We start from the raw sequence: 56,106 nt of genomic DNA on the forward strand, positions 1-56,106 counted from the left end.
TGTCGGCGTGAAAGAAGCCGTCGCGGAACACCTGGGTGAAGAAGATCGTGACGCCGTCGCGAGCGAGCTTGGGAATGTCGACACCGGCTGCGCGCAGACGGTCGAGCTGGGCAATGGGCACGCCGTTCATGCGCTCCATCACGATCACCTCGGGGTGGCAGAAGTCCCAGAACATCTCGGGGATGAGCACGAGGTCGAGTTCGGCCATGTTGCGGCGCAACTGGGCCGCATTGGCCGCCTCACGCACCAGGTCGAGCTCGTCGTGCAGGTACTTGTCGAACTCGCCGACCACCTCGCGCGGCTTCAGGCGCTTGCCGTCGGGCGATAGCCGCTCGACCCAGCCGGCCATCATGGCCATGAGGGCAAGGTCTTTCTCGATCACGCCGCGCATGCTGGGACGCAGCACCTTGACGGCCACCTCCCGCACCTCGCCCTGGTTGGTGCGGATGGTCGCAAAGTGGACCTGGGCAATGGACGCGCTGGCAATTGGCGTCTCGTCGAACTGCACGAACACATCGCCCACCGGTCGGCGGAAGGCCCGCTCGATGGTGGCAATGGCCACGGACGACGGGAACGGCGGCACGCGGTCCTGCAGAAAGGCAAGCTCGTCGGCAATGTCGGGCGGCAGCAGGTCGCGCCGGGTGGAGAGCACCTGGCCGAACTTCACGAAGATGGGGCCCAGCCGCTCGAGCGCCTCGCGCAGGCGCTGGCCGCGCGGCGCGTCGAGGTTGCGGCCGATGGAAACGACCCGCGCCACCACGCGCAACCAGGGTTTCTGGAAGCTCGTGAGCACGAGTTCGTCCAGGCCGTAGCGCAGCGCGACCCAGACGATGAAGAAGCCGCGGTAGAAGCGCCTCATTCGGCCGTGCTCGCCGGGCCGGCTGCCGAACCGCCGGCTTGCGGGGGCTTGCCGCCGACGAACTGGCGCAGCGCGCCCGCCACCTTGCGGGCGCCGTTGGCGATGGTGTGTGCCGGCACGTCGCCAATCAGGCGCGCGAGGTCGTCCTCGACGTCCCAACGCACATGGTCGACCAGCCAGTTGACCTCGGCCGCAAGCTGCACGTCGCCGATGATCTGCACCGATGGCTTGTCGCCACGCAGCGTGGCGCGCGCCAGGTCGAGGGGGGACTCATCCGTGACGGTGAGCGTGAGCTCAGGCACCAAGCCTGGCGGCGCCAGGTCGAGCAGGCCGGCGGGCGTAGCCACCAGCTCCATCGTGACGAAGCGCCACTGGAAGCGCACCACCCGCCCCTGCTGCCGCAGCAGCCGCTGCTGGGCTTCGGGCTCCTGCTGCAGCACATGGTTGAGAAACAGCACCGCGCGATGCTGGATCTCGTGCACAGCCCAAGCGGGCGGCTGCAGCCGTTCGCCGATGCGATTGAACAGGTCGTCGAGAAAAGAAAATGGGGACGATGGTGTGGCCATGTCCCCATTATCGGTTCTGTAAGCGGCCTCATGGCCGCTGGAATGCGCTTACTGCAGCGCTTGCACGCCTGCCACCAGCCAGCCGCTGTTGCCGCTGACGGGCTTGGTCATGTTCCAGACTTCGCGGAACGGGCCCGGGCCGGCCGAGTCGTCCTCGCGGATCATGCCGGAGAACTCCACGCTGGCCATGTAGGCATCGGCCAGTTCCTCGATGCCGAGCAGCTTGGCGTCGAGCATCACCACCTCGGTCTTGTTCGGAGCGCCGCCGGTGTGGCTGGCGCGGTCGGCCAGCTGCGTGCGGATCTCGTCGACCATGCTGTCGGTCATCATGGAGCGCAGCGTGGCGACGTCGGCGCGGTCCCAGGCGTCTTGCAGCGTGACGAAGTTGCGCTTGGCGGCGCCAAGGAAGCCGTCCACGTCGAAGCCGACCGGAATGCCCCACGACTGCGAGCCCGAGAGCGCCGAGCCGATCATGCTGCCGCCGGCCGCGGCACCCGCCGCGGAAAGGCTGCTGCCATGCCGCTCGTCGGTGTGCGCGGGCGAGGCGTCAAAGGCGGTTGCGTTGCGCTCCCACGGCCGTGCCGAGGCGTCGTTGCCGACGTTGGCGGGGCTGTACTGCGCAGGCGCGCTGGCGTTGGCCGGGTTGCCCGCGCCCTGGAAGGCGAAGCCGCCCTGGCGGCTGGCGCCCGACGAGGCGGCCGAACGCGCCTTGAACATGCGCCACACAAACAGGCCGGCCATGACCAGCAGGCCGATCAGCAGGATGTTGGCAAAGCCGGCGCCAAGGCCGAGCGAATTCGCGAGCCAGGCCAGGCCCAGGCCGGCGGCCAGGCCGCCGAGCATTGCACCCCATGGGCGCTTGGGTGCCGCGGCAGCGGGCGCCGGCGTTGCGGGCCGCGGCGCTGCGTTGGTTGCGTTTTGCTGCGCGGGCGCGCTGGGCGATGCGGCTTCGCGCTGCGTCACGTTGGACGATTGGCGACCGACCGATTTGCCGCCGCCGATGCGGGCTGCATCGGCCTGCACGCTGACCAGGGCCAGCACGCAAGCCAGGAACAAAGAACTCAAACTTTTCATGTCGTCTCCTCTTTAGAGCGAAGAATTCGCGTCATCAACACTTGATTCCAACATGAAGGGCGACCACGCCCCCCGTCATGTTGTGATAGTCCACATGCCCGAAACCGCCCTCTTTCATGAGGGTCTTGAGCTCGTCCTGCGCGGGATGCATCCGGATCGACTCGGCCAGGTAGCGGTAGCTGGCGTCGTCGCCCGCCACCAGCTTGCCCAGGCGCGGCAGCACATTGAACGAATACCAGTCGTAGGCCTTTGCGAGCGGCTTGGCCACCTTCGAGAACTCGAGCACCAGGAGCTTGCCGCGCGGCTTGAGCACGCGGTTCATTTCCTTCAGCGCAATGTCCTTGTGCGTCATGTTGCGCAGGCCGAAGGCGACGGTCACCACGTCGAAGTGGTCGCTCGGAAAGGGCAGCTTCTCAGCGTCGCACACCAGCGTGGGCAGCGCGACGCCGGCATCGAGCAGGCGGTCGCGGCCAGTGCGCAGCATGGCTTCGTTGATGTCGGTGTGCACCACCTGGCCGCTGGCGCCGACCTTCTTGGAGAAAGCCAGTGCGAGGTCGCCGGTGCCGCCCGCGATGTCGAGCACGCGCGAGCCTTCGCCCACGTTGGCCACCATCACGGTGTAGGCCTTCCAGGCGCGATGCAGCCCCATCGACATCAGGTCGTTCATGAGGTCGTAACGCGTGGCGACGGAGTCGAAGACGCCGCGAACACGTTGCGCTTTCTCGCTTTCGTCGACTTTTTCGAAGCCGAAGTGGGTGGTGCTCATTGGCCTGATATTAGGCCGGAAGCACACACCTCAAGATGGCGACCCTGCGAAGACGCCGGGCATTTGTTGCTTTTTCTTCAAATAGCGGGGCGCTGCAGAGCGCGCCGCGCTTGCGTGCGCGGCTATCTTTTCGGTAGCGGAGGCCGTTTGGGGCTCAGTGGCTGCTGCAGGCGGAGCCGCCCTTGTCGATCATCGGCGCGTCGCGGTCCACGCCCGCGGCGGCAAGCCGGTGTTCGTATTCGGCCCAGAGCTCGGCCTGCTTGGCGCCGAGTTCATACAGCAGGTTCCACGAGAAGATGCCCGTGTCGTGCCCGTCGCTGAAGACCGGCTGCACGGCGTAGTTGCCCACCGGCTTCAGGTCGACCAGCTCGACTTCGCGCTTGCCGGTCTGCAGCACTTCCTGGCCCGGGCCGTGGCCCTGCACTTCGGCGGATGGCGAATAGATGCGCATCAGCTCGAACGGAATGCGGAAGGTGGCGCCGTCCGAGAACCCGACCTCGAGCATGCGCGACTGGCCGTGCACGGTGATCGATTGCGGCGTCGGTGCGCCGGCTTGCAAACCTGCCATCAGAAGCTCCTTGTGCCCAGTCGGGCAATCATCTCACTCTCGAGCGCGGGCAGGCGCGCGGCCACTGAGGCCTCTTGGGCCGCGTTCGCCTCGCGCTGCACCGGCGCCCACACGGAGCCGGGAAAATGGGTGTCGTCGGCAAACCGCGCAATCACATGCCAATGCAGGTGCGGCACCATGTTGCCGAGCGCCGCGAGGTTGATCTTGGCCGGCGAGAGGTGCTCGCGCAGGCACTGCTCGACCACCGCGACGGCTTCCATGCACAGCACGCGGTCAGCGGCGCTGAGGTCGGAAAACTCCGCCGCATGCTCGCGCCAGATCACGCGGTAGAAAGCCGGGAAGCCGGCCTCTTCGGCATGAATGACGCGAAGCTTCGCGCCTTCGAACACGACGCGGCCACCCGGGCCTTCGCAGAACGGACAGCCCGGGACCGGGCCGGTGGTGGCCATGGTCATACCAGCACTCGCTCGATGCCGCCATGGTTGGCGGCGGCCACGTATTCGGGCATCCAGTTCTTGCCGAGAATCTTGTTGGCCATTTCGACCACGATGTAGTCGGCTTCGAGCAGCCCGTTGTTCAAGTCGTTGGCGTAGCGCGAGAGGCCTTGCAGGCAGCTCGGGCAGCTGGTCAGGATCTTGACGTTGTCCTTCTCGCCGACCTGGCCGTTAGCGCGCAGCGCGGCCTCGCCCTTCTTGAGCTCTTCTTCCTTGCGGAAGCGGATCTGCGTGGAGATGTCGGGCCGCGACACGCCCAGCGTGCCCGATTCGCCGCAGCAGCGGTCGTTCTTGAGCACGTTGTCGCCGACCAGCGCCTTCACGGTCTTCATCGGGTCCTGCAGCTTCATGGGGCTGTGGCAGGGGTCGTGGTAGAGATAGCCACCACCCGCGGCATCGGCCAGCGTGATGCCCTTCTCGAGCAGGTACTCGTGGATGTCGATGATGCGGCAGCCCGGGAAGATCTTGTCGAACTGGTAGCCCTGCAGCTGGTCGTAGCAGGTGCCGCAGCTCACCACCACTGTCTTGATGTCGAGGTAGTTGAGCGTGTTGGCGACGCGGTGGAAGAGCACGCGGTTGTCCGTGATCATCTTCTCGGCCTTGTCGAACTGGCCGCTGCCGCGCTGCGGGTAGCCGCAGCACAGGTAGCCCGGCGGCAGCACGGTCTGCACGCCCGCATGCCAGAGCATGGCCTGCGTGGCCAGGCCCACCTGCGAGAACAGCCGCTCCGAACCACAGCCCGGAAAGTAGAAGACGGCCTCGGTTTCCGAGGTGGTCGCCTTCGGGTTGCGGATGATCGGCACGTAGTCGGCGTCCTCGATGTCGAGCAGCGCGCGCGCCGTCTTCTTCGGCAGGTTGCCCGGCATCTTCTTGTTGATGAAGTGGATCACCTGCTCTTTCAGCGGCGCCGGGCCCAGCGTGGCCGGCGGTGCGGCCGTCTGCTTGCGGGCAAGCCCGCGCAGCAGGTCGTTGGCCAGGCGCTGCGCCTTGAAGCCGATGCCCACCATGCCCGCGCGCACTGCCTTGATGGTCTGCGGGTTGGTCGCGTTGAGGAAGAACATCGCGGCCGCATTGCCGGGGCGGAAGCTCTTCTGCCCCATCTTGCGCAGCAGGTTGCGCATGTTCATCGACACGTCGCCGAAGTCGATCTTCACCGGGCACGGCGTGAGGCACTTGTGGCACACGGTGCAGTGGTCGGCCACGTCCTCGAACTCTTCCCAGTGCTTGATACTGATACCGCGGCGGGTCTGCTCTTCGTACAGGAAGGCTTCCACCAGCAGCGAGGTCGCCAGGATCTTGTTGCGCGGGCTGTACAGCAGGTTGGCGCGCGGCACGTGGGTGGCGCACACCGGCTTGCACTTGCCGCAGCGCAGGCAGTCCTTCACGCTGTCGGCAATGGCGCCGATATCGCTCTGCTGCATGATGAGCGACTCATGCCCCATGAGGCCGAAGCTCGGCGTGTAGGCGTTGGTCAGGTCGGCATGCAGCTCGATGTTCTGGCCGGCGGGCGCGCGCAGCAGCTTGCCTTTGTTGAAGCGGCCTTCGGGGTCGACGCGCTGCTTGTAGTCCATGAAGGGCGCGAGCTCTTCGTCACTCAGGAATTCGAGCTTGGTAATGCCGATGCCGTGCTCGCCCGAAATCACGCCGTCGAGGCTGCGCGCCAGCGCCATGATGCGTACCACTGCCGCGTGCGCGGTCTGCAGCATGTCGTAGTTGTCGCTGTTGACGGGGATGTTGGTGTGCACGTTGCCGTCGCCCGCGTGCATGTGCAGCGCCACCCACACGCGACCCTTGAGCACCTGCTTGTGAATGGCCGTGCACTCGGCCAGGATCGGCGCGAACTCGGCGCCCGAGAAGATTTCCTGCAGCGGCTGGCGCAGCTGGGTCTTCCAGCTGGCTCGCAAGGTGTGGTCCTGCAGCTGCGGGAACAGCTTGTCCACGTCGCGCAGCCATTCGGCCCAGAGCGCACGAACGCCCTGCACCAGTGCCACGGCCTGCGCCACGCGGTCTTCCAGCAGCTCGGCCGCGGGAATCTCGTGCGCATCGTCGGTCTTGCCGAGCGGCAGGTTGCCGCGCAGCAGAAAGGCCTCGAGCGCGTCGGTGAGCGCGAGCTTGTTCTGAAGCGAGAGCTCGATGTTGATGCGCTCGATGCCGTCGCTGTACTCGGCCATGCGCGGCAGCGGAATCACCACGTCTTCGTTGATCTTGAAGGCGTTGGTGTGCTTGCTGATGGCCGCCGTGCGCTTGCGGTCGAGCCAGAATTTCTTGCGCGCCTCGGGGCTGATGGCAATGAAGCCTTCGCCGCTGCGCGAATTGGCGATGCGCACCACCTCGGAGGTGACGCGCGCCACCGCATCGGCGTCGTCGCCCGCAATGTCGCCGAACAGCACCATCTTCGGCAGGCCGCCGTGCTTTTTCGACTTGGTGGCGTAGCCCACGGCCTTCAGGTAGCGGTCGTCCAGGTGTTCGAGGCCCGCCAGCAGCACGCCGCTGCGCTTCTGCTCCGCGAACATGAAGTCCTTGATCTCGACGATGCTCGGCACGGCATCTTTCGCGTTGCCGAAGAATTCGAGGCACACGGTGCGCGTGTGCGCCGGCATGCGGTGCACCACCCAGCGGCAGCTGGTAATGAGGCCGTCGCAGCCCTCTTTCTGGATGCCGGGCAGGCCCGAGAGGAACTTGTCGGTCACGTCCTTGCCGAGGCCTTCCTTGCGGAAGGTGCGGCCCGGAATGTCGAGGCGCTCGGTGCGCAGTTTGGTCTTGCCGTCGGCGGCGTAGTACTGCAGCTCGAACACGGCGCTCTCGGCGTCGTGGATCTTGCCCAGGTTGTGGCCTATGCGCGTGACTTCGAGCCATTCGGCCTGCGGCGTGACCATGCGCCACGACGCCAGGTTGTCGAGCGCCGTGCCCCAGAGCACGGCCTTCTTGCCGCCGGCGTTCATTGCCACGTTGCCGCCGACGCACGAGGCTTCGGCGGAGGTGGGGTCGACCGCGAACACATAGCCGGCACGCTCGGCCGCGTCGGCCACGCGCTGGGTGACCACGCCCGCTTCGGTCCAGACGGTAGCCACGGGCGCTTCCAGGCCGGGGAGCGAGACCATCTCGACCTCGGTCATGGCCTCGAGCTTCTCGGTGTTGATGACCACGCTCTTCCACGTGAGCGGAATGGCGCCGCCGGTGTAGCCGGTGCCGCCGCCGCGCGGAATGATGGTCAGGCCCAGTTCGATGCAGCCCTTGACGAGCAGCGCCATCTCGGCTTCGGTGTCGGGGCACAGCACCACGAACGGATATTCCACGCGCCAGTCGGTGGCGTCGGTGACGTGCGACACGCGCGAGAGGCCGTCGAACTTGATGTTGTCCTTGGCTGTCAGGCGGCCCAGCACGCGCGTGGCCTTGCGGCGCAGGGCCGCCACGTCGCGAAAAGCGGTGTCGAAGGCCGCAACGGCCTGGCCGACGAGCCCCGTGAGTTCGCCCACGAGCTGGTCGCGCGGCAGGTCGCTGTCGGGGGTGCGGCGCTTCTGGACTTCGGCCAGGCGGTGCTTGAGCGCATCGACCAGCTGGCCGCGGCGGCGCGGGTTGTCGAGCAGGTCGTCGACGAGGTAGGGGTTGCGCTGCACCACCCAGATGTCGCCGAGCACTTCGTACAGCATGCGGGCCGATCGGCCGGTGCGGCGCTCGGCGCGCAGGGTCTGGAGCAGTTCCCAGCCGCGCTCGCCCAACAGGCGGATCACGATCTCTCGATCGGAAAAGCTGGTGTAGTTATAGGGGATCTCGCGCAGTCGTACAGGCTCTGCGGCCTGCGACAACAGCGTGGTCAACGCGGTCGGAGCATTCATCGGGGGTGGCACCTCGGCCGGGCGCTGCGCACCCATAGCCGGGGGTGGGATTTTAGGCCAGCGCCCGCGGGTTTGCCCGGAGGGGCCTTAGAACAGCACGCGGCTGCGGATCGTCCCGTTCACCTTGGCCAGCTTTTCCAGCGCCAGGTCGGAGTACGCCGCGTCGATGTCCATCACCACGTAGCCGATCTTCTCGTTGGTCTGCAGGAACTGCGAGGAGATGTTGATGTTGTTGTCGGAGAAGATCTTGTTGATTTCCGACAGCACGCCGGGCACGTTGCGGTGCACGTGCAGCAGCCGGTGCTTGCCGGGGTGGGCCGGCAGCGCCACTTCCGGAAAGTTGACCGACGAGGTCGAGGTGCCGTTGTCGCTGTACTTCACCAGCTTTTCCGCCACCTCGAGGCCGATGTTGGCCTGCGCCTCCATGGTCGAGCCGCCGATGTGGGGGGTCAGAATCACGTTGTCCAGGCCTCGCAAGGGCGACTGGAACTCGTCCTTGTTGGTGCGCGGCTCGACCGGAAAGACGTCGATGGCAGCGCCCAGCAGCTTCTTCTGCTTCAGGGCTTCGGCCAGCGGCTCGATCTCCACCACCGTTCCGCGCGAAGCGTTGATCAAGATGGAGCCCGGCTTCATGGCGGCGATTTCGGCCGCGCCGATCATCCACTGGGTGGCCTGCGTCTCGGGCACGTGCAAGGTCACGATGTCGCTCTGGGCCAGCAATTGGTGCAGCTCGCGCACCTGGCGCGCATTGCCCAGCGGCAGCTTGGTGACCACGTCGAAAAACGCCACCTGCATGCCCAGCGCCTCGGCCAGCACCGACAGCTGGGCGCCGATGGAGCCGTAGCCCACGATGCCCAGCGTCTTGCCGCGGATCTCGAAGGCGTTTTCGGCCGACTTGAGCCACCCGCCGCGGTGCGCCACCGCGCTTTTTTCAGGCACGCCGCGCAAGAGCAGGATGGCTTCTGCCAGCACCAGCTCGGCCACCGAGCGGGTGTTGGAATAAGGTGCATTGAACACCGCCACGCCGTGTTCGCGCGCAGCCTCCAGGTCGACCTGGTTGGTGCCGATGCAGAAGCAACCCGCCGCCACCAGTTTCTGGGCGGCCGCAAAAACCTCGGCCGTCAGTTGCGTGCGCGAGCGGATGCCCAGGAAGTGAACGTCGGCAATCTTTGCCTTGAGCTCCGCGTCGGGGAGCGCGCCCGGCAGAGATTCCACGTTGGTGTAGCCCGCGGCATGCAGGACCTCCACGGCGGAAGGGTGGATGCCTTCGAGCAAAAGGAACTTGATCCTGCTTTTGTCGAGGGAGGTTTTGCTGCTCATGACGTACTCGCGAAAGCCCCGGCCACGGCAACAGGCTAGGCCGAAAAAAGGGGAAGGCGATGCTAGCATGCTGCGCCGCAGCATGAGGGAGCTCACCCCGCCGGAAGCCTTGTGCCAAAGGGGTTTTCCCGATTGGAAAATGACAACAGTCCGTGCGCCAATGTGACGCGGCCATGTCATCCATATGGCCTAGCATCCGCGCTTTCATTTCCCATCAGGAGTCTTCATGCGATTCAAGACGCTCGCGCTGGCATCGGCGCTGGCCGCCACCACGCTGTTCAATGTGGCACACGCCCAAACCGAAATCCAGTGGTGGCATTCCATGAGCGGCCCGCTCGGCGAATGGGTCAACGACCTCGCCAAGCAGTACAACGCCAGCCAGAAGGAATTCAAGGTCGTGCCGACCTACAAGGGCCAGTACGACGAATCCATGACGGCCGCAATCGCGGCCTATCGCGCCGGCAATGCGCCGGACATCCTGCAGGTGTTCGAGGTTGGCACCGCCACCATGATGGCCTCCAAGGGCGCCATCAAGCCCGTGGGCGAGGTCATGAACTCCGGCGGCGCCAAGTTCGACCCGAGCGTGTACGTGCCGGCAGTGTCGGGCTACTACACCGCCCCCAACGGCCAGATGCTGAGCTTTCCGTTCAACAGCTCGACGACCATCTTCTTTTACAACAAGGACGCCTTCAAGGCAGCCGGCCTCGACCCCGAGAAGGCGCCCACCACCTGGCCCGAAGTGATTGCCGCGGCCGACAAGCTCAAGGCCAGCGGCCACAAGTGCCCGTTCACCACCAGTTGGATGAGCTGGACCCAGCTCGAGAGCTTCTCGGCCTGGCACAACACGCTCTATGCAACGCAGAACAACGGCTTTGGCGGCACCTCGGCGCGCCTGGCCTTCAACTCGCCGCTGCAGGTGAAGCATTTCGAGAACCTGGCCAAGATGTCGAAGGACGGCACCTTCGTCTACAAGGGCCGCAACAATACGGCCGACGCCGCCTTCCCCTCGGGCGAATGCGCAATGATGACCGGCTCCTCGGGCCTGTACGCACGCGTGGCCAAGGACGCCAAGTTCAAGTACGGCATCTCCACCCTGCCCTACTACCCCGACGTGAAGGGCGCGCCGCAGAACACCGTCATCGGCGGCGCCAGCCTCTGGGTCATGTCCGGCAAGCCGGCCGACCACTACAAGGGCGTGGCCAGCTTCTTCACCTTCCTGTCCGACACCAAGGTGCAGTCCGAAAGCCACAAGCGCACGGGCTACCTGCCCATTACCACCGCGGCCTACAAGCTGACCGATGCCTCGGGCTTCTACAAGGACAACCCAGGCACCGACGTGGCCGTGACGCAGATGATCCGCAAGACCACCGACAAGTCGCGCGGCGTGCGCCTGGGCAGCTTCGTGCAGATCCGGACCATCATCGACGAGGAAACCGAGCAGATCTGGAACGGCAAGCGCACCGCCAAGGAAGCCCTCGATGCCGCGGTCAAGCGCGGTAACGAGCAGCTCGAACGCTTCGAAAAAGCCAACAAAGGCTGACGCCCCGTTCGGCTCGGCGCCGAAGTAGACTCGCCCGCCCGCCACTGCAAAAGCCGTGGGCGGGCGTTTCGTTTTTTGAGGGATTCGAGGGGCTATGGAAAAACGCGTTCTATTCCGATCGGCATGGCTGCCATGGCTGCTGATCGCGCCGCAAATGGCGGTGATCCTGGTGTTCTTTTTCTGGCCCGCCAGCCAGGCGATCTGGCAGTCGATGCAGACCGAGGACGCCTTCGGCACCTCCACCGTCTTCGTGGGCCTGGAGAACTTCAAGCACCTGTTCGACGACCCGGCCTACATCGAGTCGTTCAAGGTCACCGCGCTGTTCTCGGTGCTGGTGGCCGGCATCGGCATCGCGATCTCGCTGCTGCTGGCAATCTTTGCCGACCGCATCCTGCGCGGTTCGCTGTTCTACAAGACCTTCCTGATCATTCCGTACGCGGTGGCGCCGGCCATCGCGGGCGTGCTGTGGGTGTTCATGTTCTCGCCCAGCATCGGCGTGGTGAGCTATGGCCTGCGCAAGATGGGCATGGACTGGAACCACCTGCTCAATTCCAACCAGGCGCTGTCGCTGATCGTCGTGGCCGCCATCTGGAAGCAGATTTCCTACAACTTCCTGTTCTTCCTGGCCGGGCTGCAGTCCATTCCCAAGGCGCTGATCGAGGCCGCGGCCATCGACGGCGCCGGTCCGCTGCGTCGCTTTCTCACCATCCAGTTTCCGCTGCTGTCGCCCACCACCTTCTTCCTGCTGGTGATCAACGTGGTGTACGCCTTCTTCGACACCTTCGCGATCGTCCATGCCACCACCGAAGGCGGGCCGGGGCGCGACACCGCGATCCTGGTCTACAAGGTGTGGCACGACGGATTCCGGGCGCTCGACCTGGGCGGCTCGGCCGCTCAATCCGTGGTGCTGATGGTGATCGTCGTCGTCCTCACGGTGGTCCAGTTCCGCTACGTCGAAAAGAAGGTCCAGTACTGATGGCGCACCCTTTCCCTTTTGCTTTTTTCCTCCGGAGCATCCGCCATGATTGAACGCCGGCCCGGCCTCACCGTCCTTTCGCACGTGGTGCTGATCCTGGGCATTGCCATCGTGGCCTTTCCCATCTACCTGGCCTTCGTCGCCTCGACCCACACACGCGACGAGATCCTGCGCGTGCCGATGCCGCTTGTGCCCGGTGCGCACATGGTCGAGAACTACACCGCGGCGCTCCTTGGCACCGAGACGCAGGGCGCGCGTGTGGTGGTGGGCCGCATGATGTGGATCAGCCTGGTCACGGCGCTGGTCATCAGCATCGGCAAGATCGCGATCTCGCTGCTCTCGGCCTTTGCCATCGTGTATTTCCGCTTTCCGTTCAAGAAGATCGTCTTCTGGATGATCTTCGTGACGCTCATGCTGCCGGTCGAGGTGCGCATCCTGCCCACCTACAAGGTGCTGGCGGACCTGAACATGCTCAACACCTACGCGGGCCTGACCGTCCCGCTGATCGCGTCGGCCACGGCGACCTTCCTGTTCCGGCAGTTCTTTCTCTCGGTGCCCGACGAACTGGTCGAGGCCGCGCGAATAGACGGCGCGGGGCCGATGCGCTTCTTCAAGGACATCCTGGTGCCGCTGTCGCAGACGTCGATCGCCGCGCTCTTCGTGATCCAGTTCATCTACGGCTGGAACCAGTACCTGTGGCCGCTTCTGGCCACCACCAGCGAAGACATGTACCCGGTGGTCATCGGCATCAAGCGCATGATCGCCTCGGGCGACGCCGCGGTCGACTGGAACCTTGTAATGGCCACCGCCATGCTGGCGATGATTCCTCCGGCCATCGTTGTGGTCCTCATGCAGCGCTGGTTCGTCAAGGGTCTGGTCGACACTGAAAAATGAGCCTCGGCGCGCTAGCCACAACCTGATATTCACAACAGAACAACATGTCAGCCATTTCCTTTCGCAACGTCATCAAGCGCTACGGCAAGGGTGCCAAGGCCAACCAGGTCATCCACGGCGTCTCGGCCGAGGTGAACAAGGGCGAATTCGTCGTCATCGTCGGGCCTTCGGGCTGCGGCAAGTCCACGCTGCTGCGCATGGTGGCCGGCCTGGAAGACATCTCGGCCGGCGACATCGCCATTGGCGGCCGCGTGGTGAACCAGCTCGAACCTTCCGAGCGCGACATCGCCATGGTGTTCCAGAACTACGCGCTCTATCCGCACATGAGCGTGTTCAAGAATATGGCCTACGGCCTGAAGATCGCCAAGCTGCCCGAAGCCGAAATCAAGACCCGCGTCGACAAGGCGGCCAAGATCCTCGAGCTGGGCCACCTGCTCGAGCGCAAGCCGCGCGAGCTTTCGGGCGGCCAGCGCCAGCGCGTGGCCATGGGCCGCGCCATCGTGCGGCAGCCGCAGGTGTTCCTGTTCGACGAACCGCTGTCCAACCTGGACGCCAAGCTGCGCGCACAGACCCGCCTCGAAATCCAGAAGCTGCACCGCGAGCTCGGCATTACCTCGCTCTTCGTCACGCACGACCAGGTCGAGGCCATGACGCTCGCGCAGCGCATCATCGTGATGAACGGCGGCGTGATGGACCAGTTCGCAACGCCCGAAGAGGTCTACAACCGGCCGGCCACCACCTTCGTGGCCAGCTTCATCGGCTCGCCGCCGATGAACCTGCTGCAGCATGCGCCCGGCGTGCGGGCGGGCCAGATTCTCGGCATTCGCCCCGAGCACATGAAGCTCGACGAAAGCGGCTGGTCCGTGCAGGTCGAGTCGGTCGAGCTGCTGGGCGCCGAACGGCTGGTGTATGGCCGCATCGGCGACGAACAGATCATCATGCGCACCGACGAAGGCGATCATCCGCCGGTCGCGGGCGACACGGTAAAGATTGCGGCGCGCGAAGACAAGCTGCACTGGTTCGACGCCGGCTCCGGCAAGCGCGCGGACTGAAGCAAGATGCCGGAACTGAAACCCTGGCCCTACCCGCGCTGGGTAGCGCACCGCGGCGCCGGCAAGCTGGCGCCCGAGAACACGCTGGCCGCGTTCAGGCTCGGCGCCTCGCACGGCTACCGCATGTTCGAGTGCGACGCCAAGCTCAGCGCCGACGGTGTGGCCTTTCTCATGCACGACGCCGAGCTCGACCGCACCACCAACGGCCACGGCATCGGCGGAGAGCAGCCGTGGAGCGCGCTCTCGCAGCTCGACGCGGGCGGCTGGCACTCGCGCGCCTTTGCAGGCGAGCCGCTCGCCACGCTCGAGAACCTGGCCCGCTTCTGCCTGGCCAGCAACCATCTGCTCAACATCGAGATCAAGCCCACGCCCGGTACCGAGCGCAAGACCGGCGAGGCGGTGGCGCGGCAAGCGGCCAGGCTTTGGCACGGCGCGGCCATTCCGCCGCTGCTCACGTCCTTCCAGGTCGAGTCGCTCAAGGGCGCCCAGGCGGTCGAGCCCGGATTGCCGCGCGGGCTGCTGCTCGACAAGCTCTGGAGCGGCTGGCTGGAGGCCGCCATCGGCCTGGAGTGCGCCGCCATCGTCTGCAACCACAAGCTCTGGGACGCCGACACGGTGGCCCAGGTGCACGGCGCCGGCATGCGCGCGCTGAGCTACACGGTGAATGACGAACAGGCCGCGCAGCGGCTGATCGCCCTGGGCACCGACGGCATCATCACCGACCGGGTCGACCTGTTCAGCCCCGCCGCCTGACCGCCCCGGCCACCGGCCGCGGCGGCTCGACACACGCTGTCACGAGCCGTTCCGCGGGCCGCAAATGGCGCCTTCTATGATGGCAGCCATGAGTTTCATCCCACGCCTGATGGCCTTTTGGCTGGCGGCCCTGCTGTGTTGCGCCGCCGCGGTGGCGCAGCCGGACGCCGGCACCGGCGCCAACAGCAGCGCCGCCGCAGCCGCGGCGCTCGCGCCCGAACCCACCGTGGCCGAACTGCGCGAGCAGCTCTCCAAGATCACCGCTTCGGCCAGTTCCGAACCCGACGCCGACGTGCGCAAGCTCGTCGCGCAGATCAACGAGATCGGCACCCAGGCCGACAAGTTCGTTGCCGCGCGCACCGGCGAACTGGCCGACCTGAACGCCCGGCTCGGCGAGTTGGGCAACCCGCCGGCCGCGGGCACGACGGAAGACCCCGACATCACGCGCCAGCGCGCCCGCCTCACCAAGGAGCGCAATGCGCTGGATGCGGACATCAGGCTCGCGCGCCTCCTGGCCATCGACGTGCGGCAGCGCAGTACCGAGCTGCTCACCCAGCGCCGGGCGCTTTTCGAGGCGCAGATCACCGAGCGTGCCCCTTCTCCGCTCGGCGGCGAGTTCTGGCGCGACCTGCGCGAGGCATGGCCCAGCGATCTCGAACGCCTGAGCGCGCTGGCGTCCGGCCTGCAAGACGGACTTGCGCTGGCCATGCAGCAGGATGGAGCCCGAACCGCGGTTCTCGGGGCGCTGTTGCTGGCGGTGCTGCTCGCAATACTGGGCAACTGGGTGGCCGAGCACCTGCTGACGCGCATTGCCGCGCGGCTGCTGCCGGCGGGCCGGCTTCGGCGTTCGCTGCTGGTCATCGCCATCGTGGCGAGCCATGTACTGCTGGTTGCCATTGCGGCGCACGGCTTCGTGTGGGTGCTCGAGGAATACGCCACCTGGGAGCAGCAGGCACGCAAGGCCATGCGTTCGATGGCGCAGGCGCTGGTGTTCATGGCTTTCGTCATCGGGCTGGGCCGCGCGCTGCTGGCCACCAGGCGCCCGACCTGGCGCCTGCCGCCCATTCCCGATGCAATGGCAACACGCCTGGCCGCACTGCCGTGGCTGGTCGCGCTGGTGGCCGCGCTGGCCTGGACGCCGGCTGAAATCAACCAGCTGGTGAACGCCAGCTTCGCCGCCGTGGTCGCCACCCATGTGCTCACGGCGCTGGTGCTCACGGCGCTGGTCGGCGCGGTGATGTATCGCCTGAAGGCGCTGCGCGCCGATGCGCCCGAGGCCGGCCTGCCCGAGCGGCCGATGTGGGTGGGCCTGCTGGTGGCATGCATCGGCGTGCTCATCGTCACGATCTGGGTGCTGGTCGCGGTGGGGTATGTGGCGCTTGCGAGCTTCCTGGCTTCGCAGCTCACCTGGAGCGGCATCGTCGCGGCTGCTTTCTATGTGCTGTTCAAGTTTGCCGACGACGTTTTCATGGCCGGTGTGTCGTCGCGCAGCACCTTCGGGCAGCGCCTGCAAAAGAGCTTTGGCCTTGCGCCGCAAACGCTCGACCAGGCGGCCACGGTGCTCTCCGGCCTGAGCCGCGTGGCGCTGTTCTTCTACATGCTGATCGCGCTGGCGGCGCCCCTGGGCACCGGGCCCGGCGAAGTGTTCCAGCGCAGCGGCAAGTTCGGCACCGGCGTGAAGGTGGGCGAGTTCCAGCTGGTGCCCGGCGCCATCTTCAGCGCCATTGCCGTGGCGCTGGTGGGCTTCATCGTGCTGCGGGTGTTCAAGCGCTGGCTGGCGCGCAGCTACCTGCCGAGCACGCAGTTCGAGCCGGGCATGCAGAGTTCGATCACCACGCTGCTGGGCTACGTGGGCGGCATCCTGGTGGTGGCGTTCTCGCTCTCGGCGCTGGGCATCGGCATCGAGCGCATCGCGTGGGTGGCCAGCGCGCTGTCGGTGGGCATCGGCTTCGGCCTGCAGGCCATCGTGCAGAACTTCATCTCGGGCCTCATTCTCCTGGCCGAGCAGCCGGTGAAGGTGGGCGACTGGGTGGTGCTGGGCACCACCGAGGGCGATGTGCGGCGCATCAACGTGCGCGCCACGGAAATCCAGCTCGGAGACCGCTCGACGGTCATCGTGCCCAACTCCGAGTTCATCACCAAGACCGTCCGCAACATGACGCTGGCCAATGCGGAAGGCCGGGTGCTCATTCGCCTGCCGCTGCCGCTGACCACCGACGCCCAGCGCGTGCGCGACCTCATCCTGGAGGCCTGCCGCGCGCACGAGGGTGTGCTGGAAACGCCCGCGCCTTCGCTCACGCTCGAAGGCATCGAGGGCGGCCTGCTCATCTTCCAGGCCATTGCCTATGTGCCCAGCCCGCGCCTGGCGGGCAGTGTGCGCAGCGACCTGCTGTTCACCATCCTGGAGCGCCTGCGCGCGGAACGTATCGAGCTGGTGCCCTATGCGGCCGTGGCGCCGCCGGTTGCCGCTTCGGACGGCACCGCGCCGGCCGCGGCCTAGCCGCCTGTTACATCCCGATCACCCAAGCAGGGGGCAAATGCCCGCCCTGATCGATCAATTGTCCGGAGCCCTGAAAACGAACAATCTACAGCCATGAGCAGGCGATCTCTCGCCAAGGCTCGCCCGGAGCATGAATGGCTGAAGAAAGCGACCTCGAAAAAACGGAACCCGCCTCACCGCAGCGCCTTGAAAAGGCCCGCGAGGAAGGGGACGTTGCCCGGTCGCGGGAGCTGGTCACCTTCGTAATGCTGGGTACGGCGGTTGCCGGCCTGTGGCTCACGGCGGGCTCGCTCGGCGGCACCTTGCGAGGCGCGCTGGCCCAGGGCATGCACTTCGACCGCGCCTCGGCGTTCGACCCCACCTACATGATGGCCCGCGCCGGGCTCATGGCGTACGAGGCGCTGATCGCGCTGGCGCCGCTGTTCGGCATGATGGTGGTGGCCGCGGTGGTCGCCCCCATGATGCTCGGCGGCTGGCTGTTCTCGGCCAAGGCCATCGGCCCCAAGTTCAACAAGCTCGACCCGATTGCCGGCATCGGCCGCATGTTCTCGACGCAGGCGCTGTCGGAGCTGATCAAGGCGCTGGCCAAGTCGCTGCTGATCGGCTGGGTGGCCTGGCTGGTGATCATGGGCAACATCGAAGAGGTCAATGCGCTCATGGCGCAGTCGGAGCGCGCCGCGCTGCCGCAGATGATCGCCCTGGTGGCGCGCAACTGCGCCCTGATTGCCTCCGCCCTGCTGCTGGTGGCCCTCATCGACGTGCCCTACCAGCTGTGGAGCTACCACCGCAAGCTGCGCATGTCGCGCGAAGACCTGCGCCAGGAGCACAAGGAAAGCGAAGGCGACCCGCACATCAAGGCGCAGATCCGCCGCCAGCAACAGCAGATGGCGCGCCGCCGGATGATGGCCGAGGTGCCCAAGGCCGACATCGTGGTGACCAACCCCACGCACTTTGCGGTGGCCCTCAAGTATGTGGACCACGACATGCGCGCACCGCGCGTGGTGGCCAAGGGAAGCGACCTCGTCGCAGCGCGCATCCGCGAGCTTGCACGCGAGAACAACGTCGCCATTCTCGAAGCCCCGCCGCTCACGCGTGCGCTGTTCAAGCACACCCGCCTGGGCGACGAAATCCCGGCCGGCCTGTACACCGCGGTGGCCGAAGTGCTGGCCTGGGTCTACCAGCTCAAGCGCTGGAAGAGCGAAGGCGGCGAAGCGCCGCGCACGCCCGTCGACCTGCCCATTCCCGAATCGCTCGAATACTCGTTGGACGCCGCATGAACGCCACGCTGACCCGCCTGCAGGCGCAACTGTTCTCCGGAGCCCAGTGGAAGGGCCTTGCCGGCCCGGTGCTGATCGTGCTCATCCTGAGCATGATGGTGCTGCCGCTGCCGGCCTTCCTGCTCGACCTGCTGTTCACCTTCAACATCGCGATGTCGGTGATGGTGCTGCTGGTGAGCATGTACACCATGAAGGCGCTGGACTTCGCGGCCTTTCCCGCCGTGCTGCTGTTCTCCACGCTGCTGCGCCTGTCGCTCAATGTGGCTTCCACGCGCGTGGTGCTGATGCACGGCCACACGGGTCCGGATGCCGCGGGCAAGGTGATCGAGGCCTTCGGCCACTTTCTCGTGGGCGGCAACTTCGCGGTCGGCGTGATGGTGTTCATCATTCTGGTGCTCATCAACTTCATGGTGATCACCAAGGGCGCCGGACGCATTGCCGAGGTGGGCGCGCGCTTCATGCTCGACGCCATGCCCGGCAAGCAGATGGCGATCGACGCCGACCTGAACGCCGGCCTCATCGGTGAAGACGTGGCACGCAAGCGCCGCCAGGAAGTCGCGCAGGAAGCCGACTTCTACGGCTCCATGGACGGTGCCAGCAAGTTCGTGCGCGGCGACGCGGTGGCCGGCCTCCTGATCATGGTGATCAACATCATCGGCGGGCTGGTGGTCGGCATGGTGCAGCACGGGCTGGACTTCAGCACCGCTGGCAAGACCTACACGCTGCTGGCCATCGGCGACGGCCTGGTGGCGCAGATTCCGGCGCTGGTGATCTCCACCGCCGCCGGCGTCATCGTGTCGCGCGTGACCACCGACGAAGACGTGGGCCGCCAACTGACCGGCCAGCTGTTCTCCAACCCGCAGGTGCTCTTTCTGACGGCCGGCCTCATCGGCCTGATGGGCATGATCCCCGGCATGCCGAACCTGGCGTTCCTGCTGATTGCGGGTGGCCTGGTGTGGCTGGGCCGGCGCATCCTCAAGCGCGCACCGCAGGCTGCCGCCGAGCAGGCCGCCGCAGCGCAGGCAGCCGCCGCACCCGCGGTGGAAGCGCCCGAGGCCACCTGGGACGACGTGGCGCTGGTCGATCCGCTGGGCATGGAAGTCGGCTACCGGCTGATTCCGCTGGTCGACCAGACGCAGAACGGCGAACTGCTGGGCCGCATCAAGAGCATCCGCAAGAAGACCGCGCAAGAAATCGGCTTCCTGGCGCCGGTGGTGCACATCCGCGACAACCTCGAGATTGCGCCCAACACCTATGTCATCAGCCTGAAGGGCGTCGAGATCGGCCGCGGCGAGGCCTTCCCCAACCAGTGGATGGCCATCAACCCCGGCCAGGTGACCGGCACCCTGCCGGGCACGCCGACGCAAGACCCGGCCTTCCACCTGCCCGCGGTGTGGATCGACGCCAGCCTTCGCCAGGAGGCGCAGGTGCTCGGCTACACGGTGGTCGATGCCTGCACCGTCATGGCCACGCACCTGAACCACCTGATCCAGACCCACGCCGCCGAGCTGCTGGGCCGCCAGGAAGTGCAGCAGCTGCTCGATCAGATCGGCAAGACCGCGCCCAAGCTCACCGAAGACCTGGTGCCCAAGGTCATCTCGCTGAGCACGCTGCACAAGGTGCTGCAGAACCTGCTCGACGAAGAGGTGTCGATCCGCGACATGCGCACCATTCTCGACGTGATGGCCGAGCACGCGCCCACCGTGAAGGACGCGGCCGAGCTCACCTCGCTCACGCGCCTGGCACTTGGCCGCGCGATCACGCAGCAGCTGTTCCCGGGCGATTCCGAACTGCAGGTGATCGGCCTGGACGGCGCGCTCGACAGCGTGCTGCAGCAGGCGCTCGCCAACAACAACGGCATCGAGCCGGGCCTTGCCAACAGCCTGATGCAGCAGACCCGCGCCGCGATTGCGCGCCAGGAGCAAATGGGCCTTGCGCCGGTGCTGGTCGTCCAGCATTCGCTGCGGGTCCTGCTCTCGCGCTTCCTGCGCCGCAGCTTCCGCCAGCTCAAGGTTCTCTCGCACGCCGAGATACCTGACACCCGCAACATCAAGATCACCGCCACCATCGGAGGAAGAGTTTGAACACCCAGACAGACGTGCGGACCAGCGCACGCAAGTTCGTCGCCCCCACCAGCCGGGAAGCCCTGCGCCTTGCGCGCGAAGCACTCGGCGCCGAAGCGATGGTGCTGACCAATCGCGTGGTCGCCGAAGGCGTGGAAATCGTCGCCATGGCGCCGGACGAAGTGGAAGAAGTGCGTGCAAGCGCACCCGTGGCGCAGGCCGCAGCGCAACCCATGCCGACCCCCGCTCCTGCAGCAGCTCCTGTTGCAGCTCCTGCAGCCGCCCCTGCGTCCGCCTTCATGCTCACCCCGGCGCCCGCCCCCGCACCCGCGGCTGCCCCCGTCGCAGTCGAGAGCGTGCTCGGAGAGCTGCACTCGATGCGCTGCATGATCGAAGAACAGCTTGCCGGCGTGGTGTGGAACGACAAGCAGCGCCGCGACCCGATGCGCGGCCGCCTGCTGCGCACGCTGCTCGGCGCCGGCTTCAGCGCGCGGCTCTCCAAGGCCATGCTGGAGCACCTGCCCACCGGCCAGAGCTATGCCCAGGGCATGGCCTTCGTGCGCTCCGAGCTGATCCGGACCCTTCCGGTGCATGAAGACGAAGACGCGCTGCTGGCGCAAGGCGGCGTGTATGCGCTGATGGGCCCCACCGGCGTGGGCAAGACCACGACCACGGCCAAGCTCGCCGCGCGCTGCGTGATGCGCTTCGGCGCCGAGAAGCTGGCGCTGGTCACCACCGACAGCTACCGTATCGGCGCCTACGAACAGCTGCGCATCTACGGCCAGATCCTCAATGTGCCGGTGTACGCCGTGAAGGATGCGGCCGACCTGCACCTGGTGCTGCAAGACCTGCGCGACAAGCACATGGTGCTGATCGACACGGTCGGCATGAGCCAGCGCGACCGCGCCGTCTCCGACCAGATCGCCATGTTCTGCAACAGCCAGCGCCCGGTGAAGCGGCTGCTGCTGCTCAATGCCGCCAGCCACGGCGACACGCTCAATGAAGTGGTGCACGCCTACCGGCATGGCGGCGGCAACGAACTGGCGGGCTGCATCTTCACCAAGGTCGATGAAGCCACGCACCCCGGCGCGCTGATCGACACCGTGATTCGCCACCGCCTGCCGGTGCACTATGTGTCCAGCGGACAGAAGGTGCCTGAGAACCTGATGCGCGCCGATCGCGCCCAGCTGGTGGACAGCGTGTTCCAGGCCAACAGCCGCAGCGCGCTCTTCGTTCCCGGCGAAAGCGACATGCAGGACGGGTCCGCGGCAAACGCCGATGCGTCCGCCGCGCAGGCCGAGGCCGAACGGCAGCGGCTGCGCTACCGCCAGCTGATTCGCGCCATGGCGCACGATGCGCAAGAGGTGGCCGCCGCCGCGGCCGCCCTCGCAAACGCCCCCCTCGGCTTCGACCAATCGCGCGTGCTCTGGCGCCAGGCCGCCGACGAGAACGTCGGCCACAAGGCGGTGCTGGAGGCGCTCATGACGCACGCCACGAGCGAGATCGCGACCGGTTGCGACACCCACCTGCTTGCGCTGACGAGCCAGGTCGGACTCAAGTCGGACGAAGGCGGCGACGCGTACCAATGCCATGGCAGCCTGCTGCTGTCCGACCGCACCGGCATGCCCCTTTCCGCGCCCAACCAGTGGCTTTCCACCGGCACGGCCCGCAACCCCGCCGATCCGGCGCGCAGGCCCGGCGTGCGGCAAGTGCAATGGCTGCGCCAGCAGGACTTCGGCAAGACCGTGGTGCACGTGCTGTCGCGGCTGCCCGCGGCCGAGCTCATGCTGCAGTGGAAAGTGCAGCGCCAGCAATGGCTCGCGCGCGCACCCGGCTCCACCGCGGTCATCGATCCGCGCACCGGCGAATACGCCACCCTCACCGGCCTGGACTTCTCGTTCGGCGAAGAACGGCCGGTGACCTTCAAGGGCCGTCCCGCGCTGCAGGCTGAAGCCCAGGCCCACATCACGCTGCGCACCGACGGCGGCCCGCCCGGGCTGCGCTGCGTGGTCACCCGCATCACCGATCCGCGCAGCCGCAAGGTGCTGGCGCAGACCTATGCGCTCTCCAACGTCGGCCAGGAAGTTTCCGTTCAGCAGCTTGCGCAATGGCAGGCCTGGGCCGCCGAAGCGGAGCCCTGCTTCCGCCTGCTGCGCCAGGGCCTCTCGGTCATCGGCGGGCTCGGCGAGGCGGGCGATCCGCACATGATGAAGCGCCTGCTCATCGCGGGCCAGGTCACCACCACCGTGTGGCGGCTGCTGCAGGCTGAAGGCGACTGGGCCGGCCGCACGCGTGCGCTGCTGGGCCAGCTGACCGGCCGCCCGGTGCGGCCGGGGCGTCCGCTTTCGGGCAATGTTCTGTATGCAGGCATGGGCAAGCTGTTCTTCCTGCTGGAGGCGCTGGACACGTGAGCAAGCTGGTGCCGGATCAAGCCGACGGACTGCGGCGGCTGCTCGCCCAATCGTCCGTGCGGCTCATCGCCATCGCGGGTATGGAGCGCCGACAGGGCTCCACCACGGCGGCAATGAACCTGGGCGCGGCCCTGGCCCACATGGGCAAGGACGTGCTGCTGCTGGACGAGCACAAGGCCAGCGCAAATTCAGTTCGCGGCGCATGGGCCGTCGACCCGCTCGGAACGCTGGCCGACGTCGCCACCCGGCGGCTCACCTGCGAAGGCGCGGCCGCGCGCGCCGAGTGCGGCGTCAATGTGCTGCCGGCGGTGCCGGGCGCCCAGCCCGACCACGTCGACCCGCGTCTTTTCTGGGACGGCGACGTGGTACTGGTCGACGCTGCACTCGACAGTGCCGGGCACCTGTCGCCGCTGGCGCGGCTGGCGGACGACCTGGTGGTGGTGCTCCAGCCCAACCCCGCGTCCATCACCGCCACCTACTCGGGCATCAAGCGGCTGCACTACGCGCATGCGTTGCACCAGCTGCGGTTGCTGGTCAACGGCGTTGCCGAACCCGACGCGGCCCGGCGGCTCATGGCCAACCTGATCGACACGGGCAGCCGTTACCTGGCGATTTCGATGCATGCCGCGGGCTGGGTGCGCGCCGATCCGCACCTGAGCGATGCAAGGCGCCTGCGCCGGACCGTCGTGGAGGCGTTCCCGACCAGCCCGGCGGCGGTGGACTTCCGCGTCATCGGCGCCGACGTTGCGCAGTGGCCGTGGCGCCCGTCGATTCGCGCACGCGACGCGGAGCCTGCGCCCTGGCGGCCCGAGGCGCTGGCGCAGCAACAAGCACATGAGGAAAGGGAAGGCCGTGTACACCGCTCAGGGCAATATTGAAAAGTCTCATCTGCTGAAGCAGCACCAGCCCATGGTGCGTCGCATGGCGCTCCAGATGCTGGCCAAGCTGCCCGCCAGCGTCGAGCTCGACGACCTGATCCAGGCCGGCATGATCGGCCTGCTGGACGCCTCCACCCGCTACCAGGACAACCGCGGCGCGCAGTTCGAAACCTTTGCGAGCCAGCGCATCCGCGGCGCCATGCTCGACGAGTTGCGCGCCAGCGACTGGGGCTCCCGCAACCTGCGCCAGCAGGCCCGCAAGGTCGAGCAGGCGATCCAGTCGCTGGAGCACCGGCTGGGCCGGCCCGCCACCGAAGGGGAGATCGCCAAGGAACTGAAGATGGACCTGGACGACTACCAGTCGCTGCTGCAGGAGATCCAGGGCTGCCAGCTGCTGTACGTCGAAGACTTTGCGCAGGAAGGCGAATCCGACAACCCCTGGCTCGACCGCCAGGCGCGCGGCGGCCGCCCCGGCGCCGACGACGACCCGCTGGCGCAACTGCTCGAGGCCGGTTTTCGCCACGAGCTGGTCGACGCCATCTCCGCCCTGCCCGAGCGCGACCAGCTGCTGCTGAACCTGTACTACGAGGAAGAACTGAACCTGCGCGAGATCGGCGCCATCCTGGAAGTGACCCAGTCGCGCGTGTGCCAGCTGCACGCCCAGGCCATCAGCCGGCTGCGCGCGCACCTGAAAGATTCGCTCTAGCGCCGCTTGACCCTCACGTAGCGGCAGGGTCTACGATGCCTTCAACTTGAGAGGGAAGGCATGTTCTTGAAGATCGGCGAACTCGCCCGGCGCACCGGGCTGACGGTTCGCGCATTGCGTCACTACGACGACATCGCACTGCTGGTGCCGTCCGAAAGATCCAGCGGCGGCTATCGCCTGTACGGCCGCAAGGACGTGGCGCGGCTCTACCGCATCCAGGCGCTGCGGCGCCTCGACCTGCCGCTTGCGGACATACAGCAACTGCTCGACGACGACGCCGGAGGGCTGCCGGAAGTGGTCGCACGGCAGGTGGCGCAGCTCGACGAAGAGATCCGGCGGACCTCCGCGCTGCGCACCCACCTGCTCGCGGTGCAGGGCCTGCTGCTGGCCAGTGAAGAGCCCGCCATCGACGACTGGCTGCTGGCGCTCGAAAGCATGGTTGCGGGCGCAAAGTACTTCAGCGACGACGAGCAGCGCACGCTCGAGGCGAAGCGCGGCGGCTCCACCGCCGCCATGGCGCCCGAGCGCGCGGAACTGTCGGAACTGCTGCGCAGCCTGGTCGCCGCCGAAACGCCGCCCGAGAGCCCGCAGGCGCAAGCCCTGGCGCAACGCTGGATTGCGCTGCTGCTTGAAGAAGCCGGCGGCGACGAAGGCCTGCTGATGAAGCTCTACGCCATGCACTGGAACGAGCCGTCGCTCCATGCGCTCACCGGCGTGGACCGCGCAGGCATCCGCTACATCTCGCACGCCATGGCGTTCGCGCGCCTGCAACTCTATGCGCCCTACTGCAGCGAGGAAGACATGGCCACGCTGCGCCGGCACTATGTTGCGCAGACCGATGCGTGGCCGCCGCTCATCGCGGAAGTCCGGCAGCAGATGATGGCCAAGGCACCCACCCACGGCCCCGCCATGCGCGCGCTGGCGTTGCGCTGGCAGGCGCTGTCGCTCGCCAAGGCCGGCGGCGACGCGGCACTGCATGCAAAGCTGCAGCGGGCGTTCCGCGAAGACGCGGCGCTGCGGGCCGGCTCGGGCATCGACGAGGCGCTGGCTGCCTACGTCGGGCAAGCCATTGCGCAGCTCGACGGCGCACCGCCCCTCCTGAACAAACCCGAAGGCACCCAGTGAACGCAGCAGCGCAGAAGAACCCTCACTTCTTTAGCGGCAACTACGCGCCGCTGAGCGAAGAGCACGACATTACCGCGCTCGAAATCGAAGGCGCGCTGCCGCCCGGGCTCTCGGGCAGCCTCTACCGCGTCGGCCCGAACCCGCAATTCACACCGCGCGACGACAGCTACCACTGGTTCTCGGGCGACGGCATGGTGCATGCCTTTCATATCGGCGAGGGCAAGGTGTCTTACAGCAACCGCTGGGCGCGCACGCCGAAATGGCAGCTCGAACACGAAGCCGGGCGCGCGCTCTTCGGCACCTTCGGCAACCCCGCCACCAGCGATCCGATTGCACATGGCCAGAACGGCGGCACCGCCAACACCAGCATGCTGTGGCATGGCAACCGGTTGTTCGCGCTTGAAGAATCGCACCAGCCTTTCGAACTCGATGCGTTTACGCTGGCTTCCAAGGGGCACCAGAGCTTCGGCGGAAGCGTGGCCTCGCGCTGCACCGCGCACCCGAAGATCGACCCCGAGACCGGCGAACTGCATTTCTTCGCGTACTCGCCCGACGGACCCTGCTCGCCGACCATGCTCTACGGCGTGATGGACCCGCACTGCGAAGTCACGCAAATGCAGTCGTTCACAGCGCCGCACGCCAGCATGGCACACGACTTCATGCTCACGCGCGAGCACGTTCTCTTTCCAGTCACGCCGCTGACGCTCAGCGTCGAGCGCGCGATGCAAGGCAAGCCGCTGCTGGCGTGGGACGCCACCAAGCGCACCCATGTCGGCGTGATGCGCCGCGGCAGCGCGGTCGACACCCTGCGCTGGTTCGACACCGACGCCTGCCACCTGTTCCACGTCATGAACGCCTGGGACGACGGCAACACCATCGTGGCCTATGTGATGCAGTCGGAAACCGCCCCCGGCCTGCCCGATGCCGAAGGCCGCGCCGGCGACCCGCACGCCATGGCGGCGCGTCTGTGCCGATGGACATTCGACCTGGCCGGCAAGAGCAGCGGCTTCCAGCGTGAATACCTGGACGACCTGGCAGCGGAGTTCCCGCGCATCGACGAGCGCTACACCGGCCGGCGCAACCGCTACGGTTTCTACACCTGCCATGCGACGCCGCGCGCGCGGGACGACTCTGAAAGCGTGCTCTACGACAGCCTTGCCCGGTTCGACTTCGAAAGCTCCACGCGCAGCCTGTACACGTTGCCGCAAGGAGACGTGGTGTCCGAACCGGTGTTCGTGCCGCGCGCGGCGGATGCGGCCGAGGGCGACGGCTGGCTGCTTGCCGTAGCCTGGCGCGAAAAGGAAAACCGCAGCGACCTGCTCGTGTTCGAGGCCATGCGCCTGTCCGCGGGGCCGGTTGCGGTCGCCCGCCTGCCGCACCGCGTGCCGTTCGGGTTTCACGGGAATTGGCGTCCGTGCAACAAAGTGACTTTAGACACTGGGGACAATCGTTCCTTCCCCCTAAATTTGCGCGGGGCCTGATCTCGGCCCTTTGCAACAAACGGGGAGGATCGCATGAAGAAGTCCACGGGCAAGCCACGCCGGCTCGCGCTTTCAAGATCGGCCATGGCCACGGCGGTAGCCGGGCTCATGGCTCTGGCGGGCTGCCAGAACATGCCCGCTCTCGATATGCAGATGGGCAGCCCATCCGCCAAGACGGTGGCCACCGGCAGCGCCGCAGGTTCGGCAACAGCCGGCGAAAGCAGCGCCCTCGAACGCTGCGACTCGCCGCTGGGCACCGTCTCGCTGATCGAGAACGTCAACGCCGGGTGGTACACCGTGCTCACCGGCGAATACCGCCTGCCGCCCACGGCCAACCTGCTGCGCCTCTTGGTGCAGCAGTCGAACTGCTTCGTGGTGGTCGAGCGCGGCGCGGCGGGCATGAACGCCATGAATCGCGAACGCGCGCTCATGCAGTCGGGCGAAATGCGCGGCGGCAGCAACTTCGGACGCGGCCAGATGGTGGCTTCGGACTACGGGCTGTCGCCCGAGATCGTGTTCAGCAACAACGACGCGGGCGGCATCGGCGGTGCGCTGGGCGGGTTGGTGGGCGGAGGACGAGGCCTCGCCATCGCCAAGCTGGGCGCGAGCTTGCAGACAAAGGAAGCCAGCGCACTGCTGACGCTTATCGACAACCGCTCGGGTGTGCAGGTGGCAGCGGCCGAAGGCAGTGCTTCGAAGACCGACTTCGCGGGCTTTGCCGGTCTGAGCGGCGTCTCCGCAGCCGGGGGCGTCGGCGGCTACACGCGCACGCCGCAGGGCAAGGTGATTGCCGCTGCGTTCATGGACTCCTTCAACCAGATGGTCCGGTCGCTGCGCAGCTACAAGGCGCAGACGGTACGCGGCCAGGGCCTCGGCGGCGGCGGGCGCCTGGGTGTCGATGGCGGAGCAGCCCCTTCGTCGACTTCGGCGCCGTCTGCGTCGAATCGCAGAGGCAAGTAGGCCCGCGGCTCCGGGGCGAATCGCCCTGGCTTCCGGGCCATTGGCAAGCCCTTAGAACCCGAGGCTCTCCAGCAGGTCGTCCACCTGCGCCTGGCCGGTCACGGCGTCCGGGTTGCCGGCCACCACCTGCGGGCCGTTCTGCAGGCTGTTGGCCTCCGCCTCGTGGCGTTTTTCAAGATGCTTTTCGATGTGCGAGTTGTCGATCAGCACCTGGAGCAGTTGCGTCTCCACGTCGTTGACCACTTCCATCATCTTCTTGATGACCTGGCCGGTCAGGTCCTGGAAGTCTTGCGCCATCAGGATTTCGATCAGCTGCGTGTTGATGGCGCCGGCCTTCTGCGGCACTTCCTGCAGGTAGCCGCGCGTGTCCATGACCAGCTGGCGCGCATGGTCCAGCTCGACCGGGTTCGCAAACCATTCGTCCCAGCGCTTGCTGAGCCCCTTGGCGCTGCTTGCAAGGTCTTCCTGCAGCGGCTGCGCCAGGTCGATGGCGTTGAGCGCGCGGTGCGCCGCCCGCTCGGTCATCGAGGCGATGTAGCCCAGCCGGTCGCGCGCATCCGGAATGGCCTGCGCGGCCTTGGCCACCTGCTTGTCGAGCCCCAGCTCGCGCAGGCCTTCGCGCAATTGCCGGGTCAGCTGCCCGATGCGCCCGAGCAACTCTTCGGCGGTGTTCCCGTGCTCCACGGGTTCGAGCGCAGCGTGTGTCATTTCAGGCCGCCTCTTTCTGGAGCTTCTCGAAGATCTTGTTGATCTTCTCCTCGAGCGTGGCCGCCGTGAAGGGCTTGACCACATACCCATTGGCGCCTGCCTGAGCGGCCGCGATGATGTTTTCCTTCTTGGCTTCGGCCGTGACCATGAGCACCGGCAGCTTGCCGAGCTCGGGGTCGGCGCGAATGGTCTGCAGCATGGTCAGGCCGTCCATGTTGGGCATGTTCCAGTCCGACACCACAAAGCCGAAGTTCCCGCCGCGCAGCTTCTCGATGCCGGCCGCGCCGTCTTCCGCCTCGTCGACGTTCAGGAACTCGAGTTCCTTCAACAGGTTGCGCACGATGCGGCGCATGGTCGGGAAGTCGTCCACAACCAAAATTTTGATGCTCTTATCGATCACGATTTTTCCAACTCCAACAGTTCGTTTTCAAACCCGGTTCGCGCGTTCGCCGAAGGTGCGCAGATGGGCCAGCACGCGGCGCCCCATCTCTCCCAGCGGCGCCACGTCGTCAACGGCACCCAATGCAATGGCCTCGCGCGGCATGCCGAAGACCACGCAGCTCGCTTCGTCCTGCGCAAATGTGTAGGCGCCCGCCTGCTTCATGCGCAGCAGGCCTTCGGCACCGTCCTTGCCCATGCCCGTCAGGATCATTCCGATCGCGTTCTTGCCGGCATGCCGCGCTGCCGAGTCGAAGAGCACGTCGATGGAAGGACGATGGCGGTTCACCGGCGGCTCCTCGTTCAGCTGGGCCACGTAGTTGGCGCCGCTGCGGCTGAGCGACAGGTGAAAGCCGCCCGGCGCAATGTAGGCATAGCCCGGCAGCACGCGCTCGCCGTGCTCGGCCTCTTTCACGGTGATGCGGCACAGGCCGTTCAGGCGCTGCGCAAAAGACCGCGTGAACCCGGCCGGCATGTGCTGCGCAATGAGCACGGCCGGTGCGTCCGGCGGCAGCGGCAGCAGCACTTCGCGGATGGCTTCCGTTCCGCCCGTGGAGGCGCCGATGATGATGAGCTTCTCGGTGCTCAGCAGCGGGCTGCGCAGCATCGGTTCCTGCGGGCTCTCCGGCGCACCCTTCGCCGAGGCGGCGTGACGGCTCGGCAGCAGCCGCGCCGCGGCGGCCGTGCGGATCTTGCCCGCGATGATTTCGGTGTACTGCATGAGGCCGTCGCGCACGCCAAGGCGCGGCTTGGTCACGAAGTCGATGGCGCCCAGCTCCAGCGCACGCAGCGCAATTTCCGAGCCGCGCTCGGTCAGCGACGACACCATGACCACCGGCATCGGGCGCAGGCGCATGAGCTTCTCGAGAAATTCCAGACCGTCCATGCGCGGCATCTCGACGTCGAGCGTGAGCACGTCCGGATTCGTCACCTTGATGAGGTCGCGCGCCTGCAGCGGATCGGCCGCGGTGCCGACCACCGTCATGTCGGCCTGGCTGTTGATGATCTCCGTCATCACGCTGCGGATCAGCGCCGAATCGTCGACGCAAACTACCTTGATCTTCTTCATGCGACCCAACTTCCTTTGCCATACGTGGCAGACCATTTGCGCAGCAGCTCGCCTTCGTCGTGCTGGACCGCCTGAATATCGACTTGCGCGCGCAGCTTGCGCACCACCGCCTTACCGGTAGGCAGCAGGCACACGCGGCGCGCGTGCAGGCCGCGCAAGTCCTGCGCGGCGATGGTGATGCGCTGCTTCTCGAGGTAACGCAGCACGAAGTCGGCGTTCCGCCCGCCGATGTTGAGCATGGTCATGTTGGCCAGCACCGCTGCGCCGCCGAAGACCTTGGCCCGCAGGCGTTCGCGCCTGGCGCCGGCGCGCAGCAGCTCGGCAATGAGCACGTCCATGGCATAGGCGCCGTAGCGCATCGACTCGACCTGGTCGCGCGCGTCGGCCTCGGCATCGTCCGGGAGCATGAAGTGGTTCATGCCCGCGACCCCCGCTTCCACGTCGGTGATGCAGGCCGCCACGCAGGAGCCCAGCACAGTGGTGAGCAGGATGCCTGCATCGGTCACGTAGTACTCCGCCGGCAGCAGCTTGACTGCCGTGCAGTCGAAGTCGCGGTCGAAGTAGTGGTGAGTGGCCACCGAACCCGGCACGGCCGGCGGCCTGGAACCCCGCTCCTGAAGCAGGCTCGGATTCATGCGCGCGCCTTGCTCAGCGTGTACACCGTCTGCCCGACCGTCTTGAACGTCTGGTTCACCAGCGAGGCGTTTTCGGAATGCCCTGCAAACAGCAGACCGTTCGGCTTCAACAGAGGCACGAAGCGGTCCAGCAGCTTCTTCTGCGTGGGCTTGTCGAAATAGATCATCACGTTGCGGCAGAAGATCGCGTCCACGGGCTCTTTCACCGGCCATCCCGCGTCCAGCAGGTTGAGCCGCGAGAACTTGACCATGGCGGCCACTTCGGGGCGCACCCTCACCTTGCCCGCGTTGGCACCCGTGCCCTTGTTGAAGAAGCGCCGCAGGCGCTCCGGAGAGAGCCGGTTCACCTGCTCCATGGTGAACACCGCGGCCGAGGCCTTGGCCAGCACCGAGGTGTCGATGTCGGTGGCAATCACGCGGGCGGTGCTCGCGCGCTCGCCGAGCGCCTCCATCAGCGTGATGGCGATCGAATAGGGTTCTTCGCCGGTCGATGCGGCCGCGCACCACACGGTGACTGGCTGCGTCGCCTTGCGTGCCAGGTCCGCAAGCACCGGAAAGTGGTGCGCTTCGCGAAAGAAGGACGTCAGGTTGGTGGTCAGCGAGTTGATGAACAGCTGCCACTCGTCGCCGTCGCGGCTGTCTTCCAGCATGCCCAGGTAGGTGGAGAACTGGGGCAGCCCCAGGTCGCGCAAGCGGCGCGAGAGCCGGCTGTACACCATCTGCCGCTTGTGCTCGCCCAGGGCGATGCCGGCGCGGCGGTGAATGAGCGTGCGAATCCGCGAGAAGTCGCTGTCGGTAAAGAGAAATTCGGAGGTCATGCTCAATGCCATCAATGGCCGTCAATGGGCACCGCGTCCTGCGACCAGGCCAGCGCGGAAAGGTGTGCGGCGTTGACCTGGTCGGCGCTCAGCAGCAGCGCCTCCGCCAGGCGCGGCGCATCGCCGGTGTCCAGCTCGCAGGCCTCGGCCAGCGAGAGGAAGGGGCCGTACACGCCGCCGCGCGTCAGGATGGCTTGCTGAACCGAATCGGAGAGCTGAACCTTGCTGAGCACCTCTTGCATCGGGATGCCGAGCAGCTGGTCGATGAGCGAGAACATGCCCACGACGAAAAGGTTGTCCGACTCGCCGCGCGGCAGCATGATTTCGCCCATCAGCTCGACGAACCGGCCGCGCATGATGGCCTTCTTCATCATGAAGGGCGGGCTGCCGGTCGGGTTGCTGGTTGCCAGCAGCATCGACAGCCAGCGGAACAGCGGCGAGTAGCCGAGCATGGTCACCGCATGGTGCAGCGAATGGATCTCGACGCCCGCGCCCACGGCGGGCGAGTTCATGTGGCGCAGCAGCCTGTAGGTGAGCGCCGCGTCGCGCTTGAGGGCGGCTTCGATCTCGCGCAGGTCTTCGTTGCGCTGGATCATCTGCAAAAGCCGCATGATCAGGATCGATTCGGGCTCCAGCGCGTGGCTGCCGGTTTTCACCACGGGCGGCGGCAGGCCGCAGCTCGGATCGGCAAACACGTCGATGCGGCGCGCGGCGCAAGCCTCGAAGTCTTTCCACGAAGCCATGCGCGTCGCAATCGGCTGAACGGGCATGTGGTCGGGCTGCTCGCCGCGGCGCGCGGCCGCAACGAGCATGGGGTCTCCGCCGCCCACGTCGAAGTGGGTCACCATGCCCAGCAGCTCGTGGTCTTCGGGCAGCGCAGTGGCGCCGCGCAGCATGAAGCTGAACCCCTGCTCGCGAAGGAACAGCAGCACCGGCCGGAGATCCTCGTTCGCAAGATCGGCAAGCTCCACGCAGAACACGGTGTATTCGGGCGGCAGCGATTGCAGCGCGCCGTGCGCCAGCGATTCGGCGTTCACATCGAAGAACAATTCGCTGCGCCCCAGCTGCCAGGGAGTGTCCGGCGGATTGAGGTGCTCGGTCACGCAGGCCACCAGGGCCTTGAACTGCGTGATCGCGTCGGGCGCCTCTTCGGGCTTGGCCGCCGGGCGCCAGTTGAGCTTGTAGCCCGCAACGCGCTTCTGGGCATCCAGCAGCAGGGTGTAGGCCACATAGCCGTCTGCATTGCGCAAGGCCGTCAAGTCTTTCGACTGTCCGGCTGCCGCGGTTTCTTCGGCGGTGGAGCGCCGGAAAAAATCAAAACGCATTGCATCGTCTCCGTATGGTTATCGTTTTCAGGCGGCAACCGGGTCCATCCGGGCCGCATGCGCCAGGGCGGTGGTGCGCGTCACGTGCGCGCGCTGGATGCGCGGCATGGCATCCACGTCGATGATGAAAGCCACGCTGCCGTCGCCCAGGATCGTTGCGGCCGAGATGCCCGGAACCTTGCGGTAGTTGGTTTCCAGGTTCTTCACCACCACCTGGTGCTGGCCGAGCAGTTCGTCGACCAGGAGCGCAAAGCGCGTTTCGCCGGCCTGCACGATCACCAGGATGCCCTGCGTGGGGTCGGTCTGCGCGCCCGACACGTCGAACACGCTGTGCAGCTCGATGAGCGGCAGGTATTCGCCGCGCACCTTGATCACGTGGCCGTCGCTGGTAATCGAATGCAGGTGCTCGGGCCGCGGCTGCAGCGACTCGATCACATAGCTGAGCGGCAGGATGTAGGCCTCGGTGCCCACCTTGACGGACATGCCGTTCAAAATGGCCAGCGTGAGCGGCAGCACGATGCGGGTGGTGGTTCCCCAGCCTTCGCGCGAGCTGATCTCGACATGCCCGCCCATCTCCTGGATGTTGCGCTTGACCACGTCCATGCCCACGCCGCGGCCCGAGATGTCGGTGACCTGCTCGGCCGTGGAGAAGCCGGGCGCGAAGATCAGCTGCCACACCTCGTCGTCGGGCATGGTCTCGGTCACGGGCAGCCCCTGCTGCATGGCCTTGGCCAGGATCTTTTCGCGGTTGAGGCCAGCGCCGTCGTCGCTCACCTCGATCACGATGTTGCCGCCGTGGTGCTGGGCTGACAGCAGCAGCTGCCCTTCGGCTTCCTTGCCCTTGGCAATGCGCTGCGACGGCGTTTCAATGCCGTGGTCGAGGCTGTTGCGCACCAGGTGCGTGAGCGGATCGATGATGCGTTCGATCAGGCCCTTGTCGAGTTCGGTTTCCTTGCCGAAGGTGTCCAGGCGCACCTCCTTGCCGAGCTTGGCGCTCACGTCGCGAATCACGCGCGGGAAGCGGCTGAACACATAGTCCATCGGCATCATGCGGATCGACATGACCGACTCCTGCAGGTCGCGGGCGTTGCGCTCCAGGTGGCCCAGGCCGCTCAGGAAGCGCTCGCACTCCACGGGGTCGAGCATGGTGGCGGCCTGCGTCAGCATCGACTGGGTGATGACGAGTTCGCCGACCAGATTGATGAGCTGGTCGACCTTCTCCACGTCCACGCGGATCGAACTCGAGTCCTTTGCGGCCGTGGCCGCACCCGCGGCGGAAGGCTTGGCGGCCGCGCCTGCGGGTGCCGCGGCGGGTCGGGCCGCTGCCGGGGCAGCCGGCGCGGCGGCCACTGCTGCCACCGCGGCAATAGGCGGCAGGTTTGCCGCGCTCGCAGCGCTTTCGGCGCCCACCGCAGCGGCGGCTTCCGGCGTGATCTCGATCTGCGATTCGTCGATGACGAAGCAGCACACGGCAATGATGTCGTCCGGCGAGCAGGTGGTCTCGAGCACCACCGTCAGCTGGTCGTTGCTGCGCGTGCGCGACAGCAGCTTGCCGAGGTTTCCGAGCTCGTCGGCCAGCAGGTCGCATTCGCTGTCGGAAAGGCGCGAGAACTTGATGCGCAGCGCGTCATGCCCCGCTGCGGCCGCAGCGGCGACAACAGGGGCGGCAACCGCCACCGGCGCTGGCGCGGGCGCGGGGGCCGGGGCCGGTGCGGCGGTTGCGCCGCCCTCGGTCTCTAGCGCGAGCTGCCGGAGCACGCCGCAGATGTGGGCGACCATTTCGGGATCGGGTTCGTTCTCGGCCTGATAGGCAATCAGTTGTTCTTGCAAGGCGTCCTTCGTTTCCAGAAATGCATCGATCATCGAGCGGCTCAGGTTCAGCTGGCCATGGCGCGCGCGGTCGAGCAGGGTTTCAAGCAGGTGCGTCGTATCGGTCAGCGCAACAAAGCCGAACGTGGCCGCGCCGCCCTTGATGGAGTGCGCGGCACGAAAGATCGCGTTGAGCTGCTCGCTGTCGGGCGCGTCGGCGTCCAGCTCGAGAAGCAATTGCTCCATCTGCGCCAGAAGCTCGACGGCTTCGACAAAAAATGCCTGGGTGAACTGACTGAGATCCATCGTTGCTCCGAACCGGCTTGCTGTAGGGCCGGCATCAATTTCTATGGGTGCTCTGCGGAAGCGCCGCCGCCGGCGCTCCCCCTGGCCGTTACCTTGACGCTCTGGGCGGGGAGCAGCGGCGAAGGCGACGACTGTGACTTGGCGGGCCAGCTCGCGGCATTGCCGCTTCCGCTGTTCTCGCGCTCTATCTGGTGCTGGGTGCGGTGGTTGAGCAAAATGATGCTGATGCGCCGGTTGATCGGATTGCGCGGATTGCTCCTGTCCAGGTGCATGCTGTCGGCCAGCCCGACCACGCGCAGCACCTTGTTCTCGGCCATGCCGCCCACCACCAGTTCGCGCCGCGAGGCATTGGCCCGGTCGGCCGAGAGCTCCCAGTTGCCGTAGGAACGGTCGCCGTTGGTGTAGACGATGGCGTCGGTATGGCCCGACAGGGTGATCTTGTTGGGCAGCTCGTTGAGCGTGGGGCCGATCTCCCGCAGGATGGCGCGCATGTGCGGCACCAGCTGCGCGCTCGCCAGGTCGAACATCGGGCGGTTCTCGCTGTCGACGATCTGCAGGCGCAGCCCCTCTGTGGTGATGTCGATCAATATCTGCGAGCGGAACTGCTTGAACACCGGGCTGTTCTCGATGAGCTTGTCCAGCCGGTCCTTCATGCTGGCCAGGCGCTCGGCGTCGGCGTCTTCTTCGGCGTCGGCCCGCTGGACCTCGCCATCGGCGCGCGTGCTCGGGTCCATGCCGCCGCCCGGAATCACGCTTTCGCTGGTGCTGCTTTTCTCGCCGCCGTTGATGGCCACCTTCAGCGGCATGCGAAAGTGTTCCGCAATGCCTTCACGCTGCTTGGGCGAGGCATTGGACAACAGCCACATCACGAGAAAGAACGCCATCATGGCCGTCATGAAGTCGGCATAGGCGATCTTCCAGCCGCCGCCGTGCCCGCCGCCTCCGTGGGCGGGAACGCGCTTGACGACGACCCTGTGTTTTTCCGTGCTCATGGCAATGTTCCACGCCGTGTATCAGCGGGCCTTGACCTCGCGCACGTGGCTGTCCAGCTCGGTGAAGCTGGGCCGCTCGGTCGAGAACAGCACCTTGCGGCCGAATTCCACCGCCAGCTGCGGTGCGTACCCGTTCAGGCTTGCGAGCAGCGTGACCTTGGTGCACTGGTACATCTTCATGCTCTCGGCCACCTTCTGCTCGATGAGCGAAGCCAGCGGCGAGACGAAGCCGTAGGCCATCAGCACGCCCAGGAAGGTGCCCACCATCGCGTGCGCAATCAGCGCGCCCATCTCCGAAGGCGGCAGGTCGGCCGAGGCCAGCGCATGCACCACGCCCATCACGGCCGCAACGATGCCCAGCGCGGGCAGCGCGTCGCCCACGCGCGAAAGGCTGTGCATGGGTACTTCGGCTTCGTGCTTGATGGTTTCGATCTCGTGGTCCATCAGCGCTTCGATCTCGAAGGCGTCGGTGTTGCCGCTGATGACCAGCCGCAGGTAGTCGCAAAGAAACTCCATCACGGCCTCGTCGGCCAGGATGTTGGGGTAGCGCGCAAAGATCTCGCTCTTGGCCGGGTCCTCCACGTCGGACTCCAGCTTCATCATTCCTTCCTTGCGCGCCTTGGCCAGCAGTTCATAGAGCAGCGCCAGAAGGTCCAGGTAGAGCTGCCGGTTGTGCTTGGACGAGCGCAGCAGGAGCGGCAACTCCTTGAGCGTGGACTTGATCGTCTTGCCGTTATTGCCCGCAATGAAGGCGCCCAGCGCGGAGCCGCCGATCATCAACAGCTCGACCGGCTGGAACAGCACGCCGAAGTGCCCGCCCATGAGCGCATAGCCGCCGAACACGGCGCCTATGACCACCAGATAACCAACCAAAAGGAGCACGCGCTTCCCCTACTGCCCTTGAGGCGTCGATTCAAAAGCCTTGCCCACGGGGGCAAGGTCCGCTTTTTTCAATGAAGTCCACCGCCGTCGAGCGCCGACTCCACGGCAAGACCAATGCTTTCCATGCCCGGCACCGCGATCTCCCCGGCCGCCGCGCGCTTCGAACCGCGCGCCTTGCCTGCCCGCGACGGGGGCCGGCACAGCACGCAGACGTACCCGCTCTTGTGGTCGTGCGCATGCGCCACGAACTGCCCCGCGCACCGGCAGCAGGTGCTCAGCTGCAGCATGTCGCTGTCGAAGAAGCGAACCATCGTGTATGCACGCGTGAAATCCAGAATTGGCTCGCTTTCCTGCGCTTCAATTTGCTGCAAATACAATTTGTAGCTTTTAATCAATACCCAAACCTTTTCTTCATCGGAATGGGTTTTCATGAATTGATACATGTTGTAAAACATTGACGAATGGATATTCGCCAGCCACGTCATATACCAATCAGTTGAAAAGGGGAGCAGCCCCTTGGGCGGAGAGACGCCCTTGATTTCCTTGTAGAGGCGGATGAGCCGCTCGCGGCTCAGGCCCACTTCCGACTCAAGGAACTGCAGGCGGGCGCCGAGGTGGATCAGCTGGATCGCCAGCTGAACTTCGCGCACTTCGCCAAGGACGCTCTTGGTGCTCATACGGCTGCGGTCTCTTTTTGGCTCTGCAGGCTTCGTGCAGACATCAGTATCGACATGTGCGCTTGTTGCAGCATCGTGTCCTTACCTTCGCCAACCACCGCCGACATCGACGCATGCTCGTCGAGCCGGAAACTGCACAGCAGGAAGTTCGACGCCGCCAGTTTGAGGATCTGCGCCAGCGACATATTCGCCAGCATGTCGGCCAGTTCCCGGCTCACGCCCAGGCGGAACATCGCTGCCACACGGTCCTGCTTGACCAGCTTCTGCGCAAGCAACATGTAGGCGAGATTGATGTCACCGATCTCGCGGGAGATCTCGCCGTTGGCCACGTTCATCACAATATCCGTTTCCAAAATTGCACTCCGTTCAGTCATGTCTTGAGTGAATTATTCCAACTATTTAACACTTTGTAACTTTCGATCACGGGGAAACTGTAAAGCGAGCTACAAGTACATGTAAGCTTTTGTTGCAACCACGTTACGTGGTTTCCACCGATGAAATTAGTTCTCACTTCTTCTCGATAGTTAATTACAAAGCATTAACTTTTCCGGGCCCTGCGGCACCCTGGTCGGCTTCGATCCCGTGGATCCACGCCATCACCTCTGCCACGGCCAGATAGAGCTGCGGGGGGATCTGCCGGTCGAGATCCACCTGCATCAGCAGCTTGATCAGGTCCGCAGAGGCGTGCACGTACACGCCGTTCTCCCGCGCCTGCCGCAGGATCGATTCCGCCGTTACCCCGTAACCCTTGGCCACCACCACCGGCGCCTTCGCCTGGTCGGCATAGGAGAGAGCCACCGCGCTCGGGCGCGTATCGGTCGAGGCAGTCATTCGGCATGCTCCACCGGGCGCATCGCCGTGATCTGCAGGTCTTGCAAGCGCAATCCGGCGGCCTCGAGGCGCGGCCCCAGCTCGCCGCTGTCGCTGCGCAAGCGCGCGAGCGTTGCGGTTTCGCTTGCGGCAAGGCGGGCCTGAACGAGTTCACCCGTCAGGCTCAGCCGCAGATCGACGGCACCCAGCCTGGGCAGCGAGAGCGAAACGGTGGTCGACCAGCTGCGCGGGCGCTCCTGGCGTTCGTCGTTGCGTTGGTCTCCGGGCGCATCGGCGGGCTGGTCGGGCTCTTCGTGGATCGACCACTCCATCGGAACATTCGGCCATGCCTGGCCGCTCCAGCGGAAAACCGAGGTGGCCAGCAGATCGAGCTGCTGGTGCACCAGTGCCACAGTTTGGGGGTGAATCATTTCAGCCGGTGCGGCCACCGAAGCAGCCGTGCGCGCGGAAGAAGCAGCGGCACTGTTTTCGCCGAGGCTGCGGCTCGCGTTGCGCTCGTCGGAAACCACGCCCGCATCACTCGCATTGCCCGCAAGAGCCGGAACCGCGGCCGAAGCCACCGGAACTCCCTGGCTCGTGTAGACCGACGCGGGCGGTGGTTGCGTGGCCGCACCTGGCGGAACAGCAACGGGTTGCCCTTGGACGGGTGCGCCCTGCAAAGGCTGGCTCGCCGCGGGAATGGACGGGCCCGCGGCGGCAACGGGTTGGCCAGCGGCGGGAGCCGCCAAAAGTTGCTCCGCAGCGACGGGTCGGCCCGGAATTACCTGGACGGGCTGCGCCTGCGCAGGCACCTGAGACTGCGGCTGCGCCGCCCCAGCATTGGTGGGCGTAGCTGCCTGCGTCAACCGCATCTGCGGCTCCTGCGCCAGTTGCTGCACGGTGCGAAGGCCGTTGGCAAATTCGACCAGATGCGATTCGTAGAACAGGCCGCTTGCTGCCACGGTCTGCGCCAGCGCGCCGGCGAGCACGGGCGCCGCGGGCGTCTGCGCCGAGGGCCACAGGGGCGCCGCGCCACGCACAGGCTCGGGGTCGGCTTGAAGATCGGCCAGCACGGCGCTGATGGCGCGGGCCGCCGCCGACCACTGGGTAGCCACCGAAGGCGGTGCATCGGAGGCGCGCGGTGCGCCCGTCGGCACCTTGGCCGGCAGCACGGCCTCGAGCAGCGAGTGGGACGGCAGCCGAACATCGTTCTTGACCTGCTGGACCTCGGCCACGGCGCCGGCCGGCAAGCTGGTGCCGACCTCGGTCTGCAGCGCAGCGAGCTCCGGCCGCAGTGCGGCGAGCTTCGTTGCGAGCGGCGCATCGGCGAGTCCGATCGATCTGTTCATTGCGTTTGCCGTGCTCTCTTGCAGGTCAATACGGCGTGCCGTATGCCCTGCCGAGTTCGCTGCGCATCTGCAACTGGGCCATCTTCGACACCAGGTCCTCGAGCTGCGGCTTGACCATGTCGCACACTTCTTCCTGGTCGGAATGGATGCAATCGATCAGGTTGCGCACCTGCTCCAGCTGCACGGGGTCCAGCGACACCTTGCCGATGGCCTTGAGGCGGTCGACCAGCGCCGCGCAACGGGCTTCGAGCTCGGCAAGCCGTTCCCATTCCTTGGCGCGGGCGAGCGCCGCCATGAGCGACATGGTCGAAGCCAGTTCGCTGTAGCAGTGCAGGACTTCGTGGCGGACCGGCATGGCCTGCGATTCCGGTGTTTCAGTTGTCGGCACTTGCACCGCCGACTTCGCGCCATGCGGACGCAATGTTCTCGAGAATCGCTTCGGCCTCGTCGAGCGCCTTCACGTCGTGGTGCAGGTTTGCGTACAGCAGCCGGCGAATCACGAAGTCGTACAGCGCCGACAGGTTGGCCACCAGCTCGGCGCCCGCGGCGCCTGCCGCCTTGGCGTCCAGGCTGGCCTTCAGGCCGTTGTCGACGATGCTGATGGCCTTGGAAATCGCGTTGCCCTTGGCCACGGTGTCGCCGCTCGTCATGTGGTGCCGCGCCATGCCGATGGTGGTGACGACGCCGTCGAACAGCATGACGATGAGCTGGTGCGGCGAGGCACTCATGGCCTGCGTTTCCACGCCGACGCGGGCATACGCGTTGGCACCGGCCCTGAAGTTGTGAGAGGTGTACATGGATTGCTCCGCTGGAATTACTTGCTGCTGCTGCTTTGCATGCTTGCGAACTGCTGCGTGAGATAAGTGCTGGTGCTGCTCATCTGGCTCATCAGCAGGTCGAGCTGGGTGAACTGCGCGCGATAGCGCTCCACCTTGGCATCCACGCGCATCTTCATGTCGGTGAATTGCTGGTCGAGCTGCTTGAGGGAGGCCGTCATGCCGTCCGAAGCCACCTTGAGCGCGCCGCCGGTGGAGGTGAGGTTGTCCACCACCGCGCTGATCTGCTTGCCGTAGCCAGCGGTGCTGCCGGTCGCGCTGGCAAAGAGCCCCGCAACGCCCGAAAGATTGGTGCTGACGGCCGTCTTGAGCTTGGCCGAATCGACGGCCATGGTGCCGTCCTTCTGGAACGTGACGCCGATTTCCGACAGCACCTTCAGATCGGTCGGGCCGCCGGCCTGCGGCGTGGTGAGCGCCTGGCGAATGCGGGTCTGCAGGTTGCGCAGCGTGGAGTCGCCGACCAGCGCGGCGCCGGTCTTCGAATCCTTGTCGTAAGTGGTCAAGGTGTTGGCGGTGGCCTGCAGGCTGTTGTAGGCCCTGACGAAATCATTGATCGCTGCCTCCACCGTAGCCGTGTCGGGCTGCGTTGCAAGGTTGCTGGAGCCGGTCTTCAGCAGGTTCAGCGTGGTGCCCTGGATGGCTTCCTTCACGGTGTTGCTCGCGCTGGTCACGGCAATGCCGTTGACCGTGAGCTGCGCGTTCTGCGCGGCCACCGTCTGGCGCAGGTTCTGCGTACTCGCGGGGTCGTTGTTCAACAGGCCCTGCAGCGACGCATCGCCGGCCACCGAGATGCGCATGCTCGATGCTTCGCCCGTTTGCGAAGACGTCAGCACCAGCCGGTGCGGCGTGCCGCTGCCGTCGTTCACGATACTGGCCGACACGCCGGCCTTGGCCGCGTTGATCGCGTCGCGGATGCCTTCGAGGGTGTTGTTGGTGCCGTTGATGGTGATCGGCACGGCGGTGCGGCTCGCATCCTTCGTGAAGCTCGCACCCGTGTAGGTTCCGGTTGCGGCATCGAGCGTGCCGCCGCCCACGGTGCCGAAGTCGATGGTGATGGTGCCGGTGCCGACGGCGGCCTTGGCGTCGGCCCGACCAGCTGCCACCAGCGATTGCGACTGCGCAAGCTTGGTTACGTCAACCGTGTAGGTGCCGGCCGTGGCCGTGCTGCCGGCCGATGCCGTCAGCACCTCGGGCACGCTCGACGTGACCTTTGCGCCCTGGAACAGCGCGGGGTCGGACAGCTTCTTGGCCGCCGCCTGCAGCGTGCTGAGCGAGTTCTGCAGCGTGCCGTAGGCCGAGAGCTTGCTCGTGTAGCTCACCTGCCGTTGCTGCAACAGCACGAGCGGCTGGCTCTCCGCCGTTTCGAGCTGCGTAAGCAAGGTGCTCAGGTCGAGCTTGGAGCCAACGCCAAGGCTGCTGATCGATGCCATGTTGAGATGTCCTGAAAACTACGAATAGGAGAAAAAGAAAAAAGAAGGAGATCCGTCAGGCTTCCTGGCTCACCAGCAGGCCGGGCGCCTTGCCCAGCACCTTGGCGATGCGCACCACTTCCTCCGAAGGAATCTGGCGGATGACTTCACCGCTCGCGCGGTCGACCACCTTGACGATCATCTTGTCGGTGTCCTCGTCCAGCTCGAACTGCAGCCCGACCGAACGGCTCTGCAGCGAGGTGTTGATCTCGCGCACCGCCTCGGCAACCTGCGTGGGCGTTGCTTCCTCGACCACGGCCGCCGGCACTGCCGACGACTCCGCCGAAGCGGGCGCGGCTGCGCCGGCCGTCCGCTCGGAGAGCATCTGCATCCACTGCTGGCCTTCCGCCGCCGGGGCTACGGGAATCGACATGATTTCCACCTTCTTGATTGCTTTCGCTGTCGTCTGCGGCCTGGCCGGAGCCAAGCCGCAGGGAACAGCGCAGGCGGAGCCGGGCTTGCACCCGGGCGCCTGCGCAATGCCTTACTGGATCAACGCAGGAGCGACAGCACGCCTTGCGTGGTCTGGTTCGCCTGGGCCAGCACCGAGGTACCAGCTTGTTGCAGGATCTGAGCGCGGGTCATGTTCGACACTTCGACTGCGTAGTCGGCGTCTTCGATGCGCGAACGCGAAGAAGACAGGTTGGTCACCGTGGTGCCGAGGTTGGCGATCGTGGAGTCGAAACGGTTCTGCACCGCACCCAGCGAGCTGCGCAGGTCGTCGACCATCTTCAGAGCTGCGTCGAGCTTCTTCATCGGGTCGATCGAAGCCGCACCGGCGAACTCGGCCGTCTTGCCAGCACCGCTCAGGACGATGTCCGTGCCGGTGTTGTCGAAGTCGGTGGGCGTTGCGCCGCCGTTGGCCAATGCGCCACCGCCGACCGCGAAGTTCTTGCCTTGCACGGCAACGTAAGCGGTAGCGGCGCCAGCAGCGTCCACACCCACCTTCACCAGCTGGTCGGCCAGTGCAACAGCGGTCGTCACGCCGTTGTCGGTGTCGGTGAACTCGACGTCGGCCACGTTCAGGACCACGTCGCCGGTCGTGTCGTCCACCGAAGCAGCGTAGAAGTCGTCACCCGACTTGACCACGAAGTTGGCGGTTGCGGCGCCGGTGGCGTCCTTCACGTTGTGCAGGCTCAGCGAAGAAGCATCCACGCCCAGCGAGGTGGCAGCCGACGAGAGGTCGACGTCCGCCGGCGTGCCGCCGAGGTTGGTCTGCGTGATCGGAGCGCTGACGGGCAGAGCGTTGCTGCTGACAGAGAAGCCAGCCAGGCCGAGCGTCGTCGAGTCGATCTGCTTGAGGTCGATCTTGATCGTTTCGCCGTCGTTGGCACCGACTTGCACGGTCAGCGGCTTGGCGCCGGCCGAGAGAACCTTCACGCCGTTGAAATCGGTCTGTGCCGAGACACGGTCGATTTCGCTCATGCGCTGGGTGATTTCGTCCTGGATGGACTTCAGGTCGCTGGCCGAGTTGCTGCCGTTGGCGGCTTGCACTGCGAGCTCACGAACGCGCTGCAGGTTGTTGTTCACTTCCTTCAGTGCGCCTTCAGTCGTTTGCGCCAGCGAGATGCCGTCGTTGGCGTTGCGCTGGGCTTGCGACAGGCCCTTGATGTTGGCGGTGAAGCGGTTGGCAATGGCCTGGCCCGCTGCGTCGTCCTTGGCACCGTTGATGCGCAGGCCCGAAGACAGGCGCTGGATCGCGGTGTTCAGCGACGATTGCGACGCGTTGAGGTTGTTCTGCGTGAGCAGCGAGAGACTGTTGGTGTTGATGACTTGCGCCATTTTCGACTCCTGATAGACAAAGGTTGTGGACTCCGGCCGTCCGGCCGCAACGCTGGACCCGCTCCCACTGTGAGACTCAAGCCATCGTTGGTTTAGTTATCGGCAGGGGTTTCCAAACATTTAGAGTCCGGCGCAAAAAAGTTGCGCTGCCCACAACCCACAGGGATCAGGCGGGCAGGTTCATCACTTCCTGATAAGCAGCCACCAGGCGGTTGCGCACCTGCAGGCCGGTCTGGAAAGCCACGTTGGCCTTCTGCAGGTCGACCATCACGTCGTTCAGCGCAACGCCCGGCTTGCCCATTTCAAAGTCTTCGGCCTGGCCGTAGGCCTTGGTCTGCGCGGTGCTGATGTTGTCCAGAGAACGGCGGAGCTCGGCGGCAAAACCACCCGGCTCGGCTGCTTCGGCGGCGGGCTGGGCAATGCCCGTCTGGAGCGAGGTGACCCGCATCTGCTGCAAGACGGACTCGATGGCGGCAATCGACATGGAATGCTTTCTATGTGTGTGAATCTGGGGGTGGACAAGGAAGCACCGGGGCGCCTCCGCGTGTTTTCAGCGTATCAGGGGAAGCCCTTGGGACATGCCCCCAACTGACGGCAAAACCCCCAGTTGTTCGACCAATCGAATATGGCGCGCCTGCTGAGAATCAACGCCGATCCCCAAGCCCGCTGACGACACCACAGCCCACCGGCATGACTCCAGAACATCGAAGCCTCCAGCCCCTCACCATGACCCCGCGCTGCCCGGCGCTCCTGGCCGTGACCGGGGTACTCGCATGAGCCGCCGGGCCGCTCCCAAGGCGAATACCGCAGCCCGCAGGGCGGAGGTTTTCCAATGAGTTCGGCGGCGCCCGCGGGCGCAATGCCGTCGCCCGGTTCCGCAATTGCGGACCGCCTGCGCGCACAACCGAAACTGCCCCTGATCGTCGGCGCCGCCGCGATCGTCGCCGCTGCCGCCGCGTTCCTGCTCTGGAGCCGCGGTCCCGACTACGGCGTGCTCTATACCAACGTGTCCGACCGCGACGGCGGCGCCATCATTGCGTCGCTGCAGCAGATGAACGTGCCGTACAAGTTCGCCGAAGGCGGCGGCGCGATCCTGATCGCCAGCGACAAGGTGCCTGAAGTGCGCCTGAAGCTTGCCTCCCAGGGCCTGCCCAAGGGCGGCGGCGTCGGCTTCGAACTGCTGGACAACCAGAAGTTCGGCACCAGCCACTTCGCCGAGCAGGTCAACTACCAGCGCGGCCTGGAAGGCGAGCTTGCGCGCTCCATCGAATCGATCGGTTCGGTCGAATCGGCGCGCATCCACCTGGCGCTGCCCAAGCCGTCGCTCTTCGTGCGCGACCAGAAGAAGCCTTCGGCCTCGGTGGTGCTCACGCTGCACCGCGGCCGCAGCATCGACGAAGGCCAGGTCAGCGCCATCGTGCACATGGTGTCGAGCAGCGTGCCCGAACTGAATGCCAAGAGCGTGACCGTGGTCGACCAGCACGGCAACCTGCTGTCGGCCGCCAACGCCGGCGCGCGCGGGCTGGACGTGAGCCAGCTGAAGTACGCGCAGGAAATCGAGCAGGGCTATATCCGCCGCATCGAGGCCATCCTGCAGCCGATTCTTGGCGCTACCAACGTGCGCGCGCAGGTCGCCGCGGACATCGACTTCTCCGTGGTCGAGCGCACCGAAGAAAGCTACAAGCCGAACCAGGACCCGCGCAACGCAGCGATCCGCAGCCAGCAGTCGAGCGAATCGACCCAGCAAGGCGCCACGCCGCCGGGCGGCATTCCAGGCGCCCTGTCGAACCAGCCGCCGCAAACGCCGAACGCGCCCATCACCACGCCGCCGGCGCCCAATACCCCGGCACCGGGTGCAGCAGCCGCGACGGGTGTTGCAGCAACGGCCGGCTCGGCGCCGGGCAGCGCACGCAAGGACGTGACGACCAACTACGAGCTCGACCGTTCGATCCGCCATGTGCAGCAGGGCGCGGGCGGCGTCAAGCGGCTGTCGGTGGCGGTGGTGGTCAACCATCGCAGCGCGCCGGATGCGAGCGGCAAGCTCGTGCAGCGCGCGCTCACGCCGGCCGAGATCGAGCAGATCCGCAACCTGGCCAAGGAAGCCATGGGCTTCAGCCAGGAGCGCGGCGACTCGCTCAACGTGGTCAACAGCGCCTTCACCCGCGACGGCGAAGACGGCCAGGCCGGACCCGAGCTGCCCTTCTGGCGCGACCCGGCCAACCTGGGGCTCGCCAAGACGATCGGACAGTACGTGCTGCTCGCCTTCCTGGCCCTGTTCGCCTGGTTCGCCGTGCTGCGGCCGCTGCTGCGCAAGCACCTCGCGCCGCCGGCGCCCCCGGCCGCCGCCGCGCCAACCGGCCCCGGCGCCGCCGCGGAGACGGACGGCATGAGCGACGAGGACGAAGCGAACGCATCGCGTCTCAGCGCAAAGGCACGTGAGATCGAACGCCAGAAGGCCGACCTTGCCTACGCACACGAAACCGCCGACCAGGACCCGCGCCTGGTGGCCACGTTGATCAAGCATTGGATGAACACATGAGCGATGCCGGCACACGAAAAAGCGCGATCCTGCTGATGTCCCTCGGCGAGGACCGCGCAGCGGCCACGCTGGCCCACCTGCCCGCCACCGAAGTGCAGGCGCTCGGTGCGGCAATGGCCAAGCTGAGCCAGGTTTCCAAGGACGAGCTGGCGGCCGTGCTGGCCGAGTTCCGCATGGAGACCGAGCAACTGTCCGCGCTGCACCTGGGCTCGGGCAGCTACATCCGCGCCGTGCTGCGCAAGGCGCTCGGCGACGACCGCGCAAGCAACCTGCTCGAAGACATTCTCCAGCCCGAGCAGCCGCACGGCGGCATCGAGCGGCTGAACGACCTGGAAGCCGGCGAAGTGGTGGAGCTCATCCGCGACGAACACCCGCAGATTCTTGCCACGCTGCTGATCCACCTGGACCGCAAGAAGGCCTCGGAAGTGCTCGAGAAGCTGCCGGAGCGCCTGCGCCACGACGTGATCCTGCGCGTGGCCACCTTTGGCGGCGTGCAGCCCGCGGCGTTGGCCGAGCTGACCGACGTGCTGACCGAAATGCTCTCGGGCGAAGGCCTGAAGCGCAGCCGCCTGGGCGGCGTGCGCACGGCGGCGGAAATCGTCAACCTGATGAACAGCGCGCAGGAAGAAGGCGCAATCGCCCATGTGCGCGAGCACGACGATGCGCTGGCCCAGCGCATTCTCGAAGAGATGTTCGTGTTCGAGAACCTGCTCGACCTGGAAGACCGCTTCATCCAGCGCCTGCTCAAGGACATCGAGTCCGATTCGCTCATCGTCGCGCTCAAGGGCTCGGCGCCCGAGCTGCGCGAGAAGTTCCTCAAGAACATGTCGCAGCGCGCCGCGGAAACGCTGCGCGAAGACATCGAACTGCGCGGCCCGGTGCGCGTGTCGCAGGTCGAGACCGAACAGAAGGCCATCCTGCAGGTGGTGCGCCGCCTGGCCGATGCCGGCGAAATCGTCATCTCCACGCCCGGAACCGATGACTTCGTCTGAAACCATGTTGCAAGTCCAATTTCGCGGCAAGTGCGGCAAGCGCGCTAACGCGGGGAGTCGATGAGATGACCTTGGCCAACCAATCCTTTGCGTCCCGCGCGCGGCAGAGCACGCCGCCCATGCCCGCGAGACCGCGCCTTTCGGCCTGGCAGCGGTGGGAGATGAGTTCGCTCGACGAAGACACGCTCGCAGCGGGCGTGCCCGCTGAAGCGGCCGCGGCGCCGCGCGTGGACCCCGCGGCGCTGGCCCGCGAGGCCGAGCTCGAGCGCCTAAGGCTGGAGGCGCGTGCCACCGGCGAGGCCGAAGGCCGGCGCGAGGGCTGGGCCCAGGGCCATGCCGAAGGGCATGCCGCCGGCCTGGCCGCGGGCCTGGCCGGCGCAAGCGCGCATGCGGAGCAACTGCGCGCACTGGCCGCTGCGCTGCCTGCCGCATTGCGCAGCGCCGAAAGCGAACTGGCCGATGCCGTGATGGCGCTTGCATTCGATGTGGCACGCCAGGTGATCCACCGCACGCTGCGCGTCGAACCCGAATGGGTGCTTGCGCTGGTGCAAGACCTGCTGCACGCCGAGCCCGCCCTGCAAGGCGAGCCCCGCCTGCTGCTGCACCCTGAAGACGTGGCACTGGTGAAGAACAGCCTCGGCAACGAACTGCAGGCCGCCGGTTGGCAGGTACGTGCCGACGACACGCTGGCCCGCGGCGGCTGCCGCGTGCGCTCCGCGAGCGGCGAAGTGGATGCGAGCCTGGAAACGCGCTGGAAGCGCGTGGCCGATGCGTTCTCGCCCAACGGTGGCGAGTCGGCCGGAGGCTGAAAACGATGTCCGCCACAGCACAAGCCGCAGCACCTTCCGCGTCTGCCGCCAATCCGCACCTCAAATCCTGGCTGGGCACGCTCGCGCAAGCCCGCCACGACGTCGGCCTTTGCTCGACCATTGCCACCTCAGGCCGGCTCACCCGCGCGGTGGGCCTGGTGCTGGAGGCCGTGGGCCTGCAGCTGCCGGTCGGCAGCGACTGCCTGATCGAACTGCCGCCCGGTTATCCGCAGCGCCATGCGGAGGCCGAAGTGGTCGGCTTTGCCGGCGACCGACTGTTTCTGATGCCGCAAAGCGAAGTGGCCGGCCTGCTGCCCGGCGCCCGCGTGTTCGCGCGGCCCGGTCCGGCCCAAGTCAATACGGGCGGCAGCTCCGGCGATGCGCATACCAAGCGGCTGCCGGTGGGCGAAGGCATGCTTGGCCGCGTGGTCGATGCCGCCGGCCGCCCGCTCGACGGACTCGGCCCGCTCGACGTGAGCCGCCGCGTGCCGCTGAGCTCGCCGCCGATGAACCCGCTTGCGCGCGCGCCCATCGATTCGGTGCTCGACGTGGGCGTGCGCGCCATCAACGCCATGCTCACGGTGGGCCGCGGCCAGCGCATGGGCCTGTTTGCCGGCTCCGGGGTGGGCAAGAGCGTGCTGCTGGGCATGATGGCGCGCTACACCAGCGCCGAAGTCATCGTGGTAGGCCTGATCGGCGAACGCGGCCGCGAGGTGAAGGACTTCATCGAGAACACGCTCGGCGAAGAGGGCCTGGCCCGCGCCGTGGTGGTGGCCGCGCCGGCCGACAACTCGCCGCTGCTGCGCCTGCAGGGTGCGGCCTATGCCACCTGCCTGGCCGAGTACTTTCGCGACCAGGGCCGCGACGTGCTGCTCATCATGGATTCGCTCACGCGCTATGCCATGGCACAGCGCGAGATCGCGCTGGCCGTCGGCGAGCCGCCGGCCACCAAGGGCTATCCGCCCTCGGTGTTCGCCAAGCTGCCCGCGCTGGTCGAGCGGGCCGGCAACGGCTCGCGCGACGCCAACGGACGGGGCGGCTCGATCACGGCCTTCTATACGGTGCTGTCCGAAGGCGACGACCAGCAGGACCCGATTGCCGATTCGGCGCGGGCCATCCTGGACGGGCACGTGGTGCTGTCGCGCACGCTGGCCGAGGCCGGCCACTACCCGGCCATCGACATCGAGGCCTCCATCAGCCGCGCGATGACGGCGCTGATCGAGCCTTCGCAGTTCGACACCGTGCGCCGCTTCAAGCAGGCGCTCTCGCGCTACCAGCGCAACCGCGACCTCATCAGCGTCGGGGCGTACGCGGCCGGCCACGATCCGCAACTCGACCAGGCCATTGCGCTGTACCCGCGCATCGAGGCCTTCCTGCAGCAATCGATGGAAGAGCGCTGCGACTACGCCACCTCGATCGCCCGCATGGGCAGCCTGTTCGAACCCGCCTGAGCCACAACCACCACGGAGCCGCCATGCCGCACAAACTTCCGCTCGACACGCTCACCGACCTCGCCCGCAACAAGACCGACGACGCGGCGCGGCAACTCGGCCTGCTGCAGAACGCGCAAGTCAGCGCCGCGCAGAAGCTCGAGCTGCTGCTGCAGTACCGTCAGGACTACAGCGACCAGCTGCACGTGCTGATGCAGAACGGCCTGCCCTCGGCGCAGTGGCACAACTACCGCAACTTTCTCGGCACGCTCGACGGCGCCATCCAGCAGCAGCAGGCCATCGTCGCGCAGGCCGCCAGCCGGCTGGACATCGGCCGCAACGAATGGCAGCACCACAAGCGCCGCCTCAACTCCTTCGACGCACTGGCCGAGCGCATGCGGCGGCAAGAGCTCGTGGTCGGCGCACGGCGCGAGCAACGCGACAGCGACGAACGCGCGGCGCGCAAGTTCTTCGACCGCGCCTCCCAACCGACACCCTGACGTTTTCCTGAAGAACCGCCATGTCCACCTTCATCGCTCCTTCCTTCGCGCCCAATGCAGCCGGCGCCTCGGCCTCTTCGACTGCTTCGGGCCCGCGCGGCCGCAACGCAGAGGAAGCCGACGGCCGCAGCTTCAATGCGGTGCTGACCCGCTCGCGCGGCACCGGCCAGTCGCAGCAATCGCAGCAGGCGCAGGAAGATTCCGCCTCGCCCGCGCTCGAAGGCAAGGCACGGCAAAAATCCTCTCGCGCCGGCGACCGCAAGGACGACCTGCCCATCGAACTGCCGCTGGCATTCTTTGCACCGACCATGACCGCGCTGGCTTCATCGCCCGCGGCGGCCTCGGTGCTCCCGGGTGGCGCAACCGTGGCGGCCACCCTGCCTGAAGGCGCCCAGAGCCTGTTGACTGCCGACGCAGCCGTGGCGGCCCTGCCCACCGACGCTGCCATGGATGCGCTGCCCGGCGATGCGACCGAGGCCGAAGGGGCCGAGGGCGGAAACCCGGCAACGGCCGCACTGCCGCGCGATGCCCAAGCCGTGGCGTCGGAAATCGCGCAGCCGAAGAACAAGGGCCGTGCCGAAGCGGCCATCGGCCAGCCCGTTGCCGAATTGCCGGCAGTTACAGCGCTGCCAGCGGCAGGTACCGCCGCAGCGGCGGGCGCCGTGCCGGTCGCCGCTACGGCTCCGTCCGGCGATGCGACCGCCGCAACCGTCACCGCCATTGCTTCCGAAGCGGCCAAGGCAGCTGCCGCTTCCCCGGCCGCCGACGACGCGCTATCGGCACCCACAGCCGCAATGCTCGCAGCCGACAAGCCCGACCTCGGCGCCGCAACGTCCAATGCAGCCGATCCGTTTACCCTGCCCCAAGGGATGACTTTCACCACCGCCGCGGCCGATCGCGCGAACCTGCCCGCCAATGCCGGCCAAGTGCCCGTACTGAACGTGGCACCGCCCGTGGGCTCCGACGAATGGGGCCCCGCCCTCGGCCACCAGATGCTGCGCATGAACGCAGCCGGCGCGCAGGTTGCCGAGCTGAACCTGAACCCGGCCGGCCTCGGCCCGCTGAAGGTCACGCTCTCGATGGGAGACAACCAGGCGCAGGCGATGTTCGTCTCGGCCCATGAAAGCGTGCGCAAGGCCGTGGAGGCGGCGCTGCCGCAATTGCGCGCGAGCCTTGCGGAACAAGGCATCAGCCTGGGCCAGGCCTCGGTGGGTGCGGAGGCGCATCGTTTTGCCGGCCAGGGCGGTGCCTTCGACCAGCAAGCCCAGCAGCAGCAGGGTTCGGGCCGGCAGCCGCAGTACCCGGCGCCCGGCCGCGCCGAGGCTGCAGCCCTCGCCGAGCCGCTGCACGGCAGCCTGCCGCCCGCCGTACCGCGCACCTCCAGCGCCGGCGTAGACACCTTCGCATGAGACGAACGCGGGATCTGAGGCCTTTTCCCGCGCTTGATCAGCCCTTCGTTTGCCGGGCACCTGGCAAAGAATAGTCCCAACCAGACATTGTTTTCGCAGTTTCAAATATGGCTACCAGTCCTTCTGTCGCAATCGCTCCCCCCGCCGCCGCGCCTCGCTCTTCGAAGCTGAAGATCGTGATTCCGGCCGCTGTGCTGGCCTGCGGTCTTGCCGGCGGCGGCGGCTATTACCTGATGAGCCAGCGCGCTCCCGCCGCGGCCGCCGAATCGGCCGCACCGGCGCTCGTGCCCGACAAGCCGATCTTCGTCACGATCGAGCCCTTGACCGTGAACGTGCAGTCCGAAGGCCGAGCGCGCTTCCTGCATGTGGGCATGGCCCTGAAGGTGCGCAACGAGCAGGCCAAGGCGCACGTCGTCGAGTACATGCCCGAGGTGCGCAGCCGGCTGCTGCTGCTGCTGTCGAACCGCCCGCCCGAGTCGCTGGTAACCACCGAGGACAGGGCCCGGCTGGCGGAGGAAATCCGCCTCGAGCTGAGCCGCCCGCTGGCTGCAGGCTTTCCCCCGCAGGAGATCGGCAGCGTTTCCTTCAACACCTTCATGGTGCAGTAAATCTTTTTCCGGACCGGCGATTCATGGCCTATGAACAGGTGCTCTCCCAAGACGAAGTCGACGCGCTGCTGCAGGGCGTCACCGGAGGCAGCCCCGAGCAAAGCGAAGGCGCTGCCCCCAGGTCGGACGGCCTGCCGGTGTACGACCTCGGCGCGCCCGACCGCGTGGTGCGCAGCCGCATGCACACGCTGGAGGTCATCAACGAGCGTTTTGCGCGCCATCTGCGCAGCTCGCTGTTGAACTTCATGCGCCGCAGCCCCGACATCTCGGTGGGGCCGGTGCACATCCAGCAGTACGGCGAGTTCGTGCGGCACCTGCCGGTGCCCGCCAACATCAACATGCTGCACATGAAGCCGCTGCGCGGCACGGCCCTCTTCGTGTTCGACCCGAAGCTGGTGTTCCTGGTGGTGGACAACCTCTTTGGCAGCGACGGGCGCTATCACGTGCGCGTCGAGGGCCGCGACTTCACGCGCACCGAGCAGCGCATCATCAAGCGCCTGCTGAACCTCACGCTGCAGTGCTATGCAGACGCCTGGCAGCCGGTGTTTCCGCTGAGCTTCGACTACGTGCGCGCCGAAATGCACGGCAAGCTGGCCAACATCGTCGCGCCGAACGAAGTGGTGATCAACACCACGCTGCAGATCGAGTTCGGCCCCGTGGGCGGCTTCCTGCACGTGTGCATTCCCTATTCGATGATCGAGCCGATCCGCGACCTGCTCTCCAACCCGGTGCAGGACGAGATCGAGGTCGACAAGCGCTGGGTGCGGCAGATGTCGCAGCAGATGCAGAGCGCCGACGTGGAGCTCAGCGCCGAATTCATTACCTTGCCTTCGACCATCGGCGAGGTCCTCAAGCTGCAGGCGGGCGACGTGCTGCCAATTGAACTTCCCGAGTCGATCACCGCACGCGTCGACGGCATTCCGGTGATGGAGTGCGGCTACGGGGTCTCGAACGAACGCTATGCCCTGCGCGTGCTGCAGATGATCTCCCACCAAGACAGCGATCTGAAGAACGAACATGACTGACAACACCCCACCCTCCAGCGATGCGGACGACTGGGCCAGCGCGCTGGCCGAGCAGACCGCGGCTTCCGCTCCCGCCCCCGCCCCGGCACCTGCGCCGGCCCCCGCCTTTGCGCCCGCACCCGCTGCGGCCCCCGCGGGCAGCCGCGTCTTCCAGCCGCTGCAGCCGGCACCGTCCGCATCGGGTTCGCCGGTGGACGTGGAACGCATCCTCGACGTGCCGGTGCAGCTGACGGCCGAACTCGGCCGCACCCGCATCACCATCAAGAGCCTGCTGCAACTGTCGCAAGGCTCGGTGGTGGAGCTGGACGGCCTGGCCGGCCAGCCGCTGGACGTGCTGATCAACGGCTACCTGATTGCGCAGGGCGAAGTGGTTGTGGTGAACGAGAAGTACGGCATTCGCCTGACCGACATCGTCACGCCCTCCGAGCGCATGCAGAAGCTCGGCCGGTCATGAACCCTCTTGCAAGGCCTGGCAGGCGGTTGCGGCGCGTTGCCGCATCGATTGCGGCCGCGGCATGCAGCCTGGCCGCGCACGCCGCCCATGCCGCGCTACCGACGGTGCCTTCGCCCGTCGAAACGGCGGCCCCGGCGGTGGGCGCATCCAGCCTGCTGCAGGCCGGCTTCGGCATGTTCGCGGTGCTGGGCCTCATCTTCCTGTGCGCCTGGGCGGCACGCCGCTTCGGACTGCAGCGCCTGGGCGGCGGCCAGTTCGTGAAGGTGGTTTCGAGTGCCATGGTCGGCCAGCGCGAACGCGTGGTGGTGGTCGAGGTTGGCGGCACCTGGCTGGTGCTGGGCGTTACATCGAGCCAGGTGAACACGCTGCATTCGATGCCGGCCCAGGCGGTGCCCGCAACCCCGGGCGCAACGGCCACCATGCCGGATCCACGCTTTGCCGGCGCGGCTGGCCTCTTCGCTCAAAAACTGCGCGACTCCCTCGGACTCAGGCAGCGGCCGAACCCATGATTCGCATTGCTTCCCAGCGACGCTTTCGCAGCGTCGTGCTGACCCTGCTCGCCCTCGCGCTGCCGATGACGGCATGGACGCAGGGCCTGCCCGGCCTGACCAGCTCGCCCGGCCCGGGCGGCAGCCAGACCTGGTCGCTCAGCGTGCAGACGCTGGTGCTGCTGACCTCGCTCACGTTCCTGCCGGCGCTGCTGCTGAGCATGACGAGCTTCACCCGCATCCTCATCGTGCTGGGCCTGCTGCGCACCGCCATCGGCACGCAGTCTTCGCCGCCCAACCAGATTCTGGTGGGCCTGTCGCTCTTTTTGACCTTCTTCGTGATGTCGCCGGTGTTCGACAAGGTCTACAACGACGCCTACAAGCCGTTCTCCGAAAACAAGATCACGGCCGAGAAGGCACTCGAAAAAGGCATTGCGCCCTTCAAGTCGTTCATGCTCAAGCAGACCCGCGAGAACGACCTGGCCCTGTTCGCCAGGCTTGCGAAGATCCCCGACATGCAAGGGCCTGAAGAAGTGCCGCTGCGCATCCTGCTTCCCGCTTTTGTGATCAGCGAGCTGAAAACGGCGTTCCAGATCGGCTTCACCATCTTCATACCGTTTCTCATCATCGACCTGGTGGTGGCCAGCGTGCTGATGTCCATGGGCATGATGATGGTGCCGCCCGCCTCCATTGCATTGCCGTTCAAGCTGATGCTGTTCGTCATGGCCGACGGCTGGCAGTTGCTGATTGGCGCACTCGCACAGAGCTTTTATCTTTAGAGGACCGGAATGACACCCGAATCCGTCATGTCCCTGGGCAGCCAGGCAATCCACGTCTCGCTGCTGCTCGGCGCGCCGATGCTGCTGGTGGCGCTGGTGGTCGGCCTGATCATCAGCATCTTCCAGGCGGCCACGCAGATCAACGAAGCCACGCTGTCGTTCATTCCCAAGCTGCTGGCCGTGTGCGCGGTGCTGGTGATTGCCGGCCCGTGGATGCTGGCGCAGATGCTCGACTACATCCGCACGCTGTTCTCGAGCATTCCGCAACTCGTGGCCTGAGGGCACGCGCGCGATGCCCGCCATTTTCTCCGTCACGTCGGCGGAGCTCACCGCCTGGATGACGGCCTTTCTTTGGCCGTTCGTGCGCATGCTGGCGCTGGTCAGCACCGCGCCGGTGTTCGGCGAGCCCGGCGTTTCGCGCCAGCTCAAGGTGGCCATTGCGGCCTTGCTGACCATTGCCATCGCACCGACGCTCGGGCCGATGCCGCCGGTGCCGGTGGTTTCGGCCGGCGGCATCTGGATCATCCTGCAGCAAGTGCTCATCGGCGCCGCCATCGGCTTCACGATGCGCATGGTGTTTGCCGCCGTGCTGGCCGCGGGCGAATACATCGGCCTGCAGATGGGCCTTTCCTTCGCTTCGTTTTTCGACCCGATGGCCGGCGGCGCCACGATGGTGGTCGCGCGGCTGATGCACATGCTGGCCATCCTGCTCTTCCTGGCGGTGGACGGCCATCTGCTGATGGTGGCCGGCCTGGCCGAAAGCTTCAGCACGCTGCCGATTGCCGATGCGCCACTGGCCGCACAAGGCTGGATGTTCCTGGTGCTGGGCGGCGGGCAGATCTTCATCAACGGCTTCATGCTTTCGCTGCCGCTGGTGACCGCGCTGCTCACGCTGAACCTTGCAATGGGCATCCTGAACCGGGCCTCGCCGCAGTTCAGCATCTTTGCGGTGGGCTTTCCGCTCACGCTGCTGGCGGGCATCGGCATGATGCATCTGCTCATGCCGCAGTTCGGCGCGTTCCTGGAGCCGCGCTTTGCCGCGGGGCTTTCTTCGGTGCTCCAGCTCACG

The 56,106-nt window shown here is 66.5% G+C and carries 54 protein-coding genes (2 of these 54 cut by a window edge); 27 read left to right on the forward strand and 27 right to left on the reverse strand.

Annotation, left to right across the window (positions count from 1 at the left end; translation table 11 throughout):
* The 8 genes from ubiB to serA all read right to left on the reverse strand — a co-directional run.
* Positions 1-859: the 5' portion of a ubiquinone biosynthesis regulatory protein kinase UbiB gene (ubiB, locus tag V9L20_RS14830; protein ID WP_258502063.1), read on the reverse strand. It extends 707 nt beyond the left edge of the window; only the first 859 of its 1,566 coding nucleotides appear in the window; it begins with the start codon at positions 857-859; the stop codon falls past the left edge of the window.
* Entirely contained in the window at positions 856-1,425 is a 570-nt protein-coding gene (locus V9L20_RS14835) for a ubiquinone biosynthesis accessory factor UbiJ (RefSeq protein ID WP_337297175.1), read from the reverse strand. Before V9L20_RS14835 ends, ubiB begins: the two co-directional genes overlap by 4 nt.
* A 48-nt stretch (positions 1,426-1,473) precedes the next feature.
* Complete coding sequence (locus tag V9L20_RS14840) at positions 1,474-2,499, reverse strand: Tim44 domain-containing protein (protein WP_337297176.1); 1,026 nt, start codon at positions 2,497-2,499, stop codon at positions 1,474-1,476.
* A 34-nt stretch (positions 2,500-2,533) separates the two neighbouring features.
* Entirely contained in the window at positions 2,534-3,265 is a 732-nt protein-coding gene (gene ubiE / locus V9L20_RS14845; protein ID WP_126748374.1) for a bifunctional demethylmenaquinone methyltransferase/2-methoxy-6-polyprenyl-1,4-benzoquinol methylase UbiE, read from the reverse strand.
* A 154-nt stretch (positions 3,266-3,419) separates the two neighbouring features.
* The gene (locus tag V9L20_RS14850) at positions 3,420-3,833 is read right to left on the reverse strand and encodes a DUF971 domain-containing protein (RefSeq protein ID WP_258502065.1); all 414 of its coding nucleotides are present in this window, start codon (positions 3,831-3,833) and stop codon (positions 3,420-3,422) included.
* On the reverse strand, positions 3,833-4,288 hold the full coding sequence (locus tag V9L20_RS14855; protein WP_337297177.1) for an HIT family protein: 456 nt from the start codon (positions 4,286-4,288) through the stop codon (positions 3,833-3,835). The genes V9L20_RS14850 and V9L20_RS14855 overlap by 1 nt, the downstream gene beginning before the upstream one ends.
* Positions 4,285-8,163: an FAD/FMN-binding oxidoreductase gene (locus V9L20_RS14860; RefSeq protein WP_337297178.1), complete on the reverse strand. Its 3,879-nt coding sequence runs from the start codon at positions 8,161-8,163 to the stop codon at positions 4,285-4,287. The genes V9L20_RS14855 and V9L20_RS14860 overlap by 4 nt, the downstream gene beginning before the upstream one ends.
* A gap of 87 nt (positions 8,164-8,250) precedes the next feature.
* Complete coding sequence (gene serA / locus V9L20_RS14865; RefSeq protein ID WP_258502070.1) at positions 8,251-9,483, reverse strand: phosphoglycerate dehydrogenase; 1,233 nt, start codon at positions 9,481-9,483, stop codon at positions 8,251-8,253.
* Positions 9,484-9,709: 226 nt separating this feature from the next.
* Here serA and ugpB point away from each other — a divergent pair, with 226 nt between their 5' ends.
* From ugpB to V9L20_RS14935, 14 genes are all read left to right on the forward strand, one after another.
* Complete coding sequence (ugpB, locus tag V9L20_RS14870; protein ID WP_337297179.1) at positions 9,710-11,023, forward strand: sn-glycerol-3-phosphate ABC transporter substrate-binding protein UgpB; 1,314 nt, start codon at positions 9,710-9,712, stop codon at positions 11,021-11,023.
* Between the two features lie 94 nt (positions 11,024-11,117).
* Positions 11,118-11,999, forward strand: coding sequence for a sn-glycerol-3-phosphate ABC transporter permease UgpA (gene ugpA / locus V9L20_RS14875; protein WP_258502072.1), 882 nt, complete (start codon positions 11,118-11,120; stop codon positions 11,997-11,999).
* Between the two features lie 45 nt (positions 12,000-12,044).
* Positions 12,045-12,893 carry a sn-glycerol-3-phosphate ABC transporter permease UgpE gene (gene ugpE / locus V9L20_RS14880; RefSeq protein WP_258502073.1) on the forward strand — a complete coding sequence of 283 codons (849 nt, stop codon included), beginning with the start codon at positions 12,045-12,047 and terminating at the stop codon, positions 12,891-12,893.
* Between the two features lie 44 nt (positions 12,894-12,937).
* On the forward strand, positions 12,938-13,945 hold the full coding sequence (gene ugpC / locus V9L20_RS14885; protein ID WP_258502074.1) for a sn-glycerol-3-phosphate ABC transporter ATP-binding protein UgpC: 1,008 nt from the start codon (positions 12,938-12,940) through the stop codon (positions 13,943-13,945).
* A 6-nt stretch (positions 13,946-13,951) separates the two neighbouring features.
* Positions 13,952-14,698, forward strand: coding sequence for a glycerophosphodiester phosphodiesterase (ugpQ, locus tag V9L20_RS14890; RefSeq protein WP_258502075.1), 747 nt, complete (start codon positions 13,952-13,954; stop codon positions 14,696-14,698).
* Positions 14,699-14,774: 76 nt separating this feature from the next.
* A complete protein-coding gene (locus tag V9L20_RS14895; RefSeq protein WP_443098586.1) occupies positions 14,775-17,198 on the forward strand; it encodes a DUF3772 domain-containing protein in 2,424 nt (807 codons plus the stop codon).
* A 134-nt stretch (positions 17,199-17,332) separates the two neighbouring features.
* Positions 17,333-18,475, forward strand: coding sequence for a flagellar biosynthesis protein FlhB (gene flhB / locus V9L20_RS14900; RefSeq protein ID WP_258502078.1), 1,143 nt, complete (start codon positions 17,333-17,335; stop codon positions 18,473-18,475).
* A complete protein-coding gene (gene flhA, locus V9L20_RS14905; RefSeq protein WP_258502079.1) occupies positions 18,472-20,559 on the forward strand; it encodes a flagellar biosynthesis protein FlhA in 2,088 nt (695 codons plus the stop codon). The genes flhB and flhA overlap by 4 nt, the downstream gene beginning before the upstream one ends.
* Entirely contained in the window at positions 20,556-22,949 is a 2,394-nt protein-coding gene (gene flhF, locus V9L20_RS14910) for a flagellar biosynthesis protein FlhF (protein WP_337297181.1), read from the forward strand. The genes flhA and flhF overlap by 4 nt, the downstream gene beginning before the upstream one ends.
* Entirely contained in the window at positions 22,946-23,827 is an 882-nt protein-coding gene (locus tag V9L20_RS14915; RefSeq protein ID WP_337297182.1) for a MinD/ParA family ATP-binding protein, read from the forward strand. Before flhF ends, V9L20_RS14915 begins: the two co-directional genes overlap by 4 nt.
* Positions 23,784-24,533, forward strand: a complete 750-nt coding sequence (locus V9L20_RS14920) for an RNA polymerase sigma factor FliA (RefSeq protein ID WP_337297183.1) — start codon at positions 23,784-23,786, stop codon at positions 24,531-24,533. The genes V9L20_RS14915 and V9L20_RS14920 overlap by 44 nt, the downstream gene beginning before the upstream one ends.
* Positions 24,534-24,593: 60 nt before the next feature.
* Positions 24,594-25,658, forward strand: a complete 1,065-nt coding sequence (locus V9L20_RS14925) for a MerR family transcriptional regulator (RefSeq protein ID WP_337297184.1) — start codon at positions 24,594-24,596, stop codon at positions 25,656-25,658.
* The gene (locus V9L20_RS14930) at positions 25,655-27,139 is read left to right on the forward strand and encodes a carotenoid oxygenase family protein (protein WP_337297185.1); all 1,485 of its coding nucleotides are present in this window, start codon (positions 25,655-25,657) and stop codon (positions 27,137-27,139) included. Before V9L20_RS14925 ends, V9L20_RS14930 begins: the two co-directional genes overlap by 4 nt.
* A gap of 33 nt (positions 27,140-27,172) precedes the next feature.
* Positions 27,173-28,099, forward strand: a complete 927-nt coding sequence (locus V9L20_RS14935; RefSeq protein WP_443098587.1) for a CsgG/HfaB family protein — start codon at positions 27,173-27,175, stop codon at positions 28,097-28,099.
* A 51-nt stretch (positions 28,100-28,150) separates the two neighbouring features.
* Here the strand turns inward: V9L20_RS14935 and cheZ are convergent, their stop codons facing one another.
* The 19 genes from cheZ to fliE all read right to left on the reverse strand — a co-directional run bounded on the left by cheZ (position 28,151) and on the right by fliE (position 44,488).
* Positions 28,151-28,807: a protein phosphatase CheZ gene (gene cheZ, locus V9L20_RS14940; protein WP_337297186.1), complete on the reverse strand. Its 657-nt coding sequence runs from the start codon at positions 28,805-28,807 to the stop codon at positions 28,151-28,153.
* A 1-nt stretch (position 28,808) separates the two neighbouring features.
* Entirely contained in the window at positions 28,809-29,204 is a 396-nt protein-coding gene (cheY, locus tag V9L20_RS14945) for a chemotaxis response regulator CheY (RefSeq protein WP_185868148.1), read from the reverse strand.
* A 30-nt stretch (positions 29,205-29,234) separates the two neighbouring features.
* Complete coding sequence (locus V9L20_RS14950; protein WP_337297187.1) at positions 29,235-30,314, reverse strand: protein-glutamate methylesterase/protein-glutamine glutaminase; 1,080 nt, start codon at positions 30,312-30,314, stop codon at positions 29,235-29,237.
* Positions 30,311-30,949: a chemoreceptor glutamine deamidase CheD gene (gene cheD / locus V9L20_RS14955; protein WP_258502088.1), complete on the reverse strand. Its 639-nt coding sequence runs from the start codon at positions 30,947-30,949 to the stop codon at positions 30,311-30,313. The genes V9L20_RS14950 and cheD overlap by 4 nt, the downstream gene beginning before the upstream one ends.
* Positions 30,946-31,767: a CheR family methyltransferase gene (locus V9L20_RS14960; protein ID WP_337297188.1), complete on the reverse strand. Its 822-nt coding sequence runs from the start codon at positions 31,765-31,767 to the stop codon at positions 30,946-30,948. Before V9L20_RS14960 ends, cheD begins: the two co-directional genes overlap by 4 nt.
* Before the next feature lie 11 nt (positions 31,768-31,778).
* The gene (locus tag V9L20_RS14965; RefSeq protein ID WP_337297189.1) at positions 31,779-33,092 is read right to left on the reverse strand and encodes an EAL and HDOD domain-containing protein; all 1,314 of its coding nucleotides are present in this window, start codon (positions 33,090-33,092) and stop codon (positions 31,779-31,781) included.
* A gap of 27 nt (positions 33,093-33,119) precedes the next feature.
* Positions 33,120-35,207, reverse strand: coding sequence for a chemotaxis protein CheA (cheA, locus tag V9L20_RS14970; protein ID WP_337297190.1), 2,088 nt, complete (start codon positions 35,205-35,207; stop codon positions 33,120-33,122).
* Between the two features lie 41 nt (positions 35,208-35,248).
* Positions 35,249-36,199: a flagellar motor protein MotB gene (gene motB, locus V9L20_RS14975; RefSeq protein WP_258502095.1), complete on the reverse strand. Its 951-nt coding sequence runs from the start codon at positions 36,197-36,199 to the stop codon at positions 35,249-35,251.
* A 21-nt stretch (positions 36,200-36,220) separates the two neighbouring features.
* A complete protein-coding gene (gene motA / locus V9L20_RS14980; protein ID WP_258502096.1) occupies positions 36,221-37,081 on the reverse strand; it encodes a flagellar motor stator protein MotA in 861 nt (286 codons plus the stop codon).
* 68 nt (positions 37,082-37,149) lie between these two features.
* Positions 37,150-37,758, reverse strand: a complete 609-nt coding sequence (gene flhC / locus V9L20_RS14985; RefSeq protein WP_337297191.1) for a flagellar transcriptional regulator FlhC — start codon at positions 37,756-37,758, stop codon at positions 37,150-37,152.
* Complete coding sequence (flhD, locus tag V9L20_RS14990; protein WP_337297192.1) at positions 37,755-38,093, reverse strand: flagellar transcriptional regulator FlhD; 339 nt, start codon at positions 38,091-38,093, stop codon at positions 37,755-37,757. The genes flhC and flhD overlap by 4 nt, the downstream gene beginning before the upstream one ends.
* A gap of 193 nt (positions 38,094-38,286) precedes the next feature.
* Complete coding sequence (locus tag V9L20_RS14995) at positions 38,287-38,589, reverse strand: EscU/YscU/HrcU family type III secretion system export apparatus switch protein (RefSeq protein ID WP_337297193.1); 303 nt, start codon at positions 38,587-38,589, stop codon at positions 38,287-38,289.
* Positions 38,586-39,917 carry a flagellar hook-length control protein FliK gene (locus tag V9L20_RS15000; protein WP_337297194.1) on the reverse strand — a complete coding sequence of 444 codons (1,332 nt, stop codon included), beginning with the start codon at positions 39,915-39,917 and terminating at the stop codon, positions 38,586-38,588. Before V9L20_RS15000 ends, V9L20_RS14995 begins: the two co-directional genes overlap by 4 nt.
* Positions 39,918-39,942: 25 nt before the next feature.
* Positions 39,943-40,272: a flagellar protein FliT gene (locus V9L20_RS15005; protein ID WP_258502102.1), complete on the reverse strand. Its 330-nt coding sequence runs from the start codon at positions 40,270-40,272 to the stop codon at positions 39,943-39,945.
* 19 nt (positions 40,273-40,291) lie between these two features.
* Positions 40,292-40,714, reverse strand: coding sequence for a flagellar export chaperone FliS (gene fliS, locus V9L20_RS15010; protein WP_258502103.1), 423 nt, complete (start codon positions 40,712-40,714; stop codon positions 40,292-40,294).
* Between the two features lie 17 nt (positions 40,715-40,731).
* Entirely contained in the window at positions 40,732-42,183 is a 1,452-nt protein-coding gene (fliD, locus tag V9L20_RS15015) for a flagellar filament capping protein FliD (protein WP_337297195.1), read from the reverse strand.
* A 55-nt stretch (positions 42,184-42,238) separates the two neighbouring features.
* Positions 42,239-42,595, reverse strand: coding sequence for a flagellar protein FlaG (locus V9L20_RS15020; RefSeq protein ID WP_337297196.1), 357 nt, complete (start codon positions 42,593-42,595; stop codon positions 42,239-42,241).
* 119 nt (positions 42,596-42,714) lie between these two features.
* Complete coding sequence (locus tag V9L20_RS15025) at positions 42,715-44,004, reverse strand: FliC/FljB family flagellin (RefSeq protein WP_258502107.1); 1,290 nt, start codon at positions 44,002-44,004, stop codon at positions 42,715-42,717.
* Between the two features lie 166 nt (positions 44,005-44,170).
* A complete protein-coding gene (fliE, locus tag V9L20_RS15030) occupies positions 44,171-44,488 on the reverse strand; it encodes a flagellar hook-basal body complex protein FliE (RefSeq protein WP_258502108.1) in 318 nt (105 codons plus the stop codon).
* A 348-nt stretch (positions 44,489-44,836) separates the two neighbouring features.
* Here fliE and fliF point away from each other — a divergent pair, with 348 nt between their 5' ends.
* The 13 genes from fliF to fliR form a co-directional block, all read left to right on the forward strand.
* Positions 44,837-46,543, forward strand: coding sequence for a flagellar basal-body MS-ring/collar protein FliF (gene fliF / locus V9L20_RS15035; protein WP_337297197.1), 1,707 nt, complete (start codon positions 44,837-44,839; stop codon positions 46,541-46,543).
* Positions 46,540-47,535 (forward strand): flagellar motor switch protein FliG, encoded by a 996-nt coding sequence (gene fliG, locus V9L20_RS15040; RefSeq protein WP_157615469.1) that lies wholly within the window; start codon positions 46,540-46,542, stop codon positions 47,533-47,535. The genes fliF and fliG overlap by 4 nt, the downstream gene beginning before the upstream one ends.
* A 65-nt stretch (positions 47,536-47,600) precedes the next feature.
* Positions 47,601-48,344 (forward strand): flagellar assembly protein FliH, encoded by a 744-nt coding sequence (fliH, locus tag V9L20_RS15045; RefSeq protein WP_337297198.1) that lies wholly within the window; start codon positions 47,601-47,603, stop codon positions 48,342-48,344.
* Positions 48,345-48,349: 5 nt separating this feature from the next.
* A complete protein-coding gene (gene fliI / locus V9L20_RS15050; protein WP_337297199.1) occupies positions 48,350-49,795 on the forward strand; it encodes a flagellar protein export ATPase FliI in 1,446 nt (481 codons plus the stop codon).
* A gap of 23 nt (positions 49,796-49,818) precedes the next feature.
* A complete protein-coding gene (gene fliJ, locus V9L20_RS15055) occupies positions 49,819-50,274 on the forward strand; it encodes a flagellar export protein FliJ (RefSeq protein WP_258502113.1) in 456 nt (151 codons plus the stop codon).
* 20 nt (positions 50,275-50,294) lie between these two features.
* On the forward strand, positions 50,295-51,683 hold the full coding sequence (locus V9L20_RS15060; protein WP_337297200.1) for a flagellar hook-length control protein FliK: 1,389 nt from the start codon (positions 50,295-50,297) through the stop codon (positions 51,681-51,683).
* Positions 51,684-51,859: 176 nt separating this feature from the next.
* The gene (locus V9L20_RS15065) at positions 51,860-52,291 is read left to right on the forward strand and encodes a flagellar basal body-associated FliL family protein (RefSeq protein WP_258502115.1); all 432 of its coding nucleotides are present in this window, start codon (positions 51,860-51,862) and stop codon (positions 52,289-52,291) included.
* A gap of 23 nt (positions 52,292-52,314) precedes the next feature.
* Positions 52,315-53,316, forward strand: coding sequence for a flagellar motor switch protein FliM (fliM, locus tag V9L20_RS15070; RefSeq protein ID WP_126748335.1), 1,002 nt, complete (start codon positions 52,315-52,317; stop codon positions 53,314-53,316).
* Positions 53,309-53,770 carry a flagellar motor switch protein FliN gene (fliN, locus tag V9L20_RS15075; RefSeq protein ID WP_337297201.1) on the forward strand — a complete coding sequence of 154 codons (462 nt, stop codon included), beginning with the start codon at positions 53,309-53,311 and terminating at the stop codon, positions 53,768-53,770. The genes fliM and fliN overlap by 8 nt, the downstream gene beginning before the upstream one ends.
* Entirely contained in the window at positions 53,767-54,279 is a 513-nt protein-coding gene (gene fliO, locus V9L20_RS15080) for a flagellar biosynthetic protein FliO (protein ID WP_337297202.1), read from the forward strand. Before fliN ends, fliO begins: the two co-directional genes overlap by 4 nt.
* 65 nt (positions 54,280-54,344) lie before the next feature.
* Positions 54,345-55,037: a flagellar type III secretion system pore protein FliP gene (gene fliP, locus V9L20_RS15085; RefSeq protein ID WP_258508106.1), complete on the forward strand. Its 693-nt coding sequence runs from the start codon at positions 54,345-54,347 to the stop codon at positions 55,035-55,037.
* 9 nt (positions 55,038-55,046) lie between these two features.
* Entirely contained in the window at positions 55,047-55,316 is a 270-nt protein-coding gene (gene fliQ, locus V9L20_RS15090; RefSeq protein ID WP_157615484.1) for a flagellar biosynthesis protein FliQ, read from the forward strand.
* Between the two features lie 13 nt (positions 55,317-55,329).
* A protein-coding gene (gene fliR, locus V9L20_RS15095; protein ID WP_258502117.1) for a flagellar biosynthetic protein FliR crosses the window boundary here: on the forward strand, positions 55,330-56,106 show its 5' portion. Its footprint extends 18 nt past the window's final position; the window shows 777 of its 795 coding nt (coding positions 1-777); the start codon lies at positions 55,330-55,332; its stop codon lies off the right edge, out of view.

It is taken from the genome of Variovorax sp. CCNWLW225 (assembly GCF_037204045.1).
Classification (GTDB): domain Bacteria; phylum Pseudomonadota; class Gammaproteobacteria; order Burkholderiales; family Burkholderiaceae_C; genus Variovorax.

Bases quoted from the DNA above. Each gene is read 5' to 3' on its own strand.
- fliP (WP_258508106.1), top strand. From the start codon at position 54,345: ATGACGGCATGGACGCAGGGCCTGCCCGGCCTGACCAGCTCGCCCGGC.
- V9L20_RS15025 (WP_258502107.1), bottom strand. From the start codon at position 44,004: ATGGCGCAAGTCATCAACACCAACAGTCTCTCGCTGCTCACGCAGAAC.
- V9L20_RS14920 (WP_337297183.1), top strand. From the start codon at position 23,784: ATGAGGAAAGGGAAGGCCGTGTACACCGCTCAGGGCAATATTGAAAAG.
- V9L20_RS14840 (WP_337297176.1), bottom strand. From the start codon at position 2,499: ATGAAAAGTTTGAGTTCTTTGTTCCTGGCTTGCGTGCTGGCCCTGGTC.
- V9L20_RS15005 (WP_258502102.1), bottom strand. From the start codon at position 40,272: ATGCCGGTCCGCCACGAAGTCCTGCACTGCTACAGCGAACTGGCTTCG.
- fliD (WP_337297195.1), bottom strand. From the start codon at position 42,183: ATGGCATCGATCAGCAGCCTTGGCGTTGGCTCCAAGCTCGACCTGAGC.
- fliH (WP_337297198.1), top strand. From the start codon at position 47,601: ATGACCTTGGCCAACCAATCCTTTGCGTCCCGCGCGCGGCAGAGCACG.
- fliF (WP_337297197.1), top strand. From the start codon at position 44,837: ATGAGTTCGGCGGCGCCCGCGGGCGCAATGCCGTCGCCCGGTTCCGCA.
- ugpC (WP_258502074.1), top strand. From the start codon at position 12,938: ATGTCAGCCATTTCCTTTCGCAACGTCATCAAGCGCTACGGCAAGGGT.
- ugpQ (WP_258502075.1), top strand. From the start codon at position 13,952: ATGCCGGAACTGAAACCCTGGCCCTACCCGCGCTGGGTAGCGCACCGC.
- V9L20_RS15020 (WP_337297196.1), bottom strand. From the start codon at position 42,595: ATGTCGATTCCCGTAGCCCCGGCGGCGGAAGGCCAGCAGTGGATGCAG.
- fliG (WP_157615469.1), top strand. From the start codon at position 46,540: ATGAGCGATGCCGGCACACGAAAAAGCGCGATCCTGCTGATGTCCCTC.
- cheZ (WP_337297186.1), bottom strand. From the start codon at position 28,807: ATGACACACGCTGCGCTCGAACCCGTGGAGCACGGGAACACCGCCGAA.
- V9L20_RS14935 (WP_443098587.1), top strand. From the start codon at position 27,173: ATGAAGAAGTCCACGGGCAAGCCACGCCGGCTCGCGCTTTCAAGATCG.
- V9L20_RS14960 (WP_337297188.1), bottom strand. From the start codon at position 31,767: ATGACCTCCGAATTTCTCTTTACCGACAGCGACTTCTCGCGGATTCGC.
- fliN (WP_337297201.1), top strand. From the start codon at position 53,309: ATGACTGACAACACCCCACCCTCCAGCGATGCGGACGACTGGGCCAGC.
- V9L20_RS15060 (WP_337297200.1), top strand. From the start codon at position 50,295: ATGTCCACCTTCATCGCTCCTTCCTTCGCGCCCAATGCAGCCGGCGCC.
- flhB (WP_258502078.1), top strand. From the start codon at position 17,333: ATGGCTGAAGAAAGCGACCTCGAAAAAACGGAACCCGCCTCACCGCAG.
- motB (WP_258502095.1), bottom strand. From the start codon at position 36,199: ATGAGCACGGAAAAACACAGGGTCGTCGTCAAGCGCGTTCCCGCCCAC.
- flhD (WP_337297192.1), bottom strand. From the start codon at position 38,093: ATGAACGTGGCCAACGGCGAGATCTCCCGCGAGATCGGTGACATCAAT.
- V9L20_RS14850 (WP_258502065.1), bottom strand. From the start codon at position 3,833: ATGGCAGGTTTGCAAGCCGGCGCACCGACGCCGCAATCGATCACCGTG.
- flhA (WP_258502079.1), top strand. From the start codon at position 18,472: ATGAACGCCACGCTGACCCGCCTGCAGGCGCAACTGTTCTCCGGAGCC.
- fliI (WP_337297199.1), top strand. From the start codon at position 48,350: ATGTCCGCCACAGCACAAGCCGCAGCACCTTCCGCGTCTGCCGCCAAT.
- serA (WP_258502070.1), bottom strand. From the start codon at position 9,483: ATGAGCAGCAAAACCTCCCTCGACAAAAGCAGGATCAAGTTCCTTTTG.
- fliQ (WP_157615484.1), top strand. From the start codon at position 55,047: ATGACACCCGAATCCGTCATGTCCCTGGGCAGCCAGGCAATCCACGTC.
- V9L20_RS14995 (WP_337297193.1), bottom strand. From the start codon at position 38,589: ATGACTGCCTCGACCGATACGCGCCCGAGCGCGGTGGCTCTCTCCTAT.
- V9L20_RS14965 (WP_337297189.1), bottom strand. From the start codon at position 33,092: ATGCGTTTTGATTTTTTCCGGCGCTCCACCGCCGAAGAAACCGCGGCA.
- fliM (WP_126748335.1), top strand. From the start codon at position 52,315: ATGGCCTATGAACAGGTGCTCTCCCAAGACGAAGTCGACGCGCTGCTG.
- cheD (WP_258502088.1), bottom strand. From the start codon at position 30,949: ATGAATCCGAGCCTGCTTCAGGAGCGGGGTTCCAGGCCGCCGGCCGTG.
- V9L20_RS14860 (WP_337297178.1), bottom strand. From the start codon at position 8,163: ATGAATGCTCCGACCGCGTTGACCACGCTGTTGTCGCAGGCCGCAGAG.
- V9L20_RS14835 (WP_337297175.1), bottom strand. From the start codon at position 1,425: ATGGCCACACCATCGTCCCCATTTTCTTTTCTCGACGACCTGTTCAAT.
- fliS (WP_258502103.1), bottom strand. From the start codon at position 40,714: ATGTACACCTCTCACAACTTCAGGGCCGGTGCCAACGCGTATGCCCGC.
- V9L20_RS14895 (WP_443098586.1), top strand. From the start codon at position 14,775: ATGATGGCAGCCATGAGTTTCATCCCACGCCTGATGGCCTTTTGGCTG.
- flhC (WP_337297191.1), bottom strand. From the start codon at position 37,758: ATGAGCACCAAGAGCGTCCTTGGCGAAGTGCGCGAAGTTCAGCTGGCG.
- ugpA (WP_258502072.1), top strand. From the start codon at position 11,118: ATGGAAAAACGCGTTCTATTCCGATCGGCATGGCTGCCATGGCTGCTG.
- V9L20_RS14950 (WP_337297187.1), bottom strand. From the start codon at position 30,314: ATGAAGAAGATCAAGGTAGTTTGCGTCGACGATTCGGCGCTGATCCGC.
- fliO (WP_337297202.1), top strand. From the start codon at position 53,767: ATGAACCCTCTTGCAAGGCCTGGCAGGCGGTTGCGGCGCGTTGCCGCA.
- ugpE (WP_258502073.1), top strand. From the start codon at position 12,045: ATGATTGAACGCCGGCCCGGCCTCACCGTCCTTTCGCACGTGGTGCTG.
- fliE (WP_258502108.1), bottom strand. From the start codon at position 44,488: ATGTCGATTGCCGCCATCGAGTCCGTCTTGCAGCAGATGCGGGTCACC.
- V9L20_RS14855 (WP_337297177.1), bottom strand. From the start codon at position 4,288: ATGACCATGGCCACCACCGGCCCGGTCCCGGGCTGTCCGTTCTGCGAA.
- fliJ (WP_258502113.1), top strand. From the start codon at position 49,819: ATGCCGCACAAACTTCCGCTCGACACGCTCACCGACCTCGCCCGCAAC.
- ugpB (WP_337297179.1), top strand. From the start codon at position 9,710: ATGCGATTCAAGACGCTCGCGCTGGCATCGGCGCTGGCCGCCACCACG.
- V9L20_RS15000 (WP_337297194.1), bottom strand. From the start codon at position 39,917: ATGAACAGATCGATCGGACTCGCCGATGCGCCGCTCGCAACGAAGCTC.
- cheA (WP_337297190.1), bottom strand. From the start codon at position 35,207: ATGGATCTCAGTCAGTTCACCCAGGCATTTTTTGTCGAAGCCGTCGAG.
- ubiE (WP_126748374.1), bottom strand. From the start codon at position 3,265: ATGAGCACCACCCACTTCGGCTTCGAAAAAGTCGACGAAAGCGAGAAA.
- V9L20_RS14925 (WP_337297184.1), top strand. From the start codon at position 24,594: ATGTTCTTGAAGATCGGCGAACTCGCCCGGCGCACCGGGCTGACGGTT.